At 68.4% G+C, this 57,671-nt stretch carries 47 protein-coding genes (1 of these 47 running past the window's edge); 24 read left to right on the top strand and 23 right to left on the bottom strand.

Features of this window, described 5'->3' with window-relative positions:
* The 7 genes from AC3ENX_RS03320 to AC3ENX_RS03290 form a co-directional block, all read left to right on the top strand.
* On the top strand, window positions 1-312 hold the 3' portion of the coding sequence (locus AC3ENX_RS03320; RefSeq protein ID WP_434810438.1) for an LCP family protein. It extends 1,017 nt beyond the left edge of the window; 312 of the gene's 1,329 nt are visible here — the last part of the coding sequence; its start codon lies off the left edge, out of view; the stop codon is at window positions 310-312.
* A 22-nt stretch (window positions 313-334) separates the two neighbouring features.
* Window positions 335-1,450, top strand: coding sequence for a glycosyltransferase (locus AC3ENX_RS03315; protein WP_434810437.1), 1,116 nt, complete (start codon window positions 335-337; stop codon window positions 1,448-1,450).
* Window positions 1,451-1,530: 80 nt separating this feature from the next.
* Window positions 1,531-3,498 (top strand): SH3 domain-containing protein, encoded by a 1,968-nt coding sequence (locus AC3ENX_RS03310; RefSeq protein WP_434810436.1) that lies wholly within the window; start codon window positions 1,531-1,533, stop codon window positions 3,496-3,498.
* 79 nt (window positions 3,499-3,577) lie between these two features.
* The gene (locus AC3ENX_RS03305; RefSeq protein ID WP_434810435.1) at window positions 3,578-4,444 is read left to right on the top strand and encodes an ABC transporter permease; all 867 of its coding nucleotides are present in this window, start codon (window positions 3,578-3,580) and stop codon (window positions 4,442-4,444) included.
* Window positions 4,445-4,449: 5 nt separating this feature from the next.
* Window positions 4,450-5,199, top strand: coding sequence for an ABC transporter ATP-binding protein (locus AC3ENX_RS03300; RefSeq protein WP_434810434.1), 750 nt, complete (start codon window positions 4,450-4,452; stop codon window positions 5,197-5,199).
* Window positions 5,200-5,272: 73 nt separating this feature from the next.
* Window positions 5,273-5,713 (top strand): glycosyltransferase family 2 protein, encoded by a 441-nt coding sequence (locus AC3ENX_RS03295; RefSeq protein ID WP_434810433.1) that lies wholly within the window; start codon window positions 5,273-5,275, stop codon window positions 5,711-5,713.
* A gap of 19 nt (window positions 5,714-5,732) precedes the next feature.
* Window positions 5,733-7,226, top strand: a complete 1,494-nt coding sequence (locus AC3ENX_RS03290) for a glycosyltransferase family 2 protein (protein ID WP_434810432.1) — start codon at window positions 5,733-5,735, stop codon at window positions 7,224-7,226.
* Here AC3ENX_RS03290 and AC3ENX_RS03285 read toward each other — a convergent pair.
* The 5 genes from AC3ENX_RS03285 to AC3ENX_RS03265 form a co-directional block, all read right to left on the bottom strand.
* Complete coding sequence (locus AC3ENX_RS03285) at window positions 7,223-8,287, bottom strand: NAD-dependent epimerase/dehydratase family protein (RefSeq protein WP_434810431.1); 1,065 nt, start codon at window positions 8,285-8,287, stop codon at window positions 7,223-7,225. The genes AC3ENX_RS03290 and AC3ENX_RS03285 overlap by 4 nt on opposite strands.
* A gap of 7 nt (window positions 8,288-8,294) precedes the next feature.
* Window positions 8,295-9,005, bottom strand: coding sequence for an IspD/TarI family cytidylyltransferase (locus AC3ENX_RS03280; RefSeq protein WP_434810430.1), 711 nt, complete (start codon window positions 9,003-9,005; stop codon window positions 8,295-8,297).
* Between the two features lie 28 nt (window positions 9,006-9,033).
* On the bottom strand, window positions 9,034-10,335 hold the full coding sequence (locus AC3ENX_RS03275) for a polysaccharide pyruvyl transferase family protein (protein WP_434810429.1): 1,302 nt from the start codon (window positions 10,333-10,335) through the stop codon (window positions 9,034-9,036).
* On the bottom strand, window positions 10,332-11,273 hold the full coding sequence (locus AC3ENX_RS03270; protein WP_434810428.1) for a LicD family protein: 942 nt from the start codon (window positions 11,271-11,273) through the stop codon (window positions 10,332-10,334). The genes AC3ENX_RS03275 and AC3ENX_RS03270 overlap by 4 nt, the downstream gene beginning before the upstream one ends.
* Before the next feature lie 219 nt (window positions 11,274-11,492).
* Window positions 11,493-13,670 (bottom strand): acyltransferase family protein, encoded by a 2,178-nt coding sequence (locus AC3ENX_RS03265; RefSeq protein WP_434810427.1) that lies wholly within the window; start codon window positions 13,668-13,670, stop codon window positions 11,493-11,495.
* Between the two features lie 142 nt (window positions 13,671-13,812).
* On the opposite strand from AC3ENX_RS03265, the gene AC3ENX_RS03260 reads away from it, so the two are divergent.
* Together AC3ENX_RS03260 and AC3ENX_RS03255 are read left to right on the top strand one after the other, a co-directional pair.
* Window positions 13,813-15,201: an SDR family NAD(P)-dependent oxidoreductase gene (locus AC3ENX_RS03260; protein ID WP_434810426.1), complete on the top strand. Its 1,389-nt coding sequence runs from the start codon at window positions 13,813-13,815 to the stop codon at window positions 15,199-15,201.
* Window positions 15,202-15,339: 138 nt separating this feature from the next.
* Window positions 15,340-17,394, top strand: coding sequence for an FG-GAP-like repeat-containing protein (locus AC3ENX_RS03255; protein WP_434810425.1), 2,055 nt, complete (start codon window positions 15,340-15,342; stop codon window positions 17,392-17,394).
* Between the two features lie 27 nt (window positions 17,395-17,421).
* On the opposite strand, the gene AC3ENX_RS03250 is transcribed toward AC3ENX_RS03255, so the two are convergent.
* The 4 genes from AC3ENX_RS03250 to AC3ENX_RS03235 form a co-directional block, all read right to left on the bottom strand.
* Window positions 17,422-18,489: a CDP-glycerol glycerophosphotransferase family protein gene (locus tag AC3ENX_RS03250; RefSeq protein ID WP_434810424.1), complete on the bottom strand. Its 1,068-nt coding sequence runs from the start codon at window positions 18,487-18,489 to the stop codon at window positions 17,422-17,424.
* Window positions 18,490-18,563: 74 nt separating this feature from the next.
* Window positions 18,564-19,277: an IspD/TarI family cytidylyltransferase gene (locus AC3ENX_RS03245; RefSeq protein ID WP_434810423.1), complete on the bottom strand. Its 714-nt coding sequence runs from the start codon at window positions 19,275-19,277 to the stop codon at window positions 18,564-18,566.
* On the bottom strand, window positions 19,274-20,926 hold the full coding sequence (locus AC3ENX_RS03240) for a CDP-glycerol glycerophosphotransferase family protein (RefSeq protein WP_434810422.1): 1,653 nt from the start codon (window positions 20,924-20,926) through the stop codon (window positions 19,274-19,276). The genes AC3ENX_RS03245 and AC3ENX_RS03240 overlap by 4 nt, the downstream gene beginning before the upstream one ends.
* Window positions 20,923-22,044, bottom strand: a complete 1,122-nt coding sequence (locus AC3ENX_RS03235) for an NAD-dependent epimerase/dehydratase family protein (RefSeq protein WP_434810421.1) — start codon at window positions 22,042-22,044, stop codon at window positions 20,923-20,925. The genes AC3ENX_RS03240 and AC3ENX_RS03235 overlap by 4 nt, the downstream gene beginning before the upstream one ends.
* A 365-nt stretch (window positions 22,045-22,409) precedes the next feature.
* On the opposite strand from AC3ENX_RS03235, the gene AC3ENX_RS03230 reads away from it, so the two are divergent.
* Window positions 22,410-23,141, top strand: a complete 732-nt coding sequence (locus tag AC3ENX_RS03230) for a hypothetical protein (protein WP_434810420.1) — start codon at window positions 22,410-22,412, stop codon at window positions 23,139-23,141.
* A 63-nt stretch (window positions 23,142-23,204) separates the two neighbouring features.
* On the opposite strand, the gene AC3ENX_RS03225 is transcribed toward AC3ENX_RS03230, so the two are convergent.
* From AC3ENX_RS03225 to AC3ENX_RS03205, 5 genes are read right to left on the bottom strand one after another with little or no spacing between them, the layout of a single operon-like run.
* Window positions 23,205-24,365, bottom strand: a complete 1,161-nt coding sequence (locus AC3ENX_RS03225; RefSeq protein ID WP_434810419.1) for a CDP-glycerol glycerophosphotransferase family protein — start codon at window positions 24,363-24,365, stop codon at window positions 23,205-23,207.
* The gene (locus AC3ENX_RS03220; RefSeq protein WP_434810418.1) at window positions 24,362-25,576 is read right to left on the bottom strand and encodes a polysaccharide pyruvyl transferase family protein; all 1,215 of its coding nucleotides are present in this window, start codon (window positions 25,574-25,576) and stop codon (window positions 24,362-24,364) included. The genes AC3ENX_RS03225 and AC3ENX_RS03220 overlap by 4 nt, the downstream gene beginning before the upstream one ends.
* Window positions 25,573-26,895 (bottom strand): CDP-glycerol glycerophosphotransferase family protein, encoded by a 1,323-nt coding sequence (locus tag AC3ENX_RS03215; protein WP_434810417.1) that lies wholly within the window; start codon window positions 26,893-26,895, stop codon window positions 25,573-25,575. Before AC3ENX_RS03215 ends, AC3ENX_RS03220 begins: the two co-directional genes overlap by 4 nt.
* An 11-nt stretch (window positions 26,896-26,906) precedes the next feature.
* On the bottom strand, window positions 26,907-28,220 hold the full coding sequence (locus AC3ENX_RS03210) for an O-antigen ligase family protein (protein ID WP_434810416.1): 1,314 nt from the start codon (window positions 28,218-28,220) through the stop codon (window positions 26,907-26,909).
* Window positions 28,217-29,617: an O-antigen ligase family protein gene (locus tag AC3ENX_RS03205; protein ID WP_434810415.1), complete on the bottom strand. Its 1,401-nt coding sequence runs from the start codon at window positions 29,615-29,617 to the stop codon at window positions 28,217-28,219. Before AC3ENX_RS03205 ends, AC3ENX_RS03210 begins: the two co-directional genes overlap by 4 nt.
* A gap of 40 nt (window positions 29,618-29,657) precedes the next feature.
* Here AC3ENX_RS03205 and manA point away from each other — a divergent pair, with 40 nt between their 5' ends.
* The 4 genes from manA to AC3ENX_RS03185 all read left to right on the top strand — a co-directional run bounded on the left by manA (window position 29,658) and on the right by AC3ENX_RS03185 (window position 35,586).
* Complete coding sequence (gene manA, locus AC3ENX_RS03200) at window positions 29,658-30,806, top strand: mannose-6-phosphate isomerase, class I (protein WP_434810414.1); 1,149 nt, start codon at window positions 29,658-29,660, stop codon at window positions 30,804-30,806.
* A gap of 146 nt (window positions 30,807-30,952) precedes the next feature.
* A complete protein-coding gene (locus AC3ENX_RS03195; RefSeq protein WP_434810413.1) occupies window positions 30,953-31,273 on the top strand; it encodes a WhiB family transcriptional regulator in 321 nt (106 codons plus the stop codon).
* 72 nt (window positions 31,274-31,345) lie between these two features.
* Window positions 31,346-34,180 (top strand): glycosyltransferase, encoded by a 2,835-nt coding sequence (locus tag AC3ENX_RS03190; RefSeq protein ID WP_434810412.1) that lies wholly within the window; start codon window positions 31,346-31,348, stop codon window positions 34,178-34,180.
* A complete protein-coding gene (locus AC3ENX_RS03185; RefSeq protein WP_434810411.1) occupies window positions 34,177-35,586 on the top strand; it encodes a DUF5719 family protein in 1,410 nt (469 codons plus the stop codon). The genes AC3ENX_RS03190 and AC3ENX_RS03185 overlap by 4 nt, the downstream gene beginning before the upstream one ends.
* Window positions 35,587-35,592: 6 nt before the next feature.
* Here AC3ENX_RS03185 and AC3ENX_RS03180 read toward each other — a convergent pair whose 3' ends face one another.
* A complete protein-coding gene (locus AC3ENX_RS03180) occupies window positions 35,593-36,021 on the bottom strand; it encodes a metallopeptidase family protein (RefSeq protein ID WP_434810410.1) in 429 nt (142 codons plus the stop codon).
* Between the two features lie 80 nt (window positions 36,022-36,101).
* Here AC3ENX_RS03180 and AC3ENX_RS03175 point away from each other — a divergent pair, with 80 nt between their 5' ends.
* Window positions 36,102-36,308, top strand: coding sequence for a DUF3499 family protein (locus AC3ENX_RS03175; RefSeq protein ID WP_434810409.1), 207 nt, complete (start codon window positions 36,102-36,104; stop codon window positions 36,306-36,308).
* Window positions 36,309-36,408: 100 nt separating this feature from the next.
* On the opposite strand, the gene AC3ENX_RS03170 is transcribed toward AC3ENX_RS03175, so the two are convergent.
* Entirely contained in the window at window positions 36,409-37,251 is an 843-nt protein-coding gene (locus AC3ENX_RS03170) for an RDD family protein (protein ID WP_434810408.1), read from the bottom strand.
* Window positions 37,252-37,267: 16 nt separating this feature from the next.
* On the opposite strand from AC3ENX_RS03170, the gene AC3ENX_RS03165 reads away from it, so the two are divergent.
* Genes AC3ENX_RS03165 through katG form a run of 3 tightly spaced genes read left to right on the top strand, consistent with a single transcriptional unit; the run spans window position 37,268 to window position 41,038 of the window.
* Window positions 37,268-38,263 carry a stage II sporulation protein M gene (locus AC3ENX_RS03165; RefSeq protein WP_434810407.1) on the top strand — a complete coding sequence of 332 codons (996 nt, stop codon included), beginning with the start codon at window positions 37,268-37,270 and terminating at the stop codon, window positions 38,261-38,263.
* A gap of 57 nt (window positions 38,264-38,320) precedes the next feature.
* Window positions 38,321-38,740 (top strand): Fur family transcriptional regulator, encoded by a 420-nt coding sequence (locus AC3ENX_RS03160; RefSeq protein ID WP_434810807.1) that lies wholly within the window; start codon window positions 38,321-38,323, stop codon window positions 38,738-38,740.
* Between the two features lie 36 nt (window positions 38,741-38,776).
* Window positions 38,777-41,038, top strand: a complete 2,262-nt coding sequence (katG, locus tag AC3ENX_RS03155) for a catalase/peroxidase HPI (RefSeq protein ID WP_434810406.1) — start codon at window positions 38,777-38,779, stop codon at window positions 41,036-41,038.
* 78 nt (window positions 41,039-41,116) lie between these two features.
* Here the strand turns inward: katG and AC3ENX_RS03150 are convergent, their stop codons facing one another.
* From AC3ENX_RS03150 to AC3ENX_RS03125, 6 genes are all read right to left on the bottom strand, one after another.
* The gene (locus tag AC3ENX_RS03150; RefSeq protein ID WP_434810405.1) at window positions 41,117-41,923 is read right to left on the bottom strand and encodes an aquaporin; all 807 of its coding nucleotides are present in this window, start codon (window positions 41,921-41,923) and stop codon (window positions 41,117-41,119) included.
* A gap of 86 nt (window positions 41,924-42,009) precedes the next feature.
* The gene (locus tag AC3ENX_RS03145; protein ID WP_434810404.1) at window positions 42,010-43,311 is read right to left on the bottom strand and encodes a DUF58 domain-containing protein; all 1,302 of its coding nucleotides are present in this window, start codon (window positions 43,309-43,311) and stop codon (window positions 42,010-42,012) included.
* A gap of 3 nt (window positions 43,312-43,314) precedes the next feature.
* Complete coding sequence (locus AC3ENX_RS03140) at window positions 43,315-44,283, bottom strand: AAA family ATPase (RefSeq protein ID WP_434810403.1); 969 nt, start codon at window positions 44,281-44,283, stop codon at window positions 43,315-43,317.
* Entirely contained in the window at window positions 44,280-45,443 is a 1,164-nt protein-coding gene (locus tag AC3ENX_RS03135) for a DUF4350 domain-containing protein (protein ID WP_434810402.1), read from the bottom strand. Before AC3ENX_RS03135 ends, AC3ENX_RS03140 begins: the two co-directional genes overlap by 4 nt.
* A complete protein-coding gene (locus AC3ENX_RS03130; RefSeq protein ID WP_434810401.1) occupies window positions 45,440-46,096 on the bottom strand; it encodes a DUF4129 domain-containing protein in 657 nt (218 codons plus the stop codon). Before AC3ENX_RS03130 ends, AC3ENX_RS03135 begins: the two co-directional genes overlap by 4 nt.
* Complete coding sequence (locus AC3ENX_RS03125) at window positions 46,096-47,430, bottom strand: DUF7847 domain-containing protein (RefSeq protein ID WP_434810400.1); 1,335 nt, start codon at window positions 47,428-47,430, stop codon at window positions 46,096-46,098. The genes AC3ENX_RS03130 and AC3ENX_RS03125 overlap by 1 nt, the downstream gene beginning before the upstream one ends.
* Before the next feature lie 150 nt (window positions 47,431-47,580).
* Between AC3ENX_RS03125 and mtrA the strand changes: the two genes are divergently transcribed.
* From mtrA to hpf, 5 genes are all read left to right on the top strand, one after another.
* On the top strand, window positions 47,581-48,261 hold the full coding sequence (mtrA, locus tag AC3ENX_RS03120) for an MtrAB system response regulator MtrA (RefSeq protein ID WP_434810399.1): 681 nt from the start codon (window positions 47,581-47,583) through the stop codon (window positions 48,259-48,261).
* Window positions 48,262-48,280: 19 nt separating this feature from the next.
* Complete coding sequence (mtrB, locus tag AC3ENX_RS03115; RefSeq protein ID WP_434810398.1) at window positions 48,281-49,984, top strand: MtrAB system histidine kinase MtrB; 1,704 nt, start codon at window positions 48,281-48,283, stop codon at window positions 49,982-49,984.
* Window positions 49,981-51,669: an LpqB family beta-propeller domain-containing protein gene (locus AC3ENX_RS03110; protein ID WP_434810397.1), complete on the top strand. Its 1,689-nt coding sequence runs from the start codon at window positions 49,981-49,983 to the stop codon at window positions 51,667-51,669. Before mtrB ends, AC3ENX_RS03110 begins: the two co-directional genes overlap by 4 nt.
* A 106-nt stretch (window positions 51,670-51,775) precedes the next feature.
* Window positions 51,776-52,423 carry a ComF family protein gene (locus tag AC3ENX_RS03105; protein ID WP_434810396.1) on the top strand — a complete coding sequence of 216 codons (648 nt, stop codon included), beginning with the start codon at window positions 51,776-51,778 and terminating at the stop codon, window positions 52,421-52,423.
* A gap of 90 nt (window positions 52,424-52,513) precedes the next feature.
* Window positions 52,514-53,176 carry a ribosome hibernation-promoting factor, HPF/YfiA family gene (hpf, locus tag AC3ENX_RS03100; protein WP_434810395.1) on the top strand — a complete coding sequence of 221 codons (663 nt, stop codon included), beginning with the start codon at window positions 52,514-52,516 and terminating at the stop codon, window positions 53,174-53,176.
* Window positions 53,177-53,290: 114 nt separating this feature from the next.
* On the opposite strand, the gene AC3ENX_RS03095 is transcribed toward hpf, so the two are convergent.
* Complete coding sequence (locus AC3ENX_RS03095; protein ID WP_434810394.1) at window positions 53,291-54,604, bottom strand: coiled-coil domain-containing protein; 1,314 nt, start codon at window positions 54,602-54,604, stop codon at window positions 53,291-53,293.
* A gap of 239 nt (window positions 54,605-54,843) precedes the next feature.
* Between AC3ENX_RS03095 and secA the strand changes: the two genes are divergently transcribed.
* Window positions 54,844-57,633 (top strand): preprotein translocase subunit SecA, encoded by a 2,790-nt coding sequence (secA, locus tag AC3ENX_RS03090; RefSeq protein WP_434810393.1) that lies wholly within the window; start codon window positions 54,844-54,846, stop codon window positions 57,631-57,633.
* Window positions 57,634-57,671 lie beyond the last annotated feature (38 nt).

Genomic DNA, 57,671 nt, shown 5'->3' with positions numbered 1-57,671 from the left:
ACGAGCGACTGGGACCGCATGAAGCGGCAGCGACAGTTGCAAGAGGCGATGCTCGCGCAGTTCACGCCCACCAATGTGCTTTCCCGCTTCCAGGACATCCTCTCGGCAGGTTCGGAGGTCGTGCAGACCGACATTCCGACCGACATGCTCCCGTATCTGACCGAACTCGCGGTCAAGGCGAAGGAGCAGGAGGTCACGAGCGTCGAATTGACCCTCGAGAACGGCATCGACCCCGACGCGCCCGACTTCGCGTACATCCAGGAACTCGTGAACGACACGCTGCACCCGGCCACGCCGACCCCGACGCCATGACCGACCGTCGTAGGCTCGACGCATGACGGCGACGCTGCGCCTCGTGCTCGACCAACTGGTCGATCCGACCGAACCCGACCTCGGGCAGGCGACGCGTGAGCTCGCCCGTGCCCTGACGGCGACCGCACCGGCGGGCTGCGATGTCGAAGGCCTTGTGTCGGCCGCACCCGATGCGCGCGCGGCCGCGGGCCGGGCCGCGCCCGACCTCGCCGAGGTCACGGCGTTGGGGCTGCGGCGTCGCGAACTCGCCGCCGCATGGCAGATGGGTGTCACCGCCGGCGCGGCGGGCGGCATGATCCATTCGCCGTCGCTGCTGGCCCCCCTCGTGCGTCATGACCGCATCCATGACCACGATCAGACGGTGGTCACGGTCTGGGACCTGCGCGCCTGGGAGTCGCCCGATGAGCTCGGCAGGACCGCGGCGATGTGGCAGCGGGCGATGCTCAAGCGTGCAGCCCGCTTCGCGGACGCCATCGTCGTGCCCACGCACGCCACGGCGCGGGCGCTCGCCGAGCGCGCCGCACTCGGTGACCGCATCCGCGTCATTCCCGGCGCCGCGCCGCAGGGATTCCGTGTGCCCTCCGACGACGTCGGCAGGCGACGCGATCTGCGGCTTCCCGACGGGTACGTGCTCATCGCAGCGGCTCGCCCCGCCGACCTCGTCGACGCGTTCCGCGCGGTGGCCCAGACACGGGCCGACACCCCGGTGGTCGTGCTCGACATCGCAGCAGGCGAAGAGCCCGCCGTCATGGCGGCGGCGACATCGGCCGGGCTCCCGGAGCACGCGGTGCACGTACGAGGGTTTGTCGACCAGCACGATCGCGGTGCGGTGTTGGGAGCGGCATTGGTCGTGCTGGCCCCCGACACTCGCACGTCCTTCCCGTGGCGGGTGCTCGAGGCGATGGCGGTGGGCGTGCCGATCGTCGCCGTCTCATCGCCCGTGCATGACGAGATCGTCGTCGACGGGGGAGTGCTGGCCGACGCCGCCGATCCGGGTGCCCTCGGCGACGCGCTGGCGACGGCGTTGGGGTCGACGGCGGCCGTCGAGCGGCTCGCCGTGCTCGCGGCCGATCGTGGGCGCGCCTTCACCTGGCTCGGGGCCGCCGAGCGGGTCTGGCAACTGCACGCCGACCTCTGAGAACACCCGAATCGGCGTGTCGCGCGTCGCTTCCTGAGCCTCGGCTGGTAAAAACCCTCGACTTCAGTAACACTGTTCACATGCTTCACAGTCTCGAGGGCGCCACGACGCGTACCCGCACCGTCGTCGCCGTGCTCCTCGTGGCCCTTGTGGCCGGAATGATGGCAGCGCTCACGCCGCCCGCGCAGGCGCGCGCGGCCGAGCTGCCGGCCTCGATCCTCGAGGGCGGATTCATCATCAGCGACGCGGAGTTCTTCGACGGCGACACGATGACCGCGGCGCAGATCCAGACGTTCCTCAATGGCAAGGTTCCTGCCTGCAAGGCGAGCACGGGACCGACCTGCCTGAAGAACATCAAGGTGAACCTTCCGGCCAAAGCGGCGGACTCGTACTGCAAGGCCGTCGCACGTCGCGACAATGCGACAGCCGCCCAGGTGATCCAGGCGGTCGCCGCCGCCTGTGGGGTCAACCCCAAGGTCATCCTCGTCATGTTGCAGAAGGAACAGGGGCTCGTCACCGCGACCGCGCCCAGCAACTGGGCGTATCAGCACGCGATGGGAATGAACTGCCCCGACACCGCGCCGTGCGATTCGGCGTCGGCCGGGTTCGTGAACCAGGTCTACCTGGGCGCGCGACAGCAGCAGGTGTACGCGAAGAACCCCACGCGGTACAGCTACCGCGCCGGACAGGTCAACACCATCAAGTGGCACCCGAACAGTTCGTGCGGCACCTCGAAGGTGTTCATCCAGAACCAGGCCACCGCGAACCTGTACATCTACACGCCCTACCGCGCCAACGTCGCCGCGCTCGCCGCAGGCTATGGCACCGGAGACAGTTGCTCGGCGTACGGCAACCGCAACTTCTACAACTACTACGTCGCGTGGTTCGAGCCCGACGCATCGGCATCGGCTGGGGCACCGGCGCAGATTCCGGCATGCACCGTGCCCGCGTCAGCCGACATCGTCAAGCTCAGCGGCTCCGCCACCGTGACGGCCACCTCGACGACGGCGCGCACGGCACCGACCCTCGTGTGCGGCACCGGCTCGATCAGCCTGACGAAGGGCAAGACGCTCACGGTCACCGGCTCGTACGGCGCGTGGATCCGCGGCACATACTCCGGCAAGACGGTCTGGGTATCGGCATCCGCGTTGTCGACCAACACGTCGGGTTCCGGCGCATCGAGCGACCCGTGCGCGGCGCCTGCGGAGTCGAGTGTGACGAAGGCGTCGGGCTACGCCAAGGTCACGACCGGCACGCTCAACGCACGCAAAGCGCCGACGACGGCATGCGAGACCGGCAAGGTGCAGGTGAAGGAAGGGCAGGTCTTCGCACGCACCGGCATCTACGGCGACTGGTGGCGGCTGACGATCAACGGTGCGACCTACTGGTCGCATAGCGACTACCTCGACGTCGCACCGACACCTACACCGACACCGACACCCACGCCGACGCCGATACCGGACCCCGAACCGGCTGACGAGACGAAGACGGTCACGCCCGGCACACGAATGGTGACGGTTGCAACGACGATGCGCTCGACGGCGGCTCACTCCGCGGCCGCCGTGACCGAGGTGTCGAAGGGGGCGCGGGTGCTCGTGACCGCGATGCAGCCCGGGTGGCGGTACGTCCACGTCGGTTCGAGCGAGGGCTGGGTGCCGTACCGGTCTCTCGCCTATGTGCCGCGCAACCTCAACGTGCTGATGGGTGTCACCGCCAACCTCAATCTCCGAACCGCCGCCTCGACGAAGGGGAAGGTCGTCGCGGTCCTCCCCCCGGGACGCAACGTGGTCGTCGAAGCGAGCAGTGGTAACTGGCGCCTCGTGCGCACCGGATCGCTGCGTGGTTGGGTGAATCGCTCGTACCTCGAGTACATGACGGCCAAGACCACGGTCGCGGTGAACCTGCGCTCGAAGGCTACGACATCGAGCTCGGTGCGCATGGTGGTGCCCAAGGGGGCGACGGTCACGCTGCTGCAGCGGTCAGGCGGTTGGCTCAAGGTGAAGGCCGGTTCGCGCATCGGTTGGATCGCGTCCAAATACCTGAACTGAACGGCCTCCCAGGCGACGCTCGATTACTATGGGCGATGGCCTGACTGCCTGTCAGCGTCGCACCCGAGAAAGAGGCCGCGTGAGCGCACTCCCAGCCGACCTGAGCGAGTACGACGTCCCCGGGAGGGGGCGTGGAATCCTCGACGTCTTCCGGCGTCGCTACCTGCTCAAGATCCTTGTGCAGAAGGGCAATGCGCTCCGCTATCGCAACTCGGCGCTCGGTTGGCTGTGGTCGTACGTGCGACCGACGGTGCAGTTCTTCGTGTACTTCTTCGTCGTGGGGCACGTGCTCGGCCAGAACAGTCGGGTCGAGGACTACCCGTTGTACTTGTTCAGCGGCATCGTCGTTGTGAACCTCTTCAACGAATCCTTCGGCTTCGCGACCCGCTCGATCGTTTCCAACAAGTCGCTCGTCCGCAAGATCTACCTGCCCCGTGAGCTGTTCCCGATCTCGGCGGTCATCGGATCGTTCATTCACTTCCTGCCGCAACTCGTGATCCTGTTGATCGTCGCAGTGGCCTTCGGATGGGTCCCGACTGTCATGTCCGTCGTCGGGATCGTGTGCGCACTCCTGCTGATCCTCGCGTTCAGCACGGGGATCGGGCTGCTCGCGTCGGCAATCAACGTGCGGTTCCGTGACGCGCAGAACTTCGTGGAGATCGTCCGGACGATCGCCACCTGGTCGGCGCCCGTGCTCTACACCTGGGTGATCCTGGACGGCATGGTGCCGTTCTGGTTCTTCGGCGCATGGGCATCGAGTCCGCTCACCGTTGCGGTGGAGATCTTCCACCAGTCGATCTGGGCGCCGACCGTGACCGAGAACATTGGTCTGCCACCGCAATTCCCGATCTTCGCCGGGGCGGCAGTCGCGCTGTCGATCCTCTCGCTGATCATCGGACAGCTCGTCTTCCGCGCTTTCGAGCGCTCGTTCGCCCAGGACCTGTGAGCTCGATGACCACTGAAAACACACCTCTGCCGCGCCCGAGCATCATTGTCGACCACGTCACGAAAGAGTTCCGCAAGCGCAAGACACGCTCGCTGAAAGATCTCCTCATCTCGGTGGTCCGACGCACGTCGGGGGGCGCGCAGTTCTTCCGAGCGCTCCACGACGTGAGCTTCACGATCGCGGAAGGCGAGTCCGTGGCCATCATCGGCTACAACGGATCGGGCAAGTCCACGACGCTGAAGCTGATCTCGGGGGTCCTCGAACCGGACGAGGGCAATGTGTACACCCGAGGACGAGTCGCGGGGCTCATTGAGGTCGGTGCGGGGTTCCACCCAGATCTGACAGGGCGCGAGAACGTCTTCCTGAACGCCGCGATCTTGGGCATGAGTCGCGAAGAGACCGAGGCGCGCTTCGACGAAATCGTCGCGTTCAGTGAAATCGGCGACTTCATCGACCAGGAAGTCTCGCACTACTCCTCGGGCATGTTCATGCGGCTGGCGTTCTCCGTCGCGATCCACGTCGAACTCGACATACTCCTCGTCGACGAAGTCCTCGCCGTCGGCGATGCACCCTTCCGGCGCAAGTGCGTCGAGAAGATCAAGGAGCTCACGGCGAGCGGGGTCACCATGGTCGTCGTCAGTCACAGCAAGGGCATGGTCAAGTCGCTCTGCCAGCGTGGGATCGTGATCAACAAGGGTGCCGTGATCTTCGACGGTCCGATCGACGAAGCGCTGACCCACGTCGAGACGAAATGATCCGCGTCGTGCGGCGTGAGCGGCGCGCCGACCATGCGCGAGACCTCCGACTGACCCGCTGCGAGGGCTGAACGTGCGCAGCGTCTCCGTCGTGATCCCGACGTACCGGACGCCCATCTCGGGGTTGCAGCGGCTCGTCGCGTCGCTTGACCGCCAGACCATGCCCAGCGAGGACTTCGAGGTGATCTTCGTTGACGACGGGTCGCCCGACGACACCCACGCGCGACTGCTGGCGGTACAGCGGTCGAGGCCGAATGTGCGCGTCGAGCGCATCGAGAACTCCGGGTGGCCGTCGAAGCCCCGCAATGTCGGGGTTGAGCTGGCAGAGGGCGCGTACATCGCCTTCGCCGACCACGACGACGAGTTCTATCCCGATGCGCTGCGAGCCGCCCACGCGCTGGCCGTCGCCAACGACGCCGATGTGGTCGTCGGCAAGGAGTCGCGGACTGAGACGCCCTCCTGGGGGTTGGGACGCTTCCAAACGCGACGAGCCGCAGGCGATCGGCAATCGTGACCGGCACCCCCTCATCCCGATGAACCCGCACAAGCTGTACCGGCGCAGACTTCTCCTGGAGCACGGCATCCGCTTTCCAGAGGGTGGCAGAGTCATGTGGGAGGACATCTTCTTCAATGTGGAAGTCGCCCGTCACGCGGCGGTGATCTCGACCTTGTCGTCGACGCCGTACTACCACTGGGTCAACACGGCGGGCAGCGGCTCCACGACGTTCGTCAAGTCGCGGGCGGATTATTGGGGCGGCCTGCACCGCGTCTGTGAGGCCATCCAGACGGTGCTCGCCGGTGACGAGCACCGTCTTCAGCGCGAACAGCTGCTGTACCACCAGTACGCGCAACGCATTCTCGGCGCCTTCGACACGAAGTTCCTGACCAGAGACGCACGCGACCGAGCGGTCATCTTCGAGGGGGCGCGCGCACTCCAGGAACACTTCTGCTTCGAGCGGTTCGACGTCGAACTGAGCAGATCGCAGCTCCTGCGTGCCCGGGTGCTCCGCCACGGTGATCTGTCGCTGATGGAGCGCGCCTGCAGGGAGGACGTGCGGACGCCCGGCACGGGCCGCGCGAGCGCTCTGCGCTGGGTGAACGGCGTTCTGCGCGTCGAAGCGGATGTCGAGTGGACAGACGGCAGCGGCCGGCTCTCGACCATCGAGCGCACCGGGGCCCGCCTGCGCAAGATCGTCTCGCCCGAGGTTCGCGCGATCGCAGGCGACGATCCGCTGGACGTCACAGACGAGGTGGCTGCCGCGCATGTCGGCTTCGTGGTGCACTCGCGCCGTTCGAGCGTCGCCTGGAGCATTCCGGCCGACTTCCAGCTGCAGGTGGAGGACACGGACGGGGGAGCCGTACGGGTCCATGCGACCGCTGCAGGCGAGATCGACCCCGACCATGCGGCGATGGGGCGTGCGTTGACACCTGCCACGCCATGGAAGGTGCAGGTTCGAGCGGAGATCGGGAGCGCGCACGCGCAGCGCGGCTTGAAGTCCGACGTTCCGGCAACGATCTCGATGCGCCCGGATCGGTTGGACTTCGCCTTCTCAAGCGGTGGTGTCGCGTCGCTTGTGGTCGGCGATCCCGATCTCGCGGTCCGCCACCTGCAGCCTGCCGGCGCGCGGACGATCGACGGTGGCCTCCTCGAGGTGGTGCTGCATGGAAGCCACGACGGCACGGGAACGCTGGACGTGGTCGTCGGCCGCGGCAGACGGGGGTTGCGCGTTGTGCCATTCGAGGGCATGCCGGCTCAACTGCGCGTCGAGGCCGGCCTGGCGACGTTGCGGTTCGCCGCGACGGCATCGACCATCCATGTTCGGATCGGGGACCGCGCCGACGGAGGGCGGCGCTGGTGGACGATCATCGTGCGGTCGGGGCGGGCCCGGTTGGTTCCGGGTCGTGCCGCCGGGGTCTCGCGTGGACGACGCGCGTCCGAAAGCCTGCGTCAGCGCGTGCGCCTGACGGTGAACCGCACGCGGCGTGTCGTGCGCCGCTTCGCGAGGCGTCTGCCCGGGCGGGGCTAGAGACTGAGGCGTCCGCCCGACTCGCGCAGCACCGCCAGCATGCGATCGACACCGTGTTGGAGGTCGAAGGCGGGCTTCCAGCCGAGGGACTCCAACTTGTCGGACGCAAGCGACGAATTGTCCATCAGATTGTGCACGCCCGCGGTCGCGTCCGCGGGGACGTCGAAGCGAAGGGCCACGCCTCCGGCATGCGCGACGGCCTCGGCGAGTTCGCGGACCGTGCAGATCGAGTGCGGGTTGGAGATGTTGTACGCGTTCGCGCTGTCTCCGTCCAGGAGCACCGTCAGGATCGCCGACGCGCAATCGAGCGTGTAGCAGTACGAACGCAGCTGTGCGCCGGCGCTCTTGAGTACCACATCCTCGCCGGCCAGCGCCTTTCGGGTGACATCGGCGGAGACGCGATTATCCGCGTCGCGGATGGACGGGCCATAGATGTGACCGGGCCTGACGATGACGGAGTCGATGCCGTACTCCATGCCGTAGGCGACACACAGCGATTCGCCCGCCCGTTTGGACGAGGGGTATCCGGCACGCTGATGGAGGATGTCGAGGTATCCGAAATCCTGTTCGGCGTACGGCTGCGTACCGTCCTTCTGCCCGTAGACCTCGCTCGAGGACACGTACAGGACCCGTTTGGCGGCCGCGGCACGGGCAACATCGAACATGGCCGACAGGCCGACGATGTTCGCGAGCATCGTCTCGACGGGATGCTGCATGTACAGCGCGGGGTTCGCGTTACTGGCCCCGTGGATGATGAAGTCCACTTCGATCGACTGCGCGGCCGGATCGTTGGACGTGGCGTCGTATTGCACGAACACGAAACGCTTGTCGGCCGCGAATCCGCCGAATCGGCGGTTCGCATCCGCCTCGCTGCGCCCGGCGACGAACACCGTGATGTCGGCGTCGAATTCGCGGTTCAGGAACAGCAGCAGGTCGACGACCGCCGAGCAGATCATGCCGGTGGCTCCGGTCACCAGAATGCGCGAACCGCGGAGTCGGTCGACGTTCGGGATACTCGCTGACGCCGTGCGCAGATCTTCCCAGTAGGTGCCGCTGCTCATCCGACGATCAACCAGCCGCGATCCGAGCGTCGAGAATCGACTCGAAGATGTAGAGGTCGTCCATCGTCGTGATCTTCAGATTCTGCTCCGAGCCGGCCGAGAAGTAGACGGTCTCGCCGAGCTCGTGCATGAGGACGCAGGATGCGGCGGTGTCGCCGATGCCGCGTTCGGCGGCCTGCTCGTGTGCCCACATGAGCTTGCCGAGGGTGTACGAGTGGGGTGTCTGCGTGCGGAAGAGCTGCTCGCGGGGGATCGACACGGTTGAGGATACTCCGCTGTCGTCGCTGCGGAAGACCGCCTCGACGCATGGAATCGCCGCGACGGCGCTGCCGTTCGCTTTGAACTCGGCGATGTTGTCCGAGATGATCTCTGACGAGACGAGACAACGGTTGCCGTCGTGGATCATCACGATGTCATCGTCGGTGGAACCGGCCTCACGGATCTTCGACAGCCCGTTGTGGATCGACTCCTGACCGGTCGACCCGCCGGGGACGATGGCTTGCAGTTTGGTGATGCCGTACTGCTTGGCGTATGCGGTGACGACGTCGATCCACGAGGGGAGCGTGACCACGACGATCGCGTCGATCGCAGGATGGTCCTGGAACGCCTGCATCGTGTACACGATCAGCGGTTTGTTCTTCACGTGCATGAACTGCTTCGGGATGTCCTGCTTCATGCGGGACCCTGTGCCTGCGGCCGTGAGAAGTGCGGTGATCATGCGGTGCTCCTGGAATCGATCGGTGTACTCAGTGTGCGGCTGCGAGGATGCGAGGCAGGTAATCTTCGACGCTTTCCAGCGCCTTCTCCTTCATGGCTGACAGTTTGTCGTCATCGATGCCTTCAGACTTCGCCTTCTCCATGGCGTCGACAATGTAGCGGGGGCTGAAGTCCTTCTGGCGGATGGCGCGCTCGGGGTAGCCGATGATCTCCATCAACTTCTCGACCTTGTCGTTCCACGACAGGATGACGGAGGGGACGCCCATCGTGAAGGCCGCGATGGATGAGTGCATGCGGCACGTGATGATCGCTTCGTAGCCGTTGATGGTGTCGACCAGGACCTCGTCGTCGACAGGTCGCTCGACGAGGTAGGAGTCCGGCAGTCGCAACTTCTTCAGCACGCGCCTGCCGAGCGCGACGTCGCCGGGCAGTCCGTTCGTGAAGAACTCGAACTCGTATCCGCGGTCGCGCAGTTCGGTCGCGATTCCGGCGAAGAGGGCGGTCCATTCCTTCGACCCGAACTCGACGCCGTACCCCTGGAGGGAGTTGCCGCGAATGAGGCCGATGCCGATCTTCTTCCGCTCGATCGAGGTGTCGATTCCGTACGCCTCCTTCATCCAGAAGGCGGAGTCGGCGAGCAGCTTCACCCGGTGGCCGGGGCCGGCGCACGCCTGCACCTCGGTCACGTTGTCTCGCGCTGAGACGTAGGTGACGGCCGAGGAGCGGATCGCGCGCTTGAGGATCGTGCTTCCGAAGTCGCGCTCGTCGAACGCGCCGGCGCGACCGATCGCGTTGTAGACGACCTCGAGCCCGTGACGCTCGGCGTACTCGCTGATCAGCAGCAACGACCAGTGGTACTCGTTGTAGCTGTATTCGAGCAGTCCGGCACCGTCGATCACGATGTAGTCGACGCCGTTGAGCTTGACGTCGAAGTAGCTCGAGAGTCGCTTGCGGTAGTTGCGTCCGTACTTCCAGATCAGGTGCCGAGCGCGGCTGATGAGGTTCTGCGCGGCCTTGCTCTTGGCCTTGCGTCCTCGGCGCTGCAGATTCAGGAAGAGCTTCTCGGTGAGGCGCCCCTTCTCGCTGTACTGGTAGTAGTTGCGCAGTCGCCGCTCGCGCGCATCGGGGATCTCGAAGATCGTGTCGTTGCGCCCCAGCAGGTCGACCTCGACATACTCGACGTCGACCGGCGGCTGCGCGTTCTCGAGCCCGACAGCGATCAGATGTTCGAGGCTGCGCGCGATGAACATCTCGCCGAGGTTCTCGCTCTTCACGAGCCCGCACATGGCGATCTTCACGGTCTTGTGCGCTTCGTTCGTCGACACGGTCACTCCAGCTCGTCCTGCATCTCGTCATCGTCGGTGATCGCGGCGTCGCCGCCCTCGACGCGCTCATCGAGCACGCGCGGCTTCTCGCCGGGCCCGTACGGGAAGAAGGTGACGAAGTCGTGGCGCGGGATCCGCTTGTGGACGGGGAGCCACTCCATGTAGTTCGCCCCGTACAGCTGGCGGAGGTAGGTGTCGTACCCCGCGGGAGCGGCCAGGTCGTGGCCCTCGAAGGGGAGGCGGATGACCGGGGCGTATTCGCTCTTGACGACGCGTTCCTCGGTCGTGTGGACGTTGGTCATCATGACGCCGATGTGGTCGGCATCCTCGAACGGAATAGAGGTCGCGTGCTCGATCACCTTGTCGAACAATGGGCGAACGCCGATCGAGCGGTAGATGCGCGAGGCGACCCGGTTGCGAAGGATGCGATACGGATTGCGGCCCCGGTACTTGCGCACGTTGCGCGCGTGACGGACACGATCCTTGCGGCGCCGGATCTCGTCGTAGTGCTCGCGGTTCAGTTCGGGGGTGTCCGGAAGGCCCTCGATCGGGAAGATGTCGAGGAAGATCGGATAGACCTTCCCACCGATCCCGCCCTTCGTGCGCTTGGCGATGAGGATCCGCTCGGAGTACAGCTTCCAGTGATAAGCGAAGTAACGCTGGGATTCGTTGGGCGGCATGAGCTCGAAGTCGCCGATGCGTCCGCCCGACAGTTCCATGAGCTTCTCGCAGTCAGAACGCGGCATGTTGACATCGACGTCGTCGTCCCAGGGGATGAATCCATTGTGGCGCACGGCACCGAGCAGGGTTCCTCCGGAGAGGTAGTAGGTGAGACCGTGCGTCTCGCAGAACTTGTCGAACTCGATCAGGAGGTCGAGCATGGCTGCTTTGTGGTCCGCGTCGGTCGCGAGATCCTTCAGGTCGCTGTAGTCGTAATCCCGCATTCGCCTGCGTGTCTCCTTAGGTGGCTTTCGCTTCTTCCCGGGGGCACCGGTGGTCGTTCTGCGACGGCGGCGGTCCGTCGAACGAAGACCTGCTCAACCCGCCGCGGCCGACCGCGCATCATCGTACCCCGACGACGCTGTCCCTTGGCTGTATGCCGCGCGGGTCATGATTTGTCGCCGCAACCACGCGTGTGACCTGGGAATCCCAGGTCACATTGGCTATCGCTCGTCGGCTCCCCACAGTGCCGCGCGGGCGACGTCCGATTCGCGCAACTGCGCCTCGAGCGGCTCGGCGAGCGTCCTGGAGAAGGTCTCGGTGAAGTGATGCGGGTCGCGGTACACCACGACGTTCCCGATGACCGCCGCGCATGCGTCCGTGTCGGGGCAGATCCAATTGGTCATGTCGATGACATCGGTGTGCGCCAGGCCCTCGACGGTGTAGGCCACGTACTCGCTGCCTCGGCCGAACGCGTCTTCCCGCGGCGTCGCGCACTCCGTGAGTTGATCCGGATGCTCAGAGATGCACTCGGGAACGTCGCTGTTCATCGACGGCGTCGTGTTCATGATGAGGGAGGGGATGCCGGCATCGGCGAGGAGCTGGAGGTTGTCGCGCAGCCCATCCGCGTAGCGCAGCCGCATCTCCTGCCGCGAGAGGCCTTCCTGGTAGGCGGCTCGAGTTCCTCGGTTCGCGGTGACCACGAGGTCGGGCTGTTCCGCGAGAATCTGATCGAAGCTCGCAGCGCTCCACGCATTGCAGCTGGTGTACTCATCTCCGTTGCGGTCGGCCTGACTCACGTTTGCGAATCCGCAGGAGGCCTTGCTGGTCACCCACAGTCGCCATCCGTTCTGCTCGGCGAGCTCGATATAGGTCGACGCCCAGTTCGCCGCGTGCGAGTCGCCGATCAGGACGATGCTGACGTCGGAATCCGTGTCGCCGAAGATGCAGCCATCGATCTTCGGTGTCGGCGATGTGCTGGGGCGGTTGCATCCGAGCTCGTAGACGATGGTGTTGTCTTCGCGGGCGTTGATCGCCGACGGCGTGAATCCCCCTTCGACCTCGTCGACGGGATCGCCGGCGTCGGTGAAGCTCGCGGGATCGTCGTCAGTGAAGTCGTCGGTGAGTGCCTCGGCGCCGATCGGATCGCCGTCGGCTCGGTACTCGGGGTTCATCATCGTCGGTGTGAAGACGACGAGCGTCGCGACGACGGCGGTCGATGCCATCATTCCTGCGCCGGCCGTGAGTGCACGTCGTGCCGAATGCGTGACCCAGGTCCAGGTTCGGAACGGATTCTCGATGAACCGGTAGCTCAGCCATGCCGGCAGCACCGAGAACACCACGATGAGGAGGCCGTAACGGACGCGAAGCTCGCCGCCGAGCAGGTATGTGCCGACGACGATGAGCGGCCAGTGCCACAGGTAGAGCGAGTAGGAGATGTCACCGATCCAGCGCATCGGTCGGAGTGTGAGGACTCGACCGGCACCCGTCTGGGCGCGACCGTTCATGCCGCCCGCGATGACGGCTGCTGCACCCAGTGTGGGGACGAGCGCGGCGGCGCCGGGGAAGGGCATCGCGCCCGTGAAGAGCACCGCCGCCGCGGCGATCGCCACGAGCCCGAGCCAGCCGAGCATCGTTCCCAGCCAGTGCGGGATCCGGCCGACCTGGGGTGCGAACACGGCCAGGGCGGCGCCGATTGCGAGTTCCCACAGCCGTGTGGTCGTGACGAAGTACGCGGTAGCGGGTTCGGTGGCCGTCGCGTACACGGAGTACAGCAGCGACGGCACCAGGATCACGATGACGCCGATCCGCGCGGACCGACGCGTGGCCGTGGCGTGGCCGTCCGGCGCATCTGCGTGCGTGACTCGCACGAACACCGCCAGCAGTGCGACGAGGACGAGTGGCCAGACGATGTAGAACTGCTCCTCGACCGCCAGCGTCCAGAAATGCTGCAACGGGCTGGCGGCGACGTCTGCGTTCAGGTAGTCGGTTCCCGCTGCGAACACCCAGTTGACGACGTAGAACGCCGACGCGATCGCCTCGATGCCGATCGACTCCCATCGGATCTGCGGAAGCAGCGCGACGGTGAGCGCGAGTGTGACGAGGAGGACGACCGTCGCGGCCGGAAGGATGCGCCTGGCCCGTTTCGCGTAGAAGTCGGCAAGGCGAATGCGTCCCGTCCGCTCGGCTTCTCGCAGCAGGATGCCGGTGATGAGGAAGCCCGAGATCACGAAGAAGACATCGACACCGATGAACCCGCCTCCGAACAGGGACCAGTTCGCGTGGTACAGCAGGACGGCGCCGACCGCGACGGCCCGCAGCCCCTGAATGTCGGGGCGGAATCCGGCGTGCCCCGAGCGTTCGGAGGCGCTCAGAAGCGCACGTGCAGGATCAGCAGCCACCAGGGTATTGTGCCCCGGGCGCACCGTGAGTTGCCTGGGTGTCGACCGCAGGCGCGCGGCGACACGGCGGGAGACCGGCTCCGCCGACCGTGCGCCCGTAGGATGGTGCGAAGCCCGACGCCCCCACCGCAAGGAACTTTCGATGCCCTCGTCGACCCGCACTGTCGCAGTCATCCTCGCAGGCGGCATCGGCGTCCGCGTGGGTCTCGGCATCCCCAAACAGCTCATCAAGATCGCAGGCAAGGCGATCGTCGAGCACACCCTCGACGTCGTCAACGCGAGCCCCGTCATCGATGAGATCGTCATCGTCATGAACGCCGGATCGCTGAGCGAACTCGATTCACTCCGTGACCCGGAGCGCTTTCCCAAGCTCACGCGGATCATCCCTGGGGGACGCAGTCGCAACGACTCGACGCAAGCGGCGCTGGCGGTCCTCGGCGACGACCCGGACACCAAGGTCATCCTGCACGACGCCGTGCGTCCGTTCGTCAGCGAGCGGATCCTCGAGGAGTGCGTGGACGCGCTCGACGATTACGAGGCCGTGGACGTCGCCATCGCGTCGGCCGACACGATCATCGAGATCGACTCCGCCTCGCACATCACGAACATCCCCGACCGCTCGACGCTGCGACGCGGCCAGACACCGCAGGCATTCCGCCTGGGCACCATCCGCGAGGCGTACCGGCTCGCAGACCAGGACAAGACCTTCCACGCGACCGACGACTGCGGGGTCGTTTTCACCTACCTGCCGCACGTGCCGATCTTCGTCGTCGAGGGCTCCGCCGAGAACATGAAGATCACCGAGCCGATCGACGTGCACATCGCAGACAAGCTCTTCCAACTGCAGTCCGAGAGCCTGTCGGCGGTCGACGAACTCCCGGACCTCGACGGCAAGGTCCTCGTCGTCTTCGGTGGCAGTTACGGAATCGGCAAGAGCATCGTCGAGCTCGCGACGCGGGCCGGTGCGGTCGTGCACGAGTACAGCCGCTCCAGCACGGGGACGGATGTCCGCTCGCACGCGCACGTGAAGAAGGCGCTGAAAGCCGCGTTCCAGGCATCCGGCCGGATCGACCTCGTCGTCATGTCGGCGGGCGTCCTGCAGATGGGACCGCTCGCCGAGACGGGGGTGAAGAGCATCGAGACGAGCATCGAGACGAACTTCCTCGCGCCGGTGATCGTCTCTCGCGCGGCCCACAAGTACCTCGCCCAGACCGAGGGGCAGATGCTGCTGTTCACCTCGAGTTCGCACACGCGCGGGCGGGCGAACTACGGGGTGTACTCGGCGAGCAAGGCAGCCGTCGTCAACCTCACGCAAGCGCTGTCGGAGGAGTGGGCTCCCGATGGGGTGCGGATCAACTGCATCAATCCGCAGCGGACGCGGACCCCGATGCGGACGCGGGCGTTCGGCGAGGAGCCTGAGGACACCCTTCTCGATCCTGACGATGTCGCATCAGTCAGTCTTCAGGTGCTGGCAAGCGATCTCACCGGTCAAATCGTGACGGTGCAGGTCGAGCAGATGCGCAAACACTGAGTCAACCCGGTTTCGATCGCGGTCGACGCCGCCTATGCTGGGCTGTCTGGGGAGACCCGGAGAGGACGGATGCGGGCAGGAACCCATACGCGATTGAGTTGGGCGATGGCGGCGACGATCGCATGTGTCCTGGCCTCCATGTCGGCGGCGAACGCACAGGCCGCGTCGCCGGAGTCGTCGCCTGCGCCGACCGCGGCGGCGACCTCTGAACCGGCGCCGACCGCGACGCCGTCAGTCACCGAAACGCCTGAGCCGGTCGAAGAGGGCGACACCTCCGAGCACAGCGATGGCCCCACCATGCCGCTCACCCGCGAACTTGAAGCTGGATCCCTGCCGGCGCTGAACGGACAGAGCGGCACCACTGGCATCCAATCGCGGTTGGCGGCGTCGTACGGTCCGCAACCCGTGTTCCGGTTTCCGTTCGCCCCAGGATACCGGTGGGGGATCAGCGGCTCTCATGCCGACAGCGACGGGATCTATCGGGGAGCGATAGACTTCGCGCCGCTGAGTTCGGGTGCGACGAGGGTACGGGCGATCGCTGCGGGACAGGTCTACCGGGTGAGTTGCTCGGGCGGATGGTTCCTCGGCATCGACCACGGTGGCGGGTGGATGTCGGAGTACTACCACCTGAAGGACGCGAAGTCGTCGCTGGTCGGCGAATGGGTCGAAGCGGGGACGATCCTCGGTACGGCCGGACAGACGCTGCCGTGCGGCGGCACGCCCGGGGCGAGTGCCCACGTGCATCTCTCGATCCTCAATTCGACGGTCGATGTCCCGTCGGGAAAGCGTCAGTACATCCCGGTGAGCGGCATCCAGTTCGACCGCTTCCTGCTCACCGATTCCAGCGGCGCCTATAACGGCGTGTGGCGGGACTTCTCGGGAAAGACAGTGCTCACCTCTCGAGGGGTGACCTGCTGTCTCACGGCGGATGACCGAGTCGGGCCCACCTCGCCGAAAGCCGTCCTGCCGGACGTCGACGGCAACGGTATCGACGACCGTTCCGAACTCGTCTCCTGGGACACCGACCTCGACGGGAACGGGCGCCCGGAGATCGTCGGCTTCGGATCCAAGGGGGTCATGGTCAGCAACAACACCGGCACGACCTTCACGTCGGGAACACGGGTGCTCAGCAGCTTCGGGCAGGCGACGGGGTGGTCGACATCGCGCCACCTGCGCATGGTCGTCGACGTGACGGGCGACGGTGATCCCGACATCGTCGGGTTCTCGGACACCGGTGTGTTCGTCGCAGCCGGTACGACGGCGCGGGGGTTCGCCGCTGCGAAACGCTGGTCGTCGCAGTTCGGAGCGGACGACGGATGGAAACTGTCGCATCAGGTTCGAACGCTCGCTGATGTCACCGGGGACGGTCTGCCGGATGTCGTCGGCTTCGGCAGTCGAGGCGTATCGGTCGCCGCGAACACGGGCGGGTCGTTCGGGGCATCGAGTCGATGGCTTGCCGCGATGGGGTCGGCGTCGACGGCCGGAGACTGGAACACCACCCAGCATCTGCGAACGGTCGCGGATGTCGACGGGGACGGTCGCGCGGACCTCGTCGGCTTCGGGCGTCGCGGCGTCGAGGTGGCGCGCAGCACCGGAACCGGCTTCGCGCAGCCGACACGATGGACCGACGCCTTCGGTGCCGACCGCGGATGGCGCCAGGATGTGGCGCCGCGGTCCCTGGTCGACATGAACGAAGACGGCCTGCCGGACATTGTCGGATTCGGGCGAAACGGTGTCTACGTTGCGCTCAACACAGGTACGTCGTTCTCGACGGCAACGCGCTGGTCGTCGAGTTTCGGACATGCCAGCACGGACGGTGCCTGGGGGTCAGATCGGGACTCGAGAACGCTCGCCGACGTCAACGACGACGGTCGACCAGACATCGTCGGCTTTCGCAGCGGCGGGGTGTACGTCGCACGCAACACGGGATCGTCCTTCACATCTGTACGGCGCTGGACGACGGACTTCGGCTCGAAGGAATGGACGCTGGGCGCGATGCCGCGATCGGTCGTCGACGTCAACGGGGACGGGCAGGCGGACATCGTCGGGTACGCGCGTCACGGCGTGCACGTCGCCCTGAACGACGGCACGAGATTCCGCGCCGCCGCACACTGGAGCCTCGATTACGGCTGGGGGGCCTCGACGGGCAACTGGCAGGTGCGGACCAAGCCCCGCGGCATCTCCGCAGGCTGACCAGGTCTGACGGTCGTCGGGTTCGTCTCAGCCCTGACGGTCGAGCAATCGCGCCGCGATGCGCGCGCTGGAGTGTCCGTCGAGAGCGTCGCAGAACTCCTGGAGGAACGCCTGCAGGCGCGACTCGTCGATCTCGCTTCGTGCGATCGCGTCGGCGAGGCCCGCTGGATCCTTCACCACTGGGCCGATCGAATAGTGCTCGAAGGGGCGGTAGAACGAGCGGTCGGCCGTGTACGCGTCCAGATCCGGTACGAAGAACACGATCGGCCGACGCAGGAGCGCGAACTCGAAGATCGCCGAAGAGTAATCCGTGATCAGGACATCGGCGGCCATCAGTACGTCGTTCATGTCGGCCACGCGGGCGGCGTCCACGACTCCATCGGGCAGATCCCCGCGGGAGACGAACGGGTGCTGGCGTACCCCGATCCGCCAGCCCGGGCCGAGGGTCCGCGCGATCGCCGCCCAGTCAGCCTCTGGTGCGCCCTCGGCGGTCAGCTGACCGCTGCCGCGGAACGTCGGTGCGAACAGCGCGAATCGCTCGTCTTCTCCGATGCCCAGCTTCGCGCGGACCGCCGCACGTGTCCGGGCGACGTGGGCGTCATCGAAGAAGACATCTGTTCGAGGCATGCCCCAGGGCTTGACCCGTTCGACCGGGATCGCGAACGCCTCCGCGTAGTCGACGGCGATGCCCGTCGAACTGACGATCGCATCCGTGTAGTTGCGGTGGATCTCGCTTCCGCGCGTGGGGCCGCCGGGAAGGCCCGCCCTGCTGTGACCCACGCGTTTGAACGCGCCGGCGGCGTGCCACAGTTGGACGAGGCGGGTCTGCGGGCGGATGCGGAAGAAGTAGATCAACGGGTAGAAGTCATCGAGCACGATCACGCCGCTGGTGGCGATGAGCATCGGCAACCGCAGTGCGTCGCGCAATGGGCGACGTGCGGACAGTCGCGGTTTGAACACCCCGATGACCTCAACGTCGCGGGACTGGGCGATGATCGCGTCGCGCAAGAAGCGCATGTTGCCGGTGAATCCGTCGTGGGAATCCGAGAGGAACAGGACGCGATTCATTCTCACTCGCACGAACGGTCGCAGCATGCTGTAACCAACGAGGTACGGGAGGAATCGGAGGGCTCGCAGCAGTCGACTCCTCCGCAGCCGTGCGCGCAACCTCAGCCGCCGATCTGATTGCGTTCGAGCACGTCGAAGAACGCTCGACAGATGTAGTAGTCCTCTGCCGTCGTGATTTTGATGTTGGAGCGCGGTCCGTCTACGCGGAACAGCTCGTGCCCGTAGCGACGCAGCAAGGTCGCGGTGTCGATCGAGTCGTCGTCGCCGTCGGCGACGGCGCGGTCGTAGATCTCCAGCGCCGTGCTCAGGCGAGTGCTCTGCGGTGCTTGGGCGACGTAGAGGTGTTCGCGTGGAAGCACATCGTCGATCTGCTCGCCCGACGCCGAGACGATCGTCTCATTGCCCTTCGTGCAGGTGATGGCGGCACCGCGTTCGCGAACGGTCCGGATGTTGTCGGAGATGAGCTGCGCGTTGATGAGCGGCCGGACGCCGTCGTGGATCAGCACGACGGTGTCGCCGGGGCATTCGTTCGCGACCGCGCGGATCGCGCGGTGACGGGACTCCTGGCCGGTCGCCCCGCCATCCACGATCCAATTCACCTTTGTCAGCTCGTAACGGGAGACGAGGTGCGCGAACCGGTCCCGCCAAGCGGGAAGAATCGCCACAGCCACCCGATCGATTTCGGGGTGATCCTGGAAGTGCTGGATCGTGTGCACGATGAGCGGGGTGCCGTGGATCTCCAGGAACTGCTTGGGCAGGTTCTCCGAGGACATCCGCGAGCCGATGCCGCCCGCGAAGATCAGCGCAATGTTCATGGTGCTTCAGCCTCCAACGCGGTCTTCGAACCGCGGTACTCGTCCAGAATGAGCCAGTCGATGACGCGATCGGCGGCGCCGGTGTCGATCCGGTCGAAGTTCTCGGCCCGGAATCGCGCAAGCTTCTCCACTTCGAAGTCGCCGGTACGGATCGCTTGCGTGAGTTGCTCGAACGTTTCGCAGACGCGTCCGGGCGCGGTCTGTTCGTATGCCCGGTGGAACCCGCGCGTCGCCGCGTACACGGTCTTGTCGGGCGCGAAGAACAACATCGGGCGGTCCAGCAGCGCGAACTCGTAGATGATCGACGAGTAGTCGGTGATCAGCAGGTCGGTCACGTGCAGCAGACCGAGTCCGTCGGGGTAGTCGGTGAAGTCGAAGAACCGATCACGATACCGATCGGGGATCTCGATGCGCTCTTTGACGAAGTGGTGCATCCGGAACAGGACAACCGTGTCGGGCGGGCACGCCGCTGCGAGCGCGTCGAAGTCGATCAACCCGAAGTCATAGGAAGCCGAGTGGTAGGAGGCGCCGCGGAACGTGGGCGCGAACAGGATGATGCGTTTGTCCTGCAAGTGCGGGTACTGCGCTGCGAACGACGCCTTGAAGGCCGTCGTGCGTGTCTCGTCGAGGAACCAGTCGATGCGCGGGAGCCCCGTCGGCACGATCGCGGCTTCTTCGATCCCGAAGGCCTCGGCGTAGACATGTCGGAGATGCTCCGACCCACTGATCGCGTACGTGTACTGGCGGTGCGGTTGACGCAGGGACGGTGAATCGGTGCTGCCGAATCGGCTGAAGCCGACCGATTTGAACCCGCTGCCGGCATGCCACAGCTGGATCACCCGAGTGCGGGGATCGATCGTGACGGTGTTGAGCAACCCGAAGTAGTCGTCGAGCAGGATGATCTCGCTCGTCGCCATGAGGTACAGGATGCGCGCGGTTCTGAGCCACCCCGTGGTGGCGGGAAGGCGAAACGACGATCGCAGGTCGAATCGGTCGTCGAGTCCGCGTTCGAGCATGCGCTCGTGCACGCGGAGCAGGTTGCCTTCCATGGTGGGTTGCTGGTCGGACGCGAACAGCACCCGCCCCGTTCTCGGGCCGAACAGTCGCGACGCGAGTCGATAGATCGCGCGGACGTATTTCTGCTTGGTGCCGGCGCCGAGCAGGCGGGATCTGATGCGTGCCGGGAGTCTGCGCGCTCGCTTCGCTGGCGCCGCGCGTCGCAGGTGGTTGCTGCGGATGAGCAGGTCCAGCCTCGATGGGTCATCACGATGCTCTTCGACGCTGAAGGAGACCGTCAGCGCCGCGCGGCCCCCGTCATGGAGGAACACCCGGGATGCGTCGTCAAGGTCGGCGAGATCGCCGACATATGTGGCGGTCGTGCTCGGGTCGAGTTGCGCTTCGACGCGCCAGTTCCCGTCGGGGATCGCGGCTCGATCGGCGAACGTCGTCACATTGATCGTGATGGCGAAGTTCCCGCCACCCTTGGCTGTGGCGGTCGTCGGGAACGATCGGTCGCCGTCCACCAATGAGAAGGCAACCGTGGACGGCGACTCGTCGGCATCCGCGGGTGGGGACGAGAGCCGCACATGCACTGTCATGTGGATGCGTTCCCAGGTGATGCTGACGACCTCGACCCCTGCGCCGCTCATCGAGACCTGCGCTCTTCGTGCCAGGCGATCGTGCGATCGATGCCCTTCTCAAGTCCCACGTGCGGTGCCCAGCCGAGCGCTCGCAGCCGAGCGTCGTCGAGGCCCGCACCCAGGGCGGTGGTCCCGCGGGTCGCGTCGGTCGGTTCGCGGAACCCGACCCGGAGGGCTGCAGCTGGACGCGCGCGGGCGAACGCCTCGGCAAGTTCCCGGATGCTGACGAAGCCGTCGCGGTCGGAGACGTTGTACGCGGTGTCGGCACCGAGGAGCAGAGCGGCGAACAGTCCCGAGACCGCATCGGCGAGATAGGTGTAGGTGCGGCGCGCGCTTCCGTCGCTGTGCAGCGTGATGTCGCGTCCGGCGACGACGTCCGCGGTGAAGTCGGCCTGCACCCGACCGTCATCGAGCGCCATTCCGGGCCCGAAGATGTGGCCGAATCGTGCGAGAGTGATGGGGATGCCGTATTGCGCGTGGTAGCTCGCGGCGATCGTCTCGGCCGCGCGCTTTCCTTCGGTGTAGCTGGCGCGCGGGTTCAGGATGTCGACCGCGCCGTAGCTGTCCTCCGTGAGGAGTCCGCCCTGTCCGCCCTCGATCGGGTGGCGTCCATAGACTTCCGCCGACGACATCAGGACGAACCGGGCGCCGCCGGCGTCGCGGCACAGTTCGAGCAGGTTGAGCGTTCCCTGCACGTTGGCGCGGATCGTGTCGACCGGGGCGGTCGCGTGCAGGTGGGGGCGGGCTGGAGATGCGCCGTGGATGACAAGGTCGACGTGCGTGTCGAGTCGTACGGGGTGCGAGACGTCGCCTTGCACGATCGCGAAGTCGTCTCGATCGATCACGTCGGAGAACACCTCGCGGGCGCTGGACGGATCGCGCACGAGTCCGAGGACTCGGATGCCTGCTCGACGGGTGTCGTTCAGGCGCAGCAGTGTGCGAGCGACGTACGCGGGGATCATCCCTCCGGCGCCGGTGATGAGCACCGTCGTGCCGAACAGCTGCTCCCACGGCAGCGGCGTGTCGACGAGTTCGTCGATGTCGCGAGCGATGACCCCGGTCGGCCGAGTGCCCGGAGTCGGTTCCGGCTGCGCCGATCGGGCGCTGCTCGGACGGTCTGCGGGCACCCGAGCAGTATATGTCAGCCGAATGGGGAGCCGCATGGTCGGCTCGGTGTCGTTCGAACGCCGCGGGCGCCCGCAACGTCGTGCACTTCGATAGTGTTCGGACAGAAGAACGGTAGGCACCGATTATGCGTCGATCACTTGCCATCGCAGTGGGAGCGCTGGCCGTTGCCGTTCTTCTCGGGGGATGCGCGACGCCCCCGGCGTTGCCGTCCGACCCGACCGCCGCCGAACTCGGGCGCACTTTCGGCGCCTGCCCGCCCGAGAGTGGCCCGGGAGAAACCTTCCCGCCACTTGAGGTCGTCGCCGGAATCACCGAGTGGGTGGCCGCGACCGGCCTCGATCCTGACCAACCCCCCAAGATCGACATGATCGATGTGGAGGTGCAGACCTTGTCCGGTGGTACGGCGTCGGTGCGCTTGCACTCCTCGTCCTGGCCTGGGATCGAATGGGGGTTCGAGAACGACGCGAAGGTCTGGCTCGCGATGGCCGATCCGGAGTACTGGACTCCGGGAACGGTCTACTTCGTGCTGATCGAGACCGCGGACGGGGAGGTCTTCTTCCCGGGATGGTGTGGCGACGAGACACTTCGGATACCGCTGGAGGCCGAGCTCGGGCCCGAGAGCGACGAACTGCTGGCGGGGCTCCCGCTTGTCGCCCCAGACGATGTCCGCGACTACCTCGGGATCGTCGACCCCGAACCTGAAGTTCAAGACCCGGACCGACTGATCCTTGACCCCGAAATCGTGGATGCGTCCGTGCTGGACCCGCTCACCCTGATCGGCATCCATCTGAAGACCAACGGGGCAATCGGCGGCGGCACCCTCACTATCTGCACGCACATCCCCGCAGGCTGGAACGAATGCGTCATGGCCGACGAGACGAGCAGCGTGAAGGGCTGGAACTTCAACGCCTACGTCGACGACTCCGGTGTGCTCGAGTTCTGGCTGCTCAACGAAGACGGTGACGTGTCCCAACCGTTCGGGAAGATCGGCGAGGTCGACACCGGAGGCGAAGGCATCGAGGTGTTCGTGGACACATCGACCATCGGCGCCGACGGAACGATCACCAACGACGACCTGGTCACCCTCGTCGACTGACATCCTCCGCCGCACGGCGACGGCGGCTGCGATCACCATTGTGCGCCCAGCAACGTGTGGCTGTTACCGGACACCCATCAGTGCGTCGATCCGATCGACGATGTGAGCCGCAACCGCGCCGTCTTCCGGTTCGCCATAGGCCCGAAGATACGCTGCGATCGCCCGGTCGTAGGCCGGTGCGTCGAACTGCTCGATCCGGTCGACCAGCTCGCGGTTGGATGTCGACACGGCCAGTGGCGTGGCAGCCACCGCGGCGGGCAGCTCACGCTGCCGCGGGTCGAACAGAAAGGCCGGCCTCCGGGTCAGCAGGTAGTCCGCGATCCACTCCGCCCGGTCGGTCATTCCGGCGTCCGAGACGACGAGCAGCTCCTGCAAGTCAGGATGGAACGTCGCGTCATGACAGAAAGACGGCAGCCCGGCCAGGAGCAGGTCGGCGTGCGCCTTGTCGACCGCGTCTGTGCGGATCAGGATCTCCCATTCGCCGCCGAAGGTCCGTGCGAGGGCGGCACGGATCGAAGCGAAGTCGATGCCGCTGAACTGCGCCTCTCGTAATCCGCGGTCGGAGCTAGGGGCGAACAGCAGGAATCGCTGCTCAGCGTCGGCGATGCCGAGCCGGTCGGTCACCTTCTTGCGCACGGCCGGCGCATCCTGTGGCGTTGTCGACACGAGCACGTCGTTGCGGGCGTGGCCACGCGCGGCGGGCGGGACGGAATCGGACGTTCCTGCGTGCTCGACCCGCTCGCCGTCGGCGGTGAGCCAGTGCTGGCCGTCCGATCGGGCGATGTGATGACGTTGCAGCCAGTCGCCGTCCTGGACGACCACGTTGGCACTCGCGATGGCACGGACGGACGCCGCGGTGCCGAGCCGCACGAATGAGAACGCGCGTGGGAACGGGCCGACGGACCGCTCGCGCAGCGCCCAGGTGATCCGGTACGGCGACCGGCGTCGGAGGAGTTCCTCCGCGATGTATTTGACGTCGCCGCCGTACTCTCCGTCGCGTGAGAGCAGCACGATGGAGGCGGGGTCTCTCCGGGTGCGTCGGGCCACCAGACGCTTGCCGACGACGGAGAGTCGGGCATCCGCGCGCGCCGTGAGATTCTCCTGCACGAAGATCCGCACTCCGCGGACGCCCAGGTGTATCGCTCGCACGACGATCTCGACCAGACGGAACACACTGCCGACCAGCAGCGTGAGGAGCCTTCCCTCGATCAACTTGTCGATCATGACGACCTCCGGGGCACGGTGTCGACGAATCTCGCGAGCTGTCGACGCGTGCGCTCTCGCAGCTCGCCGCGCCGTGCGGCGTCTGGGCGCGGCATGTCGTTGTCCACCAGCATTCGGGCGATCTTCACGAAATCGAGCTCGTCCTCGTTGAAGTAGCGGTCCCGCAGTCCTGTGATCGACGTGAGGAACCGCAGCTTCTCGCCCCAGATCAGCCCGATGACGGGCACCTCCAGTGCGTAGGCCGTGATTCCCGCATGCATACGCGCGCTGAGGATGATGTCGAAGCTCGCGACGAGGTTGACGAACTCCGTCGAGGTCGTCGGTCTGTCGACCAGTTGCTCGCTCCGCAGATTCATCGACGAGACGAGTGAGCGTCCAAACGTCTGGTCGACGGTCATGCCGTTCGAGAACAGCGTGAAGTCGGCATCGAGCCGCTGGAGCTCCGCGATGAGGTTCCGGTAGAAGTTGACGACCGCGTCGGGAGACAGGTCGCCGCCGTACACCGAGAAGTTCTGGGGGTTCAGGAGGTTGATGCCGATGCGCCGGCGCCTTGGCTCGGCGCGTTCGCGCGTGTGCCGGTCGACCATGTCCATCTCGTCCAGCCAGAACACCGGGTCGCCCACCCGTTCGGTCTCGATGTTCGGATTCGTGATGTAGTGCGCGTCGAGCGTGTCGAGGTCGTCACGGGTCGTGATGACTTTCACGTTGTCGGTGTTGAGCGCCCGCTTCAGGCGCTGGCACCGGATGTCGGTCTCGCTGTACCCCTCGACGCCGACCGCGTTCATCATGACGGGGATGCCCTGACGGTGAGCGGCCTTCAGGATCAGCTCGTCGATGTAGTTCAACCCCTGCGTCTTGTATTTGATGAAGCCGCCACCGGTGAAGATGAGCGCGTCGAGACCGCTCACGCGCTCCTTGAAGTACCAGCCGAGCTTCGTCCGCCAATACATGGAGTGATAGTGATAGGCGAAGCGTGGGCTGCGCACGACCGACAGGATCGGCCGCTGGAACGCCTTCATGACTGCCGCAGCGCGGAAGTTCAACCGTCGCATCCCGGTACGGACAGCGGGCGTGTGTGGGTCGACGTCGATATCTACGACGGCGATGTCGGGGTCGCACGTTCGCAGCAGGTACTTCGAGGCCTCGACGAGAAGGTAATCGCCGACGTTCTCATTCGTCATCAGACCGACGACACCGATTGTTCTTCTCATGCCTCGGTCAGTGTAATCGACCGTGATTCCACGGCCTCGAGCACCAGTCGCGCGATCCGATCGGCGCACGGGGTGCTCCCCGCGGACGGAGGAGGATTTCCGGGAACCTGCACCCATCGGCGGGCGAACGCCGCGGACCGCTCCGGTGTCGCCTGGCCGGTCGCGACCGCCTCGGCGAGGGCGGTGACGGATTCGGCGATGGGGCCGGGAAGGTCGTTTCGGTAGTCGAGATAGAAGTCCCGCGACGCGAGGAACGCATCGAGGTCTGGAGCGAGGAAGTAGGTCGGCACGCCGAGGACCGCGGCTTCGAAGAGCGCGGACGAGTAGTCGGTGATGAACAGGTCCGCGACCTGCAACATCTCCTGCGTCGAGAATCCCGGAGCGATGTCGATGCCTGGCCCGAAGTCGGATGCCATCAGTGGGTGCAGCTTCACCACGGTGTGCACGCCATGCTCGGCCAGCGCGGTGACGAGCGCGTCAGCGTCAGCGCCGACACTGCCGTCGAGCCGGAAAGTGGGCGCGAACACCGCGACGCGTTGCCCCCGCAGGTGCGGATGCGCGGCGAACACGCGAGCCCGGACTCGTTCGGCCTCGGCAGGGTCGCGCAGACGGTCCACGCGGGGGAGCGGCGCGATGACGACCCGGTCCTCGGGGGTGCCGAGCGCCTCCGCGAAGGGAGCGCGAGCAGGTTCGCCGCTGGCGAGGACGATGTCGTAGCCCTGATGCATCCGCATCGCTGAGGCGAGGCGACCGTCGCGCCCTTCCGATTGATCGAGGATGCTCAGCCCGAACTTCTTGAACGCGCCCAGCGCGTGCCAGATCTGGACGATGGTGAGGTCGCGCTTGTGTCGGAGCACGCTTGCGATGATCGCGTACGTGTCCACGACCATCACTCGCGATGTGGCCGCATGGTAGAGCTGCGCGAACATGTGCAGGATGTAGCCGACCTTGGCGATGATGCCGGGGGGCACCATTCGCACCAAGATGACCACCTCGATGCTTGCATCGCTTCGGATGATCGCGTCGCGCAGCGCCGCGAAGTCCTCGGGGATCTCGGGGTGCTCCCTGCTGATCATGACGACTTTGCGGCGCGTGGGCAGCAGCTTCAGCGGCGCGTATGCAACCGCCAGCGACCAGCGCGCGAACGCGGCGACGACGAGTCGTGCCGTCATCGCCCCCGTCGCACGGGTGGGGGCGGGCTCGCTGCCACCGGGGGCGATCAGCGTTCGGCGGGCACGCGTGCCCGCGCGCAGTCGATCGCGGATGCTCGGCACGAAGGCCTTTCGCCGGGGTGAGCGCCGCTCGGGCGGAACTGTCACAGCGTGCGATTCTAGCGGAGCGGCTTCGGCGTTCCTGTGCCCGAAGGCGGTGACGACGCTGCGTCGATGCCGCTGCGCCAGCCCTTCACCAGTGACGCCCGAGTCGCGCACACCACGAGCAGGAACCACCCGTAGCCGCCCAGCAGCGAACTCGTGACGACCGAGTCGGCGAGTAGGCAGATCACGACCAGCGCCGACCAGGTGTACACGGTGGAGCGGCGTTCGGATGCCGTCATCCATGCCCTCGCCAGCGCGAGACCGGCGAAAGCGGCCAGCAGCACGACGCCGGCGCCGCCCGCCTGCAGCAGCATGTCCATCCAGGCGTTCAGCGCCGAGGCATGGTCGTGACCGACCAGGAACCGCAGATAGTTGTACGGCATGACCCCGTCGGGCCACGTGCCCACCCAGCCCCACCCCTGGACGGGGCGGGTCTCGCTCAGGTCGAGGATTTCGTTCCACAGCCGTGACCGCGTGAAGAAGTCGGGCTCGGCGTTGAGCCAGTACACGAGCGGGCGGCGGAAGACGTACACGAGCACGCCGGCCATGACGACGACCGCGGCGATGCCCACCTGCAGTGAACGCCGAGCGGGGGCCGCGGTGCGGCGCACGGCGACAAGCACGAGTGTTGCGAATGCCGCGACGACGCCCATCATGAGCACGATCGGCGATGCCGTGAAGACGGCGCAGGCGACGGCGATCGCAACCGAATACAGCGACAGCTCCCGGGGCACGGAACGGGTGCGCCACTCGACGAGGAACGTGATGAGCGCGAGCACCGCGACCAGCCCCAGTTGCGTGCGGGTGCCGAACAGGCCCTGGATCGGGCCGCCTTCGGCGAGGTTGCCCGCGACGCCGAGGAACGGGATCGGCAGGTCGAGCAGGATGCCGCTGAGCAGCTCGATCAGCAGCGATCCGGTGAGCAGGACGCGCAGCACGTCGCCGGTCGCACGCACCGTCTGCAGGGTGTCGCGGAACTGCGCCACCACGATCGCGAGGAACGTCGGCGCCCCCAGTTGCAGCCAACCGCTGAGGCTGGCGCCGACCGACCTCGACCACAGGGTCGTCACGAGCAGCCACAGCAGCAGCAGGGCGAGCGTCGTGGGCATGAGCTCATACCAGCGCCACTCGCGCCGACGGGCCACGAGGATCGCGCCGCCGAGGGTGCACAGGCCCACGATGATGGCGCCGTAGCCCGCGTCGCCCATCAACTGACGCAGCAGGTGGGTCGCGAACAGGGCGCCGATGGTCGCCACCGCGAACGCCGAGGCGACCTCGCTCGAGCGCAGGACCCGCAGCGCGGTTCGCAGAGCCGAGCCGGCGCTCATCGCTCGGTCAGCCGCTCGCCCTGCTCGCCGGCCAACCGCTGTTCGGACGGGCCGCGACCCAGCAACGGGGCTTGTTTGATCTTGAACGCGAGGAGGACGACGAACATCCACCCCCAGTTCAGCAGCGGACCCGACTCGGCGAGCCCCTGCACCACCAGGACGGCGGCGGTCAGGGTCGGCAGCAAGGTGATGGGGGAGTAGGGGCGGTCGTCGACGAGATCCCAACGAGGGCGGTCGACGGCGAAGAACCAGGAGCGCCACAGGAACGCGAGGTAGGCGAGCGCCATCAGGACCAGACCGATGACGCCGAGCTGGAACAGCACATCGAGCCACATGTTGTGCGCCTGCATGACCGTCTCGCCGTGGTCGACGATCCACCGGTCGAAGCCCGGGTCGGAGGGGACCCAGGGCGTCGAGAAGCCCCAGCCCAGAACGGGGCGTTGGGCGATCCGCTCCCACACCGCGCTCCAGATCGCTTCGCGGCCGGTGAGGTCGGAGGAGCGCCCGAGGAGCGAGAAGACGTGATCGCGCAGCATCCACAGCGCGGTGAGCCCGCCCACCGCGACGAGTGCGTACGCCACGTAATACCGGGTGCGCTCGCCGGGACGGGTTGTGCGGCGCATGAGCAACGCGGTCACCAGCACGACCGCCGCCAGGCCGGCGGCGAGGAACGCCGTGGCGGAGCCCGCTCGCACGAACAGGTAGAGCGAGAGCGCCGTCCACAGCACCAGCAGTGTGCGCCGCGGCGCACGCGAGGCGATGCGGATGCTGAAGACGATGATGCCGAGGAGTGCGACATACGCGAGTGCATTGGAGTTGCCGAACAGGCCCTGGATGCGACCGCCGTCGAAGAGGTTGTCGCGCGACCACAGCACGATCGGGTCGTCGACCGGTCCGTCGGGGCGGACGAACTGCGGAAGGATCGGCCCGCCCCACAGCAGCGAGATCCACAGTTCGAACAGGACGGACAGCGCGAGGATCCACTTCAGCGCCGAGGCCATCGCCCGCACCAGTTCGCGCCAGGTCAACACGGCTCCCACGAACATGGCCTGCCCCGTGGTGACGAGGAGGAGGAGCAGCGTGGTCGCGGTCGCGGCCGGCCACGCGGTCCAGATGAGGGATGCGACCGCCCAGGCGACATAGAGCAGTGCGATCCAGGGCAGGCGGCGCAGTTGCACCGCTGGACGCAGCGTCAGCCACAGCACCGCTGAGACGAGCGCAGACCCGACCAGCACACCTGCGGTGACTTCGGGGCCGAAAGCCATCAGCCAGCTCGTCCCGGCGAGCCCGCCGGCCAGCACGAAGATGCACCAGCCGCGCAGCAGCAGATGCCCCGTCTTCTCACGAACCGGCGCCGCGGGGGGCGCCGCGACCGGGTGGCTGGTGTGGACCGTCATCTCCACAGAAGGCTATCGCGCGGGCGTCTAGGCTGAGGGCGTGCTCGTGACGATCTCCAATCGGCCCCGTGATTACGCCTGGGGCTCCACAACGCTGCTCGCCGACCTTGAGGGGCGGACCCCCGACGGGCGGCCCGAGGCGGAGGTCTGGTTCGGCGACCACCCGGGATGCCCCGCGCTGGTCGGAGACGGCTCCGGCCGCACCCTCGATGCTGTGCGCGCGGATGCCGAGGCGCCTCGCCTGTCCTTCTTGCTGAAGTTGCTGGCCGCTGGATCGCCGCTGTCGATCCAGGCGCACCCTTCGCGTGCCCAGGCGATCGAAGGATTCGCCCGGGAGGAAGCCGCCGGGATCCCGCGGGATGCGGGAGAGCGCACCTACCGCGACGACAACCACAAGCCCGAGCTCATCGTCGCCGTCAGCGACGTGTTCCGCGCACTCGCCGGACTCCGTCCGCTCGAGCAGACGCGCCTGCTGCTGGACGGGCTCGGTGACGCCGCCGGTGTGCGCGCGCTCGCTGACCGACTCTCCGGCGCGGACGAGACGGCCGCGCTGCGCGACACGATCCAGTGGCTCCTCTCGGGCGGTGCGCAGGCCGAGGTCGACGACGTGATCGAGGCGGTGCGGGGCGCGGACGACGAAGCGTTCGCCGTCGAACTGACCGCCCTGCGCGGCATCGCAGACGCCTACCCGGGCGACCCGGGAGTCGTGGTCGCTTTGCTCATGAACGTCGTCGAACTGCGCCGAGGTGAGGCCGTCTTCGTCGACGCGGGTGTGCTCCACGCCTACCTGGAGGGCCTGGGCGTCGAACTGATGGCGGCCAGCGACAACGTGCTGCGCGGCGGCCTCACGCCCAAGCACATCGACGTGGCCGAGCTCATGACGATCGTCGACACGAGCACCTCGGCACCGCCCGTGCTGCCGGCACGCCCCGTCGCGGACGGTGTCGCAGTGTTCGACGCTGGAATCGCCGACTTCGCGCTGTGGCGTGTGGCGGTATCGGGCGGCTCGACCGACGTCGCCCTGAACGGTCCCGCGATCGCCGTCTCGACGACCGGTGGCGTCACGGTGACTGCAGGCGGCTCGGCCGTCGCGCTCGCCGCAGGCGGAGCGGTCTATGCGGACGAGGCCGAGGCGACGATCACCGTCTCTGGAACCGGCGAGGTCTTCATCGCGCAGCCCGGCCGGTGACGGGATCGTGACACGCCGCGCCGTGTCGTGAAGGTTCAATCCCCACTTGAGGCTTTACAGTTCGCGACTTGACCGGAGCGAATGACACGGGTGTAATTATCCGTACACGTCGAACGGCGTGGGGCCTATACAGGGGGAGGATCGACATGACGGGTTACCGTTCCGGCGTTCCCGACAATTGGTTCGTCGACCCGATCAACCTCGGCGTTCCCGGTGTGCGCCGACCGGTCGAGACCGATGTCGACAGTGCACTGGCCTGGCAGTCCGACGCGCTGTGCGCGCAGACCGATCCCGAGGCGTTCTTCCCTGAGAAGGGCGGATCGACCCGCGATGCCAAGCGCATCTGCTCGTCGTGCGACGTGCGAGGCGAGTGCCTCGAGTACGCGCTGCAGAACGACGAGCGGTTCGGCATCTGGGGTGGCCTGAGCGAACGCGAACGTCGCAAGATCAAGCGCCGCGCCGTCTGATCGCGACGGATCCGCGCGAATCGCGCGCGGCCTGCGGAGTCGTGACGCGGCCCCGCTTAGGCTGACGGAGCCATGCCCGCCCGCGTCCATGCCCTCCTCGTCGTGCGCCCCGACGGACGAATCCCCGTCGATCTGCACCTGCGACGCACGCTGAGCGCGCTCCAAGCGCAGACTCGACCCGTCGACGCGCTGACCGTCGTGTTGTGCGGCGACGACGCCGAGCTTCGCGGGATCGCGAACGAGAGCGGAGCCGAGGGGATCATCGCGGCCTCGCGGGGGACCACGTTCGCGCAGGCGCTCGCGATGGCCAGCCACCGGCTCCGCGGCGATGCGGTGTGGCTGCTCGCCCAAGACACCGCGCCCGCGCCCGACGCGCTCGCAAAACTCGCCGGTGCGCTCGAGACCTCACCGTCGATGGCGTTCGCCGCACCGAAGCTCGTCCGCTGGGCGCACGCCGACCGCATCGTGTCGCTCGGCGTGACGATGACGGCGCTCGGACGCACCGTCGTGCTCGCCGAGGACGAACTCGACCAGGGGCAGCACGACGGCCGCGACGACGTCCTCGGCGCGGACGTGCGCGGCATTCTCGTGCGAGCCGATGCCTGGCAGGAACTCGGCGGGCTCGACACCGCGCTGGCGGGAGCCGACGAAGGACTCGACCTCGGCATCCGTGCACGACTTGCCGGCCGCCGTGTCGCCCTTGCCCCCACGGCGCTCGTCGCCGTCGCAGGGGATGGTGTCGCCGCGCCCCCGTCGGGGCGCGCGTCGGGGCTGCGCGTGCATCGCGCGTACGTCCGACGGCTCGCGCAGCTGCACCGGCGGCTCGCCTACGCGCCTGCGGCCGCGGTGCCGTTGCACTGGCTCTCGCTCCTCCCGCTGGCGATCTGGCGAACCCTCGCAGACCTCGTCGCCAAGCGACCGCTCGGCATCGGTCCTGACTGGGTCGCCGCCGTCACGGCGATGCTGCGCCCGGCCGCCGTGCTCCGATCGCGCGGTCGCATCCGGCGAAGCAGGACGACGTCGTGGGCGCAATTGGCGCCGCTGCGGATGTCGCGGGCGCAACTCGGGCAGCGGCTCGGCGTCGACGACGAGCATGCCGTCGGCGGCGGTCGCGACGAGCTGCACTTCTTCACCGGCGGCGGTGCCTGGGTGGTGCTCGCCTTCCTCGTGCTGTCGGTCGCCGCGTTCCCTGCGCTGCTCGCATGGCCCGCGCTCGGGGGTGGTGCGCTGGCGCCCCTGCGCACCACCGTCGCAGGACTCTGGGCCGATGCCGCCTTCGGCAACCGACCGGTCGGCTGGCAGCTCGTGGGACCGGCAGACCCGTTCAGCGGTGTTGTGGCCGCGCTGGGCACGCTCTGGCCGTTCGAGCCGTCTCGCGCCCTCGTCGCGCTCTGGGTGCTCGCCCTGCCGCTGGCCGCACTCGGCGGTTGGTTCGCGGCGACGCGTGTCACGTCGAGTGCAACGCTGCGTGCGTTCGTGGCGATCGCGTGGGCGCTCGCTCCCACATTGCTGTCGGCGCTCGTCGAAGGTCGCCCCACGGGCGTGCTCGTGCATCTGCTCCTGCCATGGCTGCTGCTGACGGCGTCCGTCGCGCATCGCACGTGGAGCGGAGCCGGTATCGCATCGCTGCTCGTGCTCGCCGTCATCGCCTGCTCCCCGTCGGTCGCGCCGGCCCTCGTCGTGCTGTGGACGGTCGCGCTGATCCTGACGATCGCGGTGCGTCGCGGACGAGGGACAGCCCGCGTGCTGTGGCTCATCGTGCCGACCGTCGTCGCGTTCTCGCCGCTCGTCTGGCACCGGATCCGCCAGGCCGATCCGTGGGCGCTGCTCGCCGATCCCGGCGTCGCCGCCGCGCTCTCGGGCCGGGTCGACGGAGTGATCGACCGCATCCTGCTGGCCGCAGGATTCCCCACCGTGGACCCCGCCGGATGGAGCGCACTGCTCGGGGCGAACGCCTCGACCTGGTGGGTGGCGCTGCTCGTCGCACCCCTGCTGCTGCTGGCAGTGACCGCTGTGCAGACCAGGCGCATCGTCCCGGTCGCGGTGCTGCTGCTGACCGCCGTGGTGGGCATGGTGACCGCGCTCATCACGACCGGCGTCACGGTTGCGGCGTCCGGTTCGACGGCCGTCGGCATCTGGCCCGGAGCCGCGCTCAGCCTTGCATGGGCGGGGCTCGTCGGTGCTGCGGCCATCGCACTGCACCTCGTGCCCGTGCCGCGACTGGTTCGCGCCGCAGCAGGTGCGGTCGCGGTCGCCGCGCTCGTCGCATGCGCGGTGCCGTCGCTCACAGCGTCCGTTCGCGGCGCGACCGCGCTCACGAACGGGCCGACCAGCACGCTCCCGGCGTACGTCGCGGCCGAAGCCGGTGGCGGACGCGGCGAAGGGACCCTCGTGCTCTCACCGCTCGCAGACGGGTCGATCCGCGCGACGGTCGTGTGGAGCGGCACCGAAGCGCTGGGTGGACAGACGACGCTGCTCTCGGCGCACGCGGCGGCGACCCCCGACGACATCACCCTGGCCCGGCTGACGGCGGACCTCGTCTCGGAATCGCCCGATGACGCGATCACGCAACTGGCCGAACACGGCATCGGTTTCGTGCTGGTAACGATCGACGCCGATGAATCCGACGCGGCCAGGGCGACGCGGCTGGGCGCCCAGACCGCCCTCGATCAACGGGAGCGCCTCGACAACGTCGGCGACACCGGAAACCGCGTGCTGTGGCGGGTCTCAGACGAGGTCGCGCCGCGCCGGGTCGCGGATTCCGTCGCGGACACGGCTCGGACGGTCGCCGTCGTGCAGCTCGGCGTCATCGTCGTCGCGCTGCTGCTCGCCCTCCCGACCGCGGCGAGCCGGGCGGCCTCGCGCCGCAAGCCGCGCATCGTCGGGCTGGAACGGAGCCGCTCATGACGTCGTCCTGGATCGGCACGGGTGCTCGTGCCGCCGTGCGCCTTGCACTCGTCGCGGTGTGCGCGGGAGCGGTCGCAGCCGCCGTGCTCGTTCCGTGGCACGCGATCGAGCGCGAACCGCTGTCGCTGTCGGCCCAGCCGGTGCCGTCTGCTTCGATACTCGCCTGCACAGGGCCGGTGCTGGCGGCCGGGCGGGACTCGCAGCAGGCGGGATCGCTGTCCGAGGCGGCACGGCAGCGAGTGACCGTCGGCGTCACCGCGGGAGCGACCGTCCCCGACGAGCGCACCCTCGACATCCCCGACGTCAGCAGCGGCACGGGCCCCGAGACCTTCATCGCGCCGCCGAACGGCCGCGAGCGCACGGATCTGGCCGCCGCAGGCTCGGCGCAGGTCACCGACGACGACCTCAGCGGGTTCGCCGCTTCCACGTGCGCGCCGCCGCGGCTGGAATCGTGGCTGGTGGGCGGCAGCGCCGCCGTCGGCGCCGCAGATCTCATCATGCTGTCGAACCCAGGCGAGGTCGCCGCGCAAGTCGATCTCACCGTCTACGGCGGCGCGGGCATGGACGCGCCCGCCGCGGGCGCCGGCATCGTCGTCCCGGCGGGCTCGCAGCGCATCGTGCCGTTGGCTTCGCTCGGCATCGGCGAAGAAGCCCCCGTCGTCCGGGTCACCGCGAGCGGGGCTCCGGTGCACGCGAGCCTGCAGACGAGCATCATCCGCACACTGGTGCCGGGCGGTGTCGATCACGTCGGGGCCACGTCGACGCCGACGCAGCGGCAGGTCATTCCTGCAGTCACCGTCACCCGAGCGCCCGGAGAAGAAGGCGCGACCGATGTCACCACACTCTTGCGCGTCCTCGCCCCGTCCGACGACGGTGAGGCGACGGTCACGGTGACCGGTGTCGGGCAGACGCAGCCGGCAGACACGCAGCAGGTGTCGCTTGCGGCGGGCGTTCCGCTCGAGCTCGAACTCGGCGGACTCGCGGTCGGCACGTACACAGTGCAGATCGACGCGTCGGTGCCGGTGGTCGGTGCTGTCTGGGAGACGACCGGCTTCGGAGCAGGTTCGGACTTCGCCTGGTACACGAGCGCCGACGAGGTGGGGGTGCCGAGCCTCGTCGCCGTGGCATCGGGCTCGTCGCCGTCGCTCGTGCTGCACAACGCGGGTGACGCGGATGTCGCGGTCGAGCTCGCGGAGGACGCGGGCACTGGTGACGTCGACACGGTGACGGTCCCGGCCGGCCAAGCCGTGCAGCTGCGTGTTCGCGGCGGAGAGGTCTACCGCCTCACGACGTCCGGTGGTGGTGTCCGTGCGGCGGTCGAGTACAGCACGGGCGGAAGGCTCGCCGGCTACGCCGTCGTCCCGGCGGATGCGGCGGCGGCAGAGGTGCGGGTGTACCCGCAGTAGCCGCGCTCAGAAGTAGCGGAACCGCTCCGGCCCCAGATCCCACGGGTCACGGTCCAGGTACTCCGCGGCGGCTCGGAACACGGAGCCCTCGATCTGCATGCGGCGGTGCAGGTCGTCGTTGCGGTGCAGGTGGGCGAGCCGCTCGATCGGCAGTCGGTACAGCACGATGCGCTTCTGCTCGGTGTCGACCGTCCACCGGGGGATGCCGTCGTCATCCGGTGCGGCGGGCATCGCGCCCACTTCGAATCGCACCTCACGCAGTTCCGGCCATGCCGAGCGCAGGAACTCGGCCGCAGACCCGACCGCGAGGTCGAACTTGTCGGCGCGGGTCTCGAGCGGCGGCAGCGGGGGACGCACGACGGGGCTGCGGTCGTCGCGTCCGTGACGCCCGTGCCGCGTCGGGCGACGGGCTGGTCGGGAGCGGCGCCGGATCATGTGCCCATCCTATGGCGCGTCCGTTCATCGCCCGGCGCGCCGACGACCGCGCGCACCGCGTGGCGGGTACCGTGGCACCGATGCTCGAGAGACTGTGTTCCAAGGTGGGTTGCGCGCGTGAAGCCGTGACCACCCTCACCTTCGACTACGGCGACCAGATGGCCGCCGTCGGTCCACTGGGCGGCAACGTCGACCCGCACGCGCACGACCTGTGCGCCGTGCACACCGATCGGCTCTCGGTGCCCAAGGGGTGGGTCGTCGTGCGGCACGAAACGCTCCGCGTCTGACAGACCCCGAGTGGGACAAGAGGCGGATGCCGCGCACCGAAACCGCCACCGAACACGTCGTCGCAGACCTCGCCCTCGCGGCTGACGCGCGTGCGGCCCGTCAGCGCTGCGGAAAGTCGCGCGGCGTGTCGCTCACGCCGACGAGCAGTCCGGACACGCGCTGCGACTGCAGCTCGAGTGCGGCGTACTCGCGGTCCCTGCGTACTGCGACGACGGCGCGCAGGAACGTCTCGGGGTCGACCTCGGGCACGGGGGAGACGAAGGGGCGCACCTCGGCGGCGATCGTCGTCGCAGCCCGGGCGCGCGCGTGCGGCAGCAGCTTGTCGGCACTGCGCACGAACTGCCCCGCGCGCCGAGCGACCCGATCCGGCAGCCGTGCGACGTCGGCGGTGCGTGCCCACTCGGTCAATGCCGGGGGGATGCCGCCCGCCGGCCACGGCAGCTTCGGCGCGCGCGTGCGTTCGGCGTAGGTGCCGGCCAGCAGGTCGCCGAGTCGCTGGGCGCGCGGCGTGAACGCGCCGACGACGCCGGCGATCGCGCCCATCGTGAACCAGATCTCGAGCACGCCGACGAGCGCGCGGATGAACGCATGGCGGAATCCGATCGCGCCGCCGTCGGCGCGCACGATCCGGCTGCCGACGGCGAGCTTTCCGAGGCTGCGTCCGCGGGTCGCGGTCTCGATGGCGGTCGGGATGACGATCGTGATCAGCACCATGGTCGAAATCGTCACGATCGTGCCGATGGAGAGCAGGTCGACGCCGTTGCCGCCGATCCACGCGAACACGATGATGAACAAGATCACGAGCGCGATCGAGGCGATGACATCGATGAGGGTGCCCAGTGCCCGCATGAAGAAGCCGACGGGTTGGACATCGAGCGCGACGGCCTCGCCGGTGAGGATCTCATCCTGTGCGATCTGCGCGGCCGGCGCCGGGGTCCCCATGGGTACAGTGAACCACATGGACCTCGATGCGCTGACGGCCGCCCGACGCGCGGAATGGGAGCGCCTCGACGAGCTGGGGCGCACGCGCCGGCTTACCAGCGCGGAGGTCGACGAACTCGTCGAGCGGTACCGCGCGGCATCCGCCGATCTCGCCGACATCAAGACCTCGGCGGGCCGCAGCACAGAAGGCGACCACCTCTCGACACTCCTCGCGCGTGCCCGGCTGCGGCTGACCGGCGCCGGCGACAACGTGCTGCGGCAGGTGCCTCGCTTCTTCGCGCTCCAGTTGCCTGCAGCGCTCTACCGCCTGCGGTGGACGACGCTCGCGATCACGCTGGGATTCCTCCTCGTCGGGGTGCTCGCCGCGGTCTGGATCGTGCAGGATCCCGCCGTCCTCGCGGCGCTCGGCGACCAGGCCGACCTTGAGCAGTACGCCGAGGAGGATTTCGTGTCGTACTACAGCGAGAACCCCGCGGCGGCTTTCGCGGGCACCGTATGGACGAACAATGCGTGGATCGCCGCGCAGTGCGTCATGTTCGGGGTGACCGGCATCTGGCCGCTCATGGTGATCATGCAGAACGCGATCGGCATCGGCACCGCGGGGGCGGTGCTGTTCGCCTTCGGTCGAGGCGATGTCTTCCTGCTCTACATCGCCCCGCATGGCCAGCTCGAACTGACCTGCATCTTCGTCGCGGGGGCGGCGGGGCTGCACATCTTCTGGGCGTGGGTCGCGCCGGGAACCCGCAGCAGGGGCGAATCGCTGGCCGCTGCGGGCAGATCGCTCGCGACGGTCGCGGTGGGTCTGATCATCGCCCTCGCGGTCTCTGGCATCGTCGAGGGTTTCGTGACCCCGCAACCATGGCCGTGGGTCGTGAAGATCGGCATCGGCACGCTCGTGCTGGCGGCATTCCTCTTCTACATGCTCGTCGTGGGCAGGCGTGCGGCACGTCTCGGTGAGACGGGCGATCTCACGGAATACGAAGCCGGAACCGCACGCCTCATCGTCGGCTGATTGTTTTGACGTGATCAAAACAAGGCGTAAGCTGGTGACGTGACCCTCACCCACCCCATGCCCGACGCCGCCACGGCGATCCGCGGCGCGGGACTGCGCGTGACCGAGTCTCGGACCGCCGTCTACGACGCGCTCGCCGACCGCCCGCACGCCAGCGCAGACGACGTGTTCGCCATCGTGCAGCCCCGTCTGCCGGTGACCAGTCGCCAGTCGGTCTACAACGCCCTCGGCGATTTCGCCGAAGCGGGCCTCGTGCGGCGTATCGAGCCGGCCGGTCGAGCGATGCTGTTCGAACTGCGCGTCGGCGACAACCACCATCACCTGGTGTGCTCGCGGTGCGGCGCCGTCCGAGACGTCGACTGCGTCGTCGGACACGCACCATGCATCACTCCCGCCGACAACCACGGATTCACCGTCGATGTCGCCGAGGTCACCTTCTGGGGACTGTGCCCCGACTGCGCGACCGACCCACACTGACCCTCAGTCCAACGACCACTCCACGGAAGGAACACAATGACCGACCGAGACCAGGACACCACCGGCATCGGGAACGACCCGACGCCCATGGACCAGGCCGTCACCGTCACCGACGAGCCGCAGGAGCAGACCGGCGGCGGCTGCCCCGTCATCCACTCCCAGCCCCACCCCACCACCGGTTCGGCCAACCGCGTGTGGTGGCCCAACCAGCTCAACATCAAGTTGCTCGCCAAGAACGTGCGTGAGCGCAGCCCGCTGGACGAAGGCTTCGACTACAAGGCCGCCTTCGAGGCGCTCGACCTCGCCGCCGTCAAGGCCGACATCGACGCGGTCCTGACGACTTCGCAGGACTGGTGGCCCGCCGACTTCGGCAACTACGGTCCGCTCATGATCCGCATGGCGTGGCACAGCGCGGGCACCTACCGGGTGTTCGACGGCCGCGGCGGTGGTGGCGCGGGCCAGCAGCGCTTCGCACCGCTCAACAGCTGGCCCGACAACGTCAACCTCGACAAGGCCCGCCGTCTGCTCTGGCCCGTCAAGAAGAAGTACGGCCAGTCGATCTCGTGGGCCGACCTCATGATCCTCGCCGGCAACGTCGCGCTCGAGAACATGGGCTTCGCGACCTTCGGCTTCGCCGGCGGCCGTGTCGACGAGTGGGAGCCCGACGACGACGTGTACTGGGGCGGCGAGACCACCTGGCTCGGCAGCGACCAGCGCTTCAGCGGCGACCGTGAGCTCGACGAGCCGCTCGCCGCGACCCACATGGGTCTCATCTACGTCAACCCCGAAGGCCCCGAGGGCAACCCCGACCCCGTCGCCGCCGCCCACGACATCCGCGAGACCTTCGCGCGCATGGCCATGAACGACGAGGAGACCGTCGCGCTCATCGCCGGTGGACACACCTTCGGCAAGACCCACGGTGCCGCCCCCGACACGAACATCGAGGACAACCCCGAGGCCGCCGGCCTCGAGCAGCAGGGCCTCGGCTGGAAGAACAACCATGCCTCGGGCAAGGGTGACGACACGATCACCTCCGGCCTCGAGGTGACCTGGACCTATCACCCGACCCGCTGGGACAACGAGTTCTTCCACATCCTGTTCGCCTACGAGTGGGAGCTCTTCCAGAGCCCCGCCGGCGCGCACCAGTGGCGTCCCAAGAACGGTGCCGGCGCCGACATGGTGCCCCTCGCGCACTCGAACGGTCGCCGCGAGCCCCGCATGCTCACGACCGACCTGTCGCTGCGCATGGACCCGGCCTACGAGAAGATCTCGCGCCGCTTCCTCGAAGACCCGAACGCGTTCGCCGACGCCTTCGCCCGTGCCTGGTTCAAGCTCACCCACCGTGACATGGGCCCACTCTCGCGCTACCTCGGCGCCGAGGTGCCCGCCGAAGAGCTCATCTGGCAGGACCCGGTGCCGGCCGTCGACCACGAGCTGATCGACGCCGCCGACGCCGCGGCCCTCAAGCAGCAGATCCTCGACTCCGGCCTGACGGTCTCGGAGCTGGTCGCCACGACGTGGGCCGCGGCATCCACCTTCCGCGGCAGCGACAAGCGTGGCGGCGTCAACGGCGCCCGCATCCGCCTCGCCCCGCAGAAGGACTGGGAGGTCAACAACCCCGCCCAGCTGCAGAAGGTGCTCGCGGTGCTCGAGGGCGTCAAGGCCTCGTTCGACACCGACGCCAAGAAGGTGTCCCTGGCCGACCTCATCGTGCTCGCGGGCAACGCGGGTGTCGAGAAGGCGGCAGCGGATGCCGGGGTGACCGTCGAGGTGACCTTCAACCCGGGTCGCACCGACGCCTCGCAGGAGCAGACCGACGTCGAGTCGTTCGGCTACCTCGAGCCGATCGCCGACGGCTTCCGCAACTACCAGAGCCGTCGCGCGCCCATGCCGGCCGAGTACCACCTCATCGACAAGGCCAACCTGCTCACGCTGACCGCGCCCGAGATGACGGTGCTCGTCGGTGGCTTGCGCGCCCTCGGCGCCAACTGGGACGGCTCGGCGCACGGTGTGTTCACCGACCGCGTCGGTGTGCTCACGAACGACGTGTTCGTGAACCTGCTCGACCTCGGCGCCGACTGGAAGCCGCTCGACCCCGGCTCGCACGCGTTTGCCGGAACCCGTGACGGCCAGGCCATCGGCGTCGGCACCCGTGTCGACCTGCTGTTCGGCTCCAACTCCGAACTGCGCGCCCTCGCTGAGGTCTACGCCTCCGACGACGCGGCTGAGAAGTTCGCCCGCGACTTCGCCGCAGCGTGGGGCAAGGTCACCGAGCTGGACCGCTTCGACCTGCGCTGAGCACACCCGCTCACACTGAACCGGCCCCTTCCGCGCAGTGCGGAAGGGGCCGGTTCGTCGTGAGGCGGTGGGTTCGATTCAGAAGCTCGGCTTCGTGTCGAACAGTGTGCGGTGCGCGAATCCTGCAAGCAGCGCGCCCACGATCGGGAACACCAGGAACACCCACAGCTGCATCAGCGGCTCTGCGCCGCCGTAGATCGCCGTCGCGATCGAGCGTGCCGGGTTGACCGAGGTGTTGTCGATCGGGATGGATGCGAGGTGGATGAGGGTCAGCGTGAGGCCGATCACGAGGCCTGCGAGCTTCGTACCACGCGTCGCGTGCGTGACACCCAGGATCACGAGCACGAAGATGCCGGTGAACAGGATCTCGGCGGTGATGGCCGCCCCGATGCCGAAGCCGCCCGGCGACAGCGCGTCGTAGCCGTTGCTGGCGAAGCCGCCCGACTGCGCGGCCGACAGCCAGCCGCCCGGAGCGAACAGGCCGATCAGGACGATGCAGGTGGTGCCGACGGCGCCACCGACGATCTGGGCGATGATGTAGCCGATCGTGTCCTTCCACGCGAAACGGCCTGCGGCCGCAAGGCCCAGCGTCACGGCGGGATTGAAGTGGCCGCCCGAGATCGGACCCCACGCGTAGGCGCCGGCGACGACCGTGAGGCCGAACGCGAAGGCGACTCCGACGAAGCCGATGCCGAGCGACGAACCGTTCGTGCCGGTTCCGAAGTCCGATGCGAACAGCGCAGCGCTAATCGAGCCGAACACGAGCAGGAAGGTACCGAGGGCTTCGGCGAGCCATCGGGCCGCCATCGTCGGGCCGGGCTCGGCAGGAGTGTGGTCGAGGGGAGTGGGTGTGACCGGCTTCTCGGGACGAGGGTCGGTGCTCATGGCGCATCCTTTCGCGTGAGCGGTCGTTCTGGTGCAGATTCTGCCGTGCCGATGCCCGACACGACAGGACCCTCGCTGGACGAGTTTCAGAGTCGTCCGGTCGCCTTGAGCGCGAGATAGCGGTCGGCAATGGCCGGCGGCAGGTCTTCGGGCGTCGCGGTGATCGCTTCGCCGCCTGCCCGCCCCACGGCAGCCGACACGCGCTCGGCGTCGCGATCGGCGCGCTCGCGCGCTGCCTCCAGGTACACGTCGTCCGCGGTGCGCCGCGGCACGTGCTCGGCGGGAAGGTCGGTGGCGGTGCCGACCAGCACGTGGGCGCGCTTCGTGAGCGCCGGCAGCGAACCGAGGAACGCCCGCGCGGCATCGGGGGAGTCCTGCGCCGTCAGCAGCACCACGAGCGACGGGCGCGAGGTCATCGTCGCGACCTGCGCGATTGCGGCATCCCAGTCCGTGTCGATCAACTGCGGTTCGACGGGGGCCATGGCATCGACCATCGACGGCAGCAGGCGCGGGCCGTCGGTCCGCGTGACGCGCGCGCGAAGCGCCCGATCGAACATGACCAGGTGCACATGATCGCCGGCCCGCGAGGCGAGTGCCGCCAGCAGGAGGGCTGCCTCCATCGACGCGTCCAGCCGCACCCCATCGCCGACACGGGCGGCGCTCGTGCGCCCGGTGTCGATGACGATCACGACGTGACGATCGCGCTCGGGTCGCCAGGTGCGCAGCATCGTCGTGGCCGCACGGGCGGTCGCCCGCCAGTCGATCGAGCGCACGTCGTCGCCGCGGACGTACTCGCGCAGGCTGTCGAACTCGGTGCCCTGACCGCGTACCTGCACGCTCGTGTTGCCGTCGAGTTCGCGCAGTCTGGCCAGTCGCGACGGCAGATGGCGTCGCGATCGAAACGGCGGCAGCACCCGCAGCACCCCGGCCTCGTCGATGCGGCCTTGGCGCCCGGCGAGGCCGAACGGGCCGAAGACGCGCAGTGCCACGAATTCGCTGCGCAGCTCACCGCGGCGGCGCGGCCGCAACGGTACGTCGATCGCGCGTCGCTCGCCCGCCGGCACGATGATCAGGTGGCGGGATGCCGGAGCCCCCGCCGTCGGCTGCCACGCATCGCGCACCCGTGCCCGAAGCTCACGGGTGCCGGTGTTGTGCAGCAGCAGCCGGGTCGGCACCACCTCGTCGCGCAGGGCGCGGCCCGGTATCTGCCGCTGCACGCGCACCGCGCGCGGATCGGCCGCCAGCACCACGTCGATCGCGGCCGCCAGCAGGCACAGCAGCAGCCAGCCGCCGGTGACCGCCCACGCCGGGACGCCCGCTGTCGACAGCAGGATGACGGGCACCGCGCCGAAGGCGACGGCGAGTGCGAAACGGCCGGTGAGGTGCATCGATCAGATGGGGACGCGTGTCTGCTGGACGACGGCGGTCAGGATCGCGTCGACCGAAACGCCCTCGAGTTCCGCCTCGGGTCGCAGTCGCAGGCGGTGGCGCCAGGTCGGCACGAGCATCGTCTGCACGTGGTCGGGGGTGATGGCGGGGTACCCGCCGAGCCAGGCCCATGCCTTGGCGGTCGCGAGCAGCGCGGTCGATGCGCGGGGGCTCGCGCCCAGCTGCACGGACGGCGACTCGCGGGTCGCGCGGGCGAGGTCGACGACGTAGCCGAGCACGTCGTCGGAGACCGTGACGGCGGCGGCTGCGCGCTGCGCGGCACGGATCTCCTCGCCGCCGACGACAGCGGCAAGGCCCGCGCCCTCGAGATCACGCGGGGTGAAGCCGTCGGCGTGGCGGCGCAGCACGTCGACCTCGGCCTCACGCGCCGGCATGTCGATCACGAGCTTCAGCAGGAAGCGGTCGAGCTGCGCCTCGGGGAGCGTGTAGGTGCCTTCGTGCTCGACGGGGTTCTGCGTCGCGGCGACCAGGAACGGGTCGGGCAGCGAGCGGGAGACGCCGTCGGCTGAGACCTGGCGCTCCTCCATCGCCTCCAGGAGCGCCGACTGGGTCTTGGGCGGCGTGCGGTTGATCTCATCGGCGAGCAGCACGTTCGTGAACACCGGCCCCTCGCGGAACTCGAACGCTCCGGCGCGCGCGTCGTACACGAGCGAGCCGGTCACGTCGCCGGGCATGAGGTCGGGGGTGAACTGCACGCGGGTGGTGTCGAGTCCGATCGCGCGGCTGAAGGAGCGCACCAGCAGCGTCTTCGCGACACCGGGCACGCCTTCCAGCAGCACGTGGCCGCGGGCCAGCAGCGCGATGAGCAGGCCGGTGACCGCCCCGTCCTGCCCGACGACGGCTTTGCCGACCTCGACGCGGACGCGGTTCATCGCCGATCGCAGATCGGTGTCGGCGGCGGTATCGCTCATGGCAGGTTCCTTTCGGGACGGACGGCGCGGGTGACGGCGTTCTCGAGTGAGCGCACGCGGTCGGCCAGGTCGACGAGGTCGCGGTCGGTGGGGGACGGGTCGGTGATGAGGATGCCGCGGATGACCGCGCGGTCGGCGCCGAGGCGTCCGGCGACCGCGTCGGCGATCTCGAGGGCGGAGGCGGCGGGCCCGAGGCCGAGCAGTCGCGCCATCCGGCGCAGTGCACCGATGCGGAGCTGATCGGCGGCGTGGGTCGCGTCGCCCGACCGTGCGTACAGGCGGGCCCGGCCGGCTGTGGTCTCTCCGGCGCGAACCGTCACCGGCAGGTTTTCGGCGACGAGCGGACCGAGACGGCGGCCGCGCCACACGGCGGCGGCGACCCCCGACAACAGCAGCAGGACCATCACGGGCGTCACCCATGGCGGTGTGAGTTCGGCGAACGACGGGGGCGGCGCGAACTCGTCGCTGTCGCCGTAGTCGGGCACGTACCAGACGAGCGAGTCGTGTCGCCCCAGCAGGTTGAGGGCCAGTGCCGCGTTACCGGCGGTCGCAAGCCGCTCGTTGATCATGACCGCGGTGCCGTCGACGGCGACGAGGCGTCCGTCGCCACGATCCTCGGCGACGACGCCGAAGCCGTCGCCGACCGGGTAGCACCGATCGGCGGTGCTCGGCACGTCGAACCCGGTGCCGATGGTGGCCGCCCCGGCACGGCGCGCGTCTGGCAGGTCGCACCCGGGGTCGACGGTGCCGTCGCCGATCCCCGCGAGGTCGCCGCCGAAGGCGAGGCGGATGTCGCGGGTCCACGGGTCGACGAGCACGACGTCCTCGGCGGCATCCAGCAGGTCCGACAGGTCGGCGTCTGCCAGCGGCGAGGTGTCGGTGATCACCAGCGTCGTGTCGCCACCGTCACCCAGCTGGCGCTCGAGCTGCTCGGCGCCGCGCACCACGGTGACGTCGACACCCTGCTCCTCGAGAATGGTCGCGACCGCACGTGCGCCGTTCGTGCCGGCGGCCTCGGGGTCGAGCAGGCCCTGTGCCGGAAGCTGGGAGATGCTCGCGATCGCGGCCAGCACACCGGCGAGCACGACGATGCCGGTGCCGATGCCGACCCAGGCCGCGACGGCACCGCCGCGCGCGGGCACCTCGGTGACGGCGGTCACGCCGGGACGTCCTCTCGGAGCACCGGCGCGGAGGCGGCGAGGCGACCGTCGAGCTCGGCGATGAGCCGGTACGAGGCTTCGGTGCCGGGTCTGCGGAGGTAGCGCACATCATCGAACGCGTCTGCGCCACGATCCAGCGCCGCGCATTCACCCGGGAATGCCCGGCTGGCGACGCGTGCGAAGCGGTGGACGGTGGTCCCGGGCTCGGGGTCGACGATCGTGCGTTCGACGAGCCCTCGCGCGAGCGCTCGGAAGCGCAGCACGATCGCCTCGTCCCAGTCGCCGGCAGCCGCCGCGGCATCCGCTTGCGACCGCAGTTCGCCGGCCGAACGCTCGTCGGTCTCGCCGAACAGTTCGATCGGCGTGCGCGACCTCGATGCGCCGCGCGGCAGCCCCCAGATCACGAAGGCGATGACGATGACAGCGAGCACCACCAGGACGGCGACCGCGGCGAACCACGGTGCCGCGCCGGCGGGGACGTCACCGGAGAACAGCGACGCGATGAAGTCACCCACGGCCTTGGCCGCCCGATCGAACGCCGTCGGCTGCGCTTCTTGGTAGATCTGCTCGGTCAGCTCGTCTTCGGCCCACTCCTGCGCCTCATCGCCGTCGGGCGTGAGCGCGGTCAGGACGCGCCTGGCGGCATCATGCATCAGTCGTCGCCGTTCGCCGCGCCGCCGGGCGCGGCCCACTGCGTCGGCGACGGCGCTCCAGGCGCAGGCGCGGCCGGGGGAGCAGGGGCGGGGGGAGCAGGCGGCGGTACGGCGGGAGCCGTGGCGTACGGCGGCGCGCCGGCGGGCGGCGCCGGATACATTCCCGGCTGGGCATACTGCATCGGAGGGGCGCCGGGGGCCGGGGAGGCGCCCGCCGGGTAGGGGCCTGCGGGGTAAGCGCCTGCGGGGTACGAGCCCGGCGGCGGGTACGCGCCGGGGGTCGGCCGCGGTGCGATCTCACGGCCGATGTGCTGCCGGTACGGGTCGGGCAGGTCTGTCCCACCCGCATCCCGCGCGTCGACGTACGCGAGCAGATCGAGGTCGAGCCCCTCATGCCGCATGCGGCAGTCGATGTAGATGAGCGCGGAGGCCGTCGAGACGACGACGAGCGCGACCGACTGGATGACGACGACGAGGATCTGCGTCAGCAACGACGAGCCGATGAGCGCCGCGATCATCGCCTCGGGGGTCTCGCCGGTCGGCACCAGCACGCTCGACAGTCCGCTGGTCAGCAGCGAGACGGGTGCGCCGAGCACCTGGGTGAGCAGTGAGAAGGAGAGCTGGATGATGATCCAGACACCCAGCGCCGCCCAGAAGCGGCCGCGCGTGAGCCGCCACGAACGGGCGATCGCGCCGAACACGGTCGCGTGCTCGAGGACGAGCACCGACGGGACGAGCATGAGCTTGACGGTGAGCCAGAGCGCGAGCGGGATGGCGCCGAGCATGAGCAGCACGAGTGGGACGACGACCCACCAGCCCGTTGCGATTCCCAGGGCGACGAATCCGCCCGCGATGGCCGCGACGACCACGAACACCGCGACGGCGACCATGACCGTGTAGCCGACGATGCGCCATGCGACCGGCTTCACGCGCTGCCACAGGCGACGCAGCGTGAGCTTCTCGGCGACGACCGAATGCGACACCTCCGCGACGACGACCGCCTGCACCAGCACGCCGATGGCGCTCGTGGCCAGTGACAGCACGAGGGCGCCGACCGAGGTCAGCGCGATCGCGCCGGCCATGACCGTCTCGTAGTCTTCGTCGAAGGTGCGCATCGACATGAGCCGCGAGAACGCGAACAGCCCGATCGCCACCATGCCCGCCGCAGCGAGGATCGTCGAGACCGCCGTGACGACGAGCGCGAAGCCCAGCAGCACCTTGGGATTCTGCCGCAGCGCGGCGAACGAACGACCAAGGATCGTGCCGAACCCGAGCGGCTGCAGCGGGATGATCCCGGGCCGCGTGGCGGGCGTCCACGTCGGATATGCCGTCACCTTGCTCCCCCTTGCACGTCCGCGTTCGGCTCTATCGTGTCACACGGGTGCGGCGGTGGTTCCGGCGAACGGCCTGGCGCGTCCGATACGCTGTCCGGACGGCGCGTCAGGGGCGCGCCATCCGCCGTACCTGAAGGACGAATGGGGCACATGGCTTCCCGCATTCTGGTCGTTGACGACGACACCGCGCTCGCCGAGATGATCGGCATCGTGCTGCGAACCGAGGGGTTCGACACGGCGTTCTGTGCGGACGGCGCGATCGCGGTCGACACCTGGCGCACCGAACGGCCCGACCTCGTCCTGCTCGACCTCATGCTCCCCGGCATGGACGGCATCGAGATCTGCACCCGCATCCGTGCTGAGTCCGGGGTGCCGATCATCATGCTCACGGCCCGCACCGACACCGCCGACGTCGTCCGCGGCCTCGAGTCCGGTGCCGATGACTACATCGTCAAGCCGTTCAACCCGAAAGAGCTCGTCGCGCGGATCCGAACCCGCCTGCGCCCCGGGAGCGCGGGCGAGAGCGACTCGCTGCGCATCGGCGATCTGGTCGTCGACGTCGCGGCCCACGAGGTGCGCCGCGGCGAGAGCGTCATCGCCCTGACGCCGCTCGAATTCGAACTGCTCGTCGCCCTGGCATCCAAGCCGCAGCAGGTGTTCTCGCGAGAGATGCTGCTCGAGCAGGTGTGGGGCTACCACTACAAGGCCGACACCCGACTCGTGAATGTGCACGTGCAGCGGTTGCGCGCGAAGGTCGAGCTGGACCCCGACAACCCGCGCATCGTGACGACCGTGCGCGGCGTGGGGTACCGCGCCGGCGCGGTGGCGTGAGGCCGCCCGGAGCGACGACATGCCCGCGGTGACCACCGGCACCCACACGGTCGTCACCGACTGGCGCGACTGGCGGCGCCTGCCCGACACGATCGTGCACGCCTGGCAGCGGTCGCTGCGGCTGCGCACCCTGGTGCTGACCCTCGGGCTCACGGCCGTGACGATCCTCATCGCGGTGGTGTGGATGGCGCTCGCGATCCAGAACGACCTGTTCGACTCGCGTGTCACGCAGGTGCAGGATGCCGCGGGCCGCGCGACCGTCACCGCACAGGAGCTGCTCGACGCGGCGGTGCCTGAGGGGGATGCGGTCGAGCTGAGCGCGCTCATGACGGTGGTCAAGGAGTCGGTGTCGCGACAGGCCTCGAGCGACATGATTGCGATGTTCCGCATCTCTGAAGAGCCGTCGGCGATCGCGCCGCAGGACTTCGAACAGGGCGGGCAGGGGGCCTGGACCTCCGACCTGCTCAGTGAGGGGCTGCGTGAGACGGTGCGCAGGGACGACGAGCAGCAGTGGTGGCAGTCGATCGGCATCCCCGCCGAAGACGGCACCGTCGTGCCCGGTGTCGTGATCGGGCAGCAGCTGAATTTTCCGGAGGTGGGCGCGTACGAGCTGTACGTCGCCTACGACCTCGCGTCCGAGGCGCAGACGCTCCAGTTCGTGCAGTTGACACTGTGGGTCGTCGGCACGGCCCTTGTCGTGCTGATCGCGGCGATCCTATGGGTCGTGCTGCGCTCGGTGACGGTGCCGATCGCACGGGCCGCCGAGACCAGCGCGCAGCTCGCGGCAGGCGACCTCGGTGTGCGGCTGCCCGTCGAGGGCGAAGACGAGTTCGCGACTCTGAGCCGGTCGTTCAACGCGATGGCAGACAGCATCGAGTCGCAGATCAAGGAGCTCGCCGAGCTCTCCCTCGTGCAGCAGCGGTTCGTCTCCGACGTCTCGCATGAGCTGCGCACGCCGCTGACGACGATCCGACTCGCGACCGACATGCTCAACGATCAGCGCGAGGACTTCGACCCGACGACCGCGCGCGCCGCCGAGCTGCTGCACGCGCAGGTGCAGCGGTTCGAGACGCTGCTGACTGACCTGCTCGAGATCAGCCGCTACGACGCGGGGTCTGTGCAGCTCGAGCGCGAACCCACCTCGCTCGCGCACCTCGCCGAAGACGTCCTCGCCTCGATGCAGCAGCTGGCCGATCAGCACGGGACCGATGTTCGCCTGGTCGCCCCCGGCGGCTACTCGCTCGTCGACATGGATCCCCGTCGTGTGCGCCGGATCGTCCGCAACCTGCTCGGCAACGCGATCGAGCACGGCGAAGGGCGGCCCATCGTGGTCACCGTCGACAGCACGCAGCGAGCCGTCGCGATCGGGGTGCGGGACTTCGGACTCGGCATGCGCCCCGAAGACGCCGAGCGGGTCTTCGACCGCTTCTGGCGTGCGGACCCGTCACGCAAGCGCACGATCGGCGGCACCGGTCTCGGGCTGTCGATCGCGCTCGGCGACGCGCGACTGCACGGCGGAACGCTCGCGGTGTGGTCGGAGCTCGGCCGCGGCACGAACTTCGTACTCACATTGCCGCGCACCGCCGATGGCTCGATCGAGGGCGCAGCGCCGGTGCCGGTCGACCCGGGCGACGACGGCGCACCGCTCGACGACCTCGGACTGACCCAGCCCATCGACCTCCCCATCGATCTGCCCGATACGGCTCGAGGAGACCTGTCATGAGCCGCACCCGACGGATCGGCATGGCCGCGATCGCAGCCCTCGTCGCGCTCGCGCTGGCCGCGTGCGCCGGACTGCCGGTGAGCGGGCCCGTCAACGCGGGCGGTGCGCTCGGTGAAGATGACGCGTCGCAACCGGACTTCTCGTTCGTGCCGGACGGCCCGTCACTCGATGCGACGCCCGAGCAGATCGTCGAGGGCTTCATCCTGGCAGGGTCGGGACCGCGTGAGAACTGGCGCATCGCGAAGGAGTTCCTCTCGTCTGAGTTCGCAGAGCAGTGGAAGCCCGAGATGGGGGTGACGGTCTACGAACCGGGGTCCCGTGAGGCGCTGGTCGAATCCGGCGGGGGGCAGATGGCGCTGACGCTGCGCTCGACGGCGACGGTGGATGCCAGCGGCGTTTACACGGCCGAGAACGATCGCGAACTCACCCTGCAGTTCACCCTGGCCCAGCGCCGCGACGGGCAGTGGCGCATCACGCAGGCGCCCGACGGCATCGTGCTCGACAGCGATCGCTTCGAATCGGTCTTCGGCCGCTACTCGCTCATGTTCTTCGACCCCACGTGGGAGTACCTCGTGCCCGACGTGCGGTGGTTCCCGGTGACGAATTCGGCGACCAGCATCGCCGTCGCCCTCATCGACGGTGGTCCCAGCCGCATGCTGCAGGGGGCGGTGCGCACCGCCTTCACTGACGCGTCACGGCTGGCGGGACGTGCGGTCCCCGAACGCAGCGGTGTCGCCGAGGTGTCGTTGCAGCCGGGCGCCCTCGAACTCGACCAACGCATCCTCGACCGCATGTACACGCAGCTCGCGGCGAGCCTCGAGACGGCGGGCGTGCTCGGTGTCGACATGGTCGTCGACGGCGAAGCGCTCTCCGTCGGCACCGAGACGGTCAGGCCCGTCCGTGTCGACACGCGTTCGATGGTGATGGTCGGCGATGTGTTCGGGCTGCTCTCCGGCGGCGCGGTGGAACCGATCGCGGGGCTCTCGGACATGATCGCCGAGGCACCACCGGTCGCCGTCGAAGTCGACGCAGACCGCGAGTCGGCAGCCCTCCTGAACGCAGGCGGCGAAGTCGTCCGCGTGACTGCTGCCGGGCAGGAATGGGTGCTCGACGTGCGTGCCGGGCTGATCGAGCCGACGATGGATGCGCAGGGACGCGTCTGGTCGGTTCCGGCAGGTGATCCCGCGTCGGTGATCGTCTACGACACCGACGGGGTTCCCCATCTGCTCGAATCGGCGTGGTCGGGTGCCACCTCGATCCAAGCCATGCGCGTCTCGCGCGACGGCACGCGGGTGGCGGCGATCGTCCGGGAAGGGGCGACCTCGGCGGTGTGGGTCGCGGCCGTGCTGCGCGACGAGGACGGGATGCCCGTCGAACTCGGTGAGCGCGTGACCGTGGCGATCCTCGAAGCCGACGGGCTCGCGCTGTCGTGGGTGGGTGCCGCGGATCTCGCGATCGTCGCGAGCGACGGCGCCGAGGCCTGGGTGATCGAGCAGCCCGTGGGCGGTCCGGGTGAGCGTGTTCGCGCGCCGGAAGGCGTCGTGGCGGTCGCCGGGGGGAATCAGACCGGGGCGGTGCGGGTGCTCACCGCCGACGGGCAGCTGTTTGAGAAGCGTGGCGGCACCTGGATCTCGGTCGCGACCGAGATCGACGTGCTGGCGACGCAGCGCGGCATGCCTCGCTGAGATGTCCGCGGCGCCGGCTCCTCCACAGCCGGTGCGGTCCGGCACCTGTTCCACAGATCGTGGCAGTGCCGCACCCGCGGAGCACGCCCGCGGGCAGGCTGGTGGCATGCCGAACCCGCTCCTCGCCGCAGCCGCGCAGGCGCTCGCGCTCGTCTTCCCCGTCGACTGCGCGGGGTGCGATGCGCCCGACGTGGCGTTGTGCGAGCGATGTCGCTGCGCGCTCGTCGCGTCGCCCACGATCCGCACCGTCGCCGGCGTGGACGTCGTGAGTGCGGCATCCTTCGACGGTGCCGCCGCCCGCGTACTGCGCGCCTTCAAGGCGGACGGTCGCACGGGGCTCGCCCGTCCGCTCGGCGCCGCGCTGGCCGGTGCGCTCGCGCGAGTTGACGACGCAGGGTGCGCGTTCGTGCCGATTCCGTCGACATGGGAGGCGCGTCGCCGCCGCGGGTTCGTGCCGGTCGACCTGCTGCTGCGTCGCGCCGGTCGAACGCCGTGCAGGCTGCTCGTTCCCGCCCGCGGAACTGTCGACCAGCGTGGTCTGGACCGGGCCGAGCGTGCGCGCAACGTCGCGGGCAGTCTTCGGACGCGACACGCCGAGGGGAGACGCGTCGTGCTCGTCGACGACGTCGTGACCACCGGGGCGACCCTCGCCGAGGGGGTTCGCGCCCTGCGGGAGGCGGGTGCCGAGGTGGTCGGCGCCGCCACGGTGGCCGCCACAGCACGCAGATCGTCCGCATCGGCAATTCACACGTGACAGGTGAGGCGTGCGGGTCTAGCGTGGGGGGACACAAGGCGACTCGAAGGTCCGCCCCCTCCCGGTCGGACCGGAACAAGGAGGTCAGGGATGGAAACCAGCATCGTCGGCGTGGGCGTGAGCATTTCGGATCGCTTCCGCACCGTGGCTGCGGAGAAGTCTTCCCGCATCGAGCACTTGGCGCCCCGTGCGCAGCGGCTCGACGTCAAGGTCACCCACCGCGCGTACCACAACGGCACCCGTGAAGATGAGACCGTTGAGCTGACCCTCACCGGCAAGGGGCCCGTCGTCCGGGCCGAAGCCGTCGACGGCGACAAGTTCGCCGCGCTCGACCTGGCGGTCGACAAGCTCGCCGAGCAGTTGCGGCGCGCGAAGGACAAGCGCGTCGACGCCCGCAACCACCCGCGGGGCGCGAAGCTCGAGAAGGGCAGCGGCACGATCAAGGGCATCGACCTGCAGCCGGCATCAGCCGACGTCATCCGTGCCGTCGCGACCGGCGAGGTGCCGATCATCACGGGCAACGAGGACGAAGAGGACTACACGCCCGTCGTGATCCGCACGAAGCGGTTCGAGGCGGAGTGGATGACCGTCGAAGAGGCCGTCGACCGCATGGAGCTGGTCGGCCACGACTTCTTCCTCTTCATCGATGCACGCACCGACCAGCCGAGCGTCGTCTATCGCCGCAAGGGCTGGGACTACGGCGTGATCTCACTGGCGACGACCGCAGCACCCGCCGCGGAGCTCGCCTCCTGACAGGATCCGACACTCGCGAGACTGCATCCACGCCGTCGAGACCCCGCGCTGGCCGCTCGGTCTCGACGGCGTGACTGCTGTCTCGCGGTGATGGCGGCGGCGAGCGGCGGCGCGTCAGTCGAAGATGCCGTCGAGGATGCTGCCGATCACGAGGCCGCCGAGGATGCCGCTGGCCATGTCGCCGCCGCCCCAACCGCCGCGTCCGCCGCCCCCGCCGTTCCAACCGCCCTGGTTCGGGCGGGACGAGTCGATGTCGTGCTGGGCGAGTTGCAGTGCTTCGGCGGCGAGCTGCCCGCACCGACGCGCGTCGGCGAGCACGCGCTCGCGGTCGTCTTCACCGACGGGACCCGACGGCAGGTCGATGCGGATGCGCTCGGCCTCGGCGAGGCGGGTTCGTGCGTCGGCGCCGATCCACCCGCGGTGGCCTGCGATGACGCTGCGGGCGACGCCGAGTTGGCGGTCGGCGTCGTCGACGGCGTGACGGACGTGGGCTTCGGGGATGACGGGGCGGGAGGCCCGTTCGCGAGCCTTGGCGACCGCCTGATCGAGTGCCGCGTTGGCGGCGCGTAGTCGGGTGAGCTCGTCGAAGGGGTCGGGCTTGGCGCCGGCCGGGGTCAGCGCACCGAGGGCGGCATCGAGCTCGGCGACGGCTGCCGAGACGGCCGGGGTGCCGGCGAATTCGCGGGCGGCGGCGATGTCTTCGCGGGAGTCCTCGACGATGGCGGCCAGCGTCGTCTCCGCGCGGAGCGCCTCGATCTCGAACGTCTCGACGGCCTCCACGAGGGTGGACGCACGTCGCGTCGCCTCGATCGAGGTCTCGAGGGCGAGGTTCGCCTGTTCGCGCTGGCCGGCATCGCGGCGGCGTGTGGAGACCTGTGCTCCGTGCTCGGCGAAGTCGAGCAGCTGGGCCGCTTCTTCGGGGTTGCCGGCGACTTTGCGCAGGGCATCGGGGGAGTAGCGGGCGCTCAGCCGGTCCAGGGTGGCCCGCAGTCCCGGCAGCTGCTCGCGCATGCGGGCGATATCGCGTTCGATGCCCGCGACGATCTCGGGTGCGCGGCGGGCCCGGGCGATCGGTTCGGCGAGGGCGTCGGTGCGGTCGTCGAGGAGGTCTTCGGCCCACTCGCACAGCTGTGCGATGCGCGCGTTGCGAGTGCGCAGCTCCTCGGGGGTGTCGGGGATCTCGTCGTGGTTCAGCTGGTGCAGGTGGAACGCCTCGCCCAGGTGTTGCTTGACGGCGGCCAGTGCGTCGCGCAGCGGCGCGGTCGCGTCGCGACCCAGCTCGATCTCGGCGTAGGCGAGTTCGTCGCCCGTGGTGCGGATGCGCTCGTCCGCGGCGATCAGTGCCGTCTGCGCCTTGCGGCTCAGCTCGGCATCCTGCGCCTGCACCTGCTCGTTTTCGCGCTTGCGCTTGCCCCAGAATCCGGCCATGGGTCGATCCTATGCGGCGAGGCTGTGCCCGGGCCGTGACGCGGGTGCGCCCTCGACGAACACAGCTGTACAACGGCGACGTCGAGTTGCGCTGAGGGCGGACCCGGCGCGTCGGCGTGGCTCCACAGGCGTCGCCAAGGTCACAGACGGATAACATGGCTCCATATGTCTGTGCATCCGTGCACCGGCATCCCCGCCGACGTGGACCGTCGACGGCACCCGACAGATGGAGAACCTCCGTGGCCAACCCCCTCGAGAAACTGCTCCGCGCCGGCGAAGGCCGGATCTTGCGGCGACTGCAGCAGGTCGTGAAGGCGGTCAACGCCCTCGAAGAGGACTACGCACAGCTCACCGATGAGGAACTGCGCGGCGAGACCGCCGAGCTGCGCGCCCGGCACGAGGCGGGCGAGTCGCTCGACAAGCTCATGCCCGAGGCGTTCGCCGCCGTGCGCGAAGCCGCCAAGCGCACGCTCGGTCAGCGTCCCTACGACGTGCAGATCATGGGCGGTGCGGCCCTGCACCTGGGGAACATCGCCGAGATGAAGACCGGTGAGGGTAAGACGCTGACCGCGACCTTCGCGGCGTACCTCAACGCGATCGCCGGTGAGGGTGTGCACGTCATCACCGTCAACGACTTCCTCGCGAGCTACCAGTCCGAGCTCATGGGGCGTGTGTACCGCGCCCTCGGCATGACGACCGGCACGATCGTCTCGGGCCAGACCCCCGACGTGCGTCGCGAGCAGTACAACGCCGACATCACCTACGGCACGAACAACGAGTTCGGCTTCGACTACCTGCGCGACAACATGGCCTGGCGCAAGGACGACCTCGTCCAGCGTGGCCACTTCTTCGCGATCGTCGATGAGGTCGACTCGATCCTCATCGACGAGGCCCGCACGCCGCTCATCATCTCCGGCCCGTCGTCGGGCGAGGCGAACCGCTGGTTCGTCGAGTTCGCGAAGATCGCCAAGACCCTCACAGCGGGCGAGGATTACGAGGTCGACGAGAAGAAGCGCACCATCGGGGTGCTCGAGCCCGGTATCGAGAAGGTCGAGGACTACCTCGGCATCGACAACCTGTACGAGTCGGCCAACACACCGCTGATCTCGTTCCTCAACAACTCGATCAAGGCGCTCGCCCTCTTCAAGCGAGACACCGACTACGTCGTCATGAACGACGAGGTCATGATCGTCGACGAGCACACCGGCCGCATCCTGGTCGGGCGCCGCTACAACGAGGGCATCCACCAGGCCATCGAGGCCAAGGAGGCCGTGCCGGTCAAGGCCGAGAACCAGACCCTCGCGACCGTCACACTGCAGAACTACTTCCGGCTGTACGACAAACTCGCGGGCATGACCGGTACCGCCGAGACCGAGGCGGCGGAGTTCATGTCGACGTACAAGCTCGGTGTCGTGCCGATCCCCACGAACAAGCCCATGATCCGCAAGGACCAGGCCGACCTCGTCTACAAGAACGAGCAGGCCAAGTTCACGCAGGTGGTCGAAGACATCGCCGAGCGGCACGCAGCCGGTCAGCCCGTGCTGGTCGGCACCGTCAGCGTCGAGAAGAGCGAATACCTCTCGCGACTGCTGGCGAAGAAGGGCATCAAGCACGAGGTCCTCAACGCCAAGAACCACGCGCGCGAGGCCGAGATCGTCGCCCGCGCCGGGCGCCTGGGCGGCGTCACCGTCGCCACGAACATGGCCGGTCGAGGCACCGACATCATGCTCGGCGGCAACGCCGAGTTCCTCGCCGTGCAGGAGATGAAGGCGAAGGGGCTCGATCCGGTCGAGACGCCCGACGAGTACGAGGCGGCGTGGGACGACGTCTACACCGAGATGCGCGACACGGTCGCCGAAGAGGCGGCGAAGGTCGTCGAGGCGGGCGGCCTGTACGTGCTGGGCACCGAGCGGCACGAATCGCGCCGCATCGACAACCAGCTGCGCGGACGTTCGGGCCGTCAGGGCGACCCGGGCGAGAGCCGGTTCTACCTGTCGCTGACCGATGACCTCATGCGACTGTTCCAGTCGGGGGCTGCCGAGGCGATCATCGCCCGCACCAACCTCCCCGACGACGTCGCGATCGAGTCGGGCATGGTCTCGCGCGCCATCAAGAGCGCACAGGGTCAGGTCGAGTCCCGCAACGCCGAGATCCGCAAGAACGTCCTCAAGTACGACGACGTGCTCAACCGTCAGCGCGAAGCGATCTACGCCGACCGCAGGCACATGCTGCAGGGCGATGACCTGTCGGAGCGCGTGCAGCACTTCATCGAGGATGCCGTCGGCCAGATCATCGACGAGCACACCGGCAGCGGCCACACCGAGAGCTGGGACTTCGACGCGCTGTGGACGGAGCTGAAGACGCTCTACCCCGTCGGCGTCACGATCGACGAGGTCGTCGCCGAGAGTGGCAGCAAAGGTCGCGTCACCGCTGAGGGGCTCAAGCGCGAGATTCTTTCGGACGCGAAGATCGCGTACCAGAAGCGTGAGGAGACCCTCGGAGCACCCGCGATGCGCGAACTCGAGCGCCGCGTCGTGCTGCAGGTGCTCGATCGTCGCTGGCGCGACCACCTCTACGAGATGGACTACCTCAAGGACGGCATCGGTCTGCGCGCCATGGCGCAGCGCGACCCGCTGATCGAGTACCAGCGCGAGGGCTTCCAGATGTTCCAGTCGATGATGGAGCAGATCAAGGAGGAGTCGGTCGGCTTCCTCTACAACCTCGAGGTCGAAGTGCGCCAGACCGAGGGTGGCCAGGTCGAGGCGAAGGGTCTCGCCGCTCCCACCGTCGACGCGCAGCGCCTGCAGTACACGGCCGCCAACGACGCCGGTGAGGTCGAGGTGCGCAACGATCGCGGGCAGGTCCAGCAGGCAGCGACCAGCAAGGTCCGTCAGGCCGCCGCGCGCCAGACGCAGCCGACCGAGCCCGCGGCCGATGCTCCGCGCGGCGCGTTCGGGCAGCGAACGGATGCCGCGGACTCCGCCCCCGGCAACCGCGCCGAGCGTCGCGCCGCCAACAAGAAGAAGTGACCGGCGACGGAGCGTTTCGTCTCTTCGCTGCGCTCCTG

This window comes from Microbacterium sp. bgisy189 (assembly GCF_057707225.1).
Note: the sequence above shows the minus strand (reverse complement) of the source record. Positions and strands in the feature narration are given on the sequence as shown.

Coding starts and splice junctions, on each gene's coding strand:
- AC3ENX_RS03315 (WP_434810437.1), top strand. CDS start 335: ATGACGGCGACGCTGCGCCTCGTGCTCGACCAACTGGTCGATCCGACC.
- AC3ENX_RS03310 (WP_434810436.1), top strand. CDS start 1,531: ATGCTTCACAGTCTCGAGGGCGCCACGACGCGTACCCGCACCGTCGTC.
- AC3ENX_RS03300 (WP_434810434.1), top strand. CDS start 4,450: ATGACCACTGAAAACACACCTCTGCCGCGCCCGAGCATCATTGTCGAC.
- AC3ENX_RS03290 (WP_434810432.1), top strand. CDS start 5,733: ATGAACCCGCACAAGCTGTACCGGCGCAGACTTCTCCTGGAGCACGGC.
- AC3ENX_RS03285 (WP_434810431.1), bottom strand. CDS start 8,287: ATGAGCAGCGGCACCTACTGGGAAGATCTGCGCACGGCGTCAGCGAGT.
- AC3ENX_RS03280 (WP_434810430.1), bottom strand. CDS start 9,005: ATGATCACCGCACTTCTCACGGCCGCAGGCACAGGGTCCCGCATGAAG.
- AC3ENX_RS03270 (WP_434810428.1), bottom strand. CDS start 11,273: ATGCGGGATTACGACTACAGCGACCTGAAGGATCTCGCGACCGACGCG.
- AC3ENX_RS03260 (WP_434810426.1), top strand. CDS start 13,813: ATGCCCTCGTCGACCCGCACTGTCGCAGTCATCCTCGCAGGCGGCATC.
- AC3ENX_RS03255 (WP_434810425.1), top strand. CDS start 15,340: ATGTCGGCGGCGAACGCACAGGCCGCGTCGCCGGAGTCGTCGCCTGCG.
- AC3ENX_RS03250 (WP_434810424.1), bottom strand. CDS start 18,489: ATGCTGCGACCGTTCGTGCGAGTGAGAATGAATCGCGTCCTGTTCCTC.
- AC3ENX_RS03245 (WP_434810423.1), bottom strand. CDS start 19,277: ATGAACATTGCGCTGATCTTCGCGGGCGGCATCGGCTCGCGGATGTCC.
- AC3ENX_RS03240 (WP_434810422.1), bottom strand. CDS start 20,926: ATGAGCGGCGCAGGGGTCGAGGTCGTCAGCATCACCTGGGAACGCATC.
- AC3ENX_RS03230 (WP_434810420.1), top strand. CDS start 22,410: ATGATCGATGTGGAGGTGCAGACCTTGTCCGGTGGTACGGCGTCGGTG.
- AC3ENX_RS03225 (WP_434810419.1), bottom strand. CDS start 24,365: ATGATCGACAAGTTGATCGAGGGAAGGCTCCTCACGCTGCTGGTCGGC.
- AC3ENX_RS03220 (WP_434810418.1), bottom strand. CDS start 25,576: ATGAGAAGAACAATCGGTGTCGTCGGTCTGATGACGAATGAGAACGTC.
- AC3ENX_RS03210 (WP_434810416.1), bottom strand. CDS start 28,220: ATGAGCGCCGGCTCGGCTCTGCGAACCGCGCTGCGGGTCCTGCGCTCG.
- AC3ENX_RS03205 (WP_434810415.1), bottom strand. CDS start 29,617: ATGACGGTCCACACCAGCCACCCGGTCGCGGCGCCCCCCGCGGCGCCG.
- AC3ENX_RS03195 (WP_434810413.1), top strand. CDS start 30,953: ATGACGGGTTACCGTTCCGGCGTTCCCGACAATTGGTTCGTCGACCCG.
- AC3ENX_RS03190 (WP_434810412.1), top strand. CDS start 31,346: ATGCCCGCCCGCGTCCATGCCCTCCTCGTCGTGCGCCCCGACGGACGA.
- AC3ENX_RS03185 (WP_434810411.1), top strand. CDS start 34,177: ATGACGTCGTCCTGGATCGGCACGGGTGCTCGTGCCGCCGTGCGCCTT.
- AC3ENX_RS03180 (WP_434810410.1), bottom strand. CDS start 36,021: ATGATCCGGCGCCGCTCCCGACCAGCCCGTCGCCCGACGCGGCACGGG.
- AC3ENX_RS03175 (WP_434810409.1), top strand. CDS start 36,102: ATGCTCGAGAGACTGTGTTCCAAGGTGGGTTGCGCGCGTGAAGCCGTG.
- AC3ENX_RS03170 (WP_434810408.1), bottom strand. CDS start 37,251: ATGGGGACCCCGGCGCCGGCCGCGCAGATCGCACAGGATGAGATCCTC.
- AC3ENX_RS03165 (WP_434810407.1), top strand. CDS start 37,268: ATGGACCTCGATGCGCTGACGGCCGCCCGACGCGCGGAATGGGAGCGC.
- AC3ENX_RS03160 (WP_434810807.1), top strand. CDS start 38,321: ATGCCCGACGCCGCCACGGCGATCCGCGGCGCGGGACTGCGCGTGACC.
- katG (WP_434810406.1), top strand. CDS start 38,777: ATGACCGACCGAGACCAGGACACCACCGGCATCGGGAACGACCCGACG.
- AC3ENX_RS03150 (WP_434810405.1), bottom strand. CDS start 41,923: ATGAGCACCGACCCTCGTCCCGAGAAGCCGGTCACACCCACTCCCCTC.
- AC3ENX_RS03145 (WP_434810404.1), bottom strand. CDS start 43,311: ATGCACCTCACCGGCCGTTTCGCACTCGCCGTCGCCTTCGGCGCGGTG.
- AC3ENX_RS03140 (WP_434810403.1), bottom strand. CDS start 44,283: ATGAGCGATACCGCCGCCGACACCGATCTGCGATCGGCGATGAACCGC.
- AC3ENX_RS03130 (WP_434810401.1), bottom strand. CDS start 46,096: ATGCATGATGCCGCCAGGCGCGTCCTGACCGCGCTCACGCCCGACGGC.
- mtrA (WP_434810399.1), top strand. CDS start 47,581: ATGGCTTCCCGCATTCTGGTCGTTGACGACGACACCGCGCTCGCCGAG.
- mtrB (WP_434810398.1), top strand. CDS start 48,281: ATGCCCGCGGTGACCACCGGCACCCACACGGTCGTCACCGACTGGCGC.
- AC3ENX_RS03110 (WP_434810397.1), top strand. CDS start 49,981: ATGAGCCGCACCCGACGGATCGGCATGGCCGCGATCGCAGCCCTCGTC.
- AC3ENX_RS03105 (WP_434810396.1), top strand. CDS start 51,776: ATGCCGAACCCGCTCCTCGCCGCAGCCGCGCAGGCGCTCGCGCTCGTC.
- hpf (WP_434810395.1), top strand. CDS start 52,514: ATGGAAACCAGCATCGTCGGCGTGGGCGTGAGCATTTCGGATCGCTTC.
- AC3ENX_RS03095 (WP_434810394.1), bottom strand. CDS start 54,604: ATGGCCGGATTCTGGGGCAAGCGCAAGCGCGAAAACGAGCAGGTGCAG.